The 43,803-nt window shown below is 45.4% G+C and carries 33 protein-coding genes; 8 read left to right on the top strand and 25 right to left on the bottom strand.

Annotated elements, in window-relative coordinates:
* The 5 genes from ACYQ4O_RS10555 to ACYQ4O_RS10535 all read right to left on the bottom strand — a co-directional run.
* Window positions 1-589 (bottom strand): IS607 family transposase (locus ACYQ4O_RS10555; protein WP_460175558.1); only part of this gene is annotated, 589 nt, incomplete at its 3' end.
* Window positions 590-610: 21 nt separating this feature from the next.
* The gene (locus ACYQ4O_RS10550) at window positions 611-1,009 is read right to left on the bottom strand and encodes a (deoxy)nucleoside triphosphate pyrophosphohydrolase (RefSeq protein ID WP_308514689.1); all 399 of its coding nucleotides are present in this window, start codon (window positions 1,007-1,009) and stop codon (window positions 611-613) included.
* Window position 1,010: 1 nt separating this feature from the next.
* Entirely contained in the window at window positions 1,011-4,052 is a 3,042-nt protein-coding gene (locus tag ACYQ4O_RS10545) for a DUF3427 domain-containing protein (protein ID WP_460175557.1), read from the bottom strand.
* Between the two features lie 210 nt (window positions 4,053-4,262).
* On the bottom strand, window positions 4,263-4,934 hold the full coding sequence (locus ACYQ4O_RS10540) for a YczE/YyaS/YitT family protein (RefSeq protein WP_308514693.1): 672 nt from the start codon (window positions 4,932-4,934) through the stop codon (window positions 4,263-4,265).
* A gap of 332 nt (window positions 4,935-5,266) precedes the next feature.
* Window positions 5,267-6,232 (bottom strand): LysR family transcriptional regulator, encoded by a 966-nt coding sequence (locus ACYQ4O_RS10535; protein WP_308514695.1) that lies wholly within the window; start codon window positions 6,230-6,232, stop codon window positions 5,267-5,269.
* Between the two features lie 148 nt (window positions 6,233-6,380).
* Between ACYQ4O_RS10535 and ACYQ4O_RS10530 the strand changes: the two genes are divergently transcribed.
* Together ACYQ4O_RS10530 and ACYQ4O_RS10525 are read left to right on the top strand one after the other, a co-directional pair.
* Window positions 6,381-7,961: an FAD-dependent oxidoreductase gene (locus ACYQ4O_RS10530; RefSeq protein ID WP_277029890.1), complete on the top strand. Its 1,581-nt coding sequence runs from the start codon at window positions 6,381-6,383 to the stop codon at window positions 7,959-7,961.
* Window positions 7,962-8,052: 91 nt separating this feature from the next.
* Window positions 8,053-8,355 (top strand): cytochrome c3 family protein, encoded by a 303-nt coding sequence (locus ACYQ4O_RS10525; RefSeq protein ID WP_460175556.1) that lies wholly within the window; start codon window positions 8,053-8,055, stop codon window positions 8,353-8,355.
* A 67-nt stretch (window positions 8,356-8,422) separates the two neighbouring features.
* On the opposite strand, the gene ACYQ4O_RS10520 is transcribed toward ACYQ4O_RS10525, so the two are convergent.
* The 3 genes from ACYQ4O_RS10520 to ACYQ4O_RS10510 all read right to left on the bottom strand — a co-directional run bounded on the left by ACYQ4O_RS10520 (window position 8,423) and on the right by ACYQ4O_RS10510 (window position 11,344).
* Window positions 8,423-9,640, bottom strand: coding sequence for an MFS transporter (locus ACYQ4O_RS10520; protein ID WP_460175555.1), 1,218 nt, complete (start codon window positions 9,638-9,640; stop codon window positions 8,423-8,425).
* A gap of 129 nt (window positions 9,641-9,769) precedes the next feature.
* Entirely contained in the window at window positions 9,770-10,726 is a 957-nt protein-coding gene (locus ACYQ4O_RS10515; protein WP_236578555.1) for a phosphatidate cytidylyltransferase, read from the bottom strand.
* A gap of 3 nt (window positions 10,727-10,729) precedes the next feature.
* Window positions 10,730-11,344, bottom strand: coding sequence for a lysophospholipid acyltransferase family protein (locus ACYQ4O_RS10510; protein ID WP_302944631.1), 615 nt, complete (start codon window positions 11,342-11,344; stop codon window positions 10,730-10,732).
* Window positions 11,345-11,757: 413 nt separating this feature from the next.
* Here ACYQ4O_RS10510 and aroG point away from each other — a divergent pair, with 413 nt between their 5' ends.
* A complete protein-coding gene (aroG, locus tag ACYQ4O_RS10505) occupies window positions 11,758-12,819 on the top strand; it encodes a 3-deoxy-7-phosphoheptulonate synthase AroG (RefSeq protein WP_308514705.1) in 1,062 nt (353 codons plus the stop codon).
* 51 nt (window positions 12,820-12,870) lie between these two features.
* On the opposite strand, the gene ACYQ4O_RS10500 is transcribed toward aroG, so the two are convergent.
* The 6 genes from ACYQ4O_RS10500 to rplM form a co-directional block, all read right to left on the bottom strand.
* On the bottom strand, window positions 12,871-13,479 hold the full coding sequence (locus ACYQ4O_RS10500) for a TetR/AcrR family transcriptional regulator (RefSeq protein ID WP_308514707.1): 609 nt from the start codon (window positions 13,477-13,479) through the stop codon (window positions 12,871-12,873).
* Window positions 13,476-14,957: an efflux transporter outer membrane subunit gene (locus ACYQ4O_RS10495; protein WP_460175554.1), complete on the bottom strand. Its 1,482-nt coding sequence runs from the start codon at window positions 14,955-14,957 to the stop codon at window positions 13,476-13,478. Before ACYQ4O_RS10495 ends, ACYQ4O_RS10500 begins: the two co-directional genes overlap by 4 nt.
* Window positions 14,958-14,960: 3 nt before the next feature.
* Window positions 14,961-18,119 (bottom strand): efflux RND transporter permease subunit, encoded by a 3,159-nt coding sequence (locus ACYQ4O_RS10490; protein WP_460175553.1) that lies wholly within the window; start codon window positions 18,117-18,119, stop codon window positions 14,961-14,963.
* Window positions 18,120-18,134: 15 nt separating this feature from the next.
* Window positions 18,135-19,304, bottom strand: a complete 1,170-nt coding sequence (locus tag ACYQ4O_RS10485; protein WP_308514714.1) for an efflux RND transporter periplasmic adaptor subunit — start codon at window positions 19,302-19,304, stop codon at window positions 18,135-18,137.
* A 458-nt stretch (window positions 19,305-19,762) separates the two neighbouring features.
* Window positions 19,763-20,155: a 30S ribosomal protein S9 gene (rpsI, locus tag ACYQ4O_RS10480; RefSeq protein ID WP_308514544.1), complete on the bottom strand. Its 393-nt coding sequence runs from the start codon at window positions 20,153-20,155 to the stop codon at window positions 19,763-19,765.
* A gap of 2 nt (window positions 20,156-20,157) precedes the next feature.
* On the bottom strand, window positions 20,158-20,586 hold the full coding sequence (gene rplM / locus ACYQ4O_RS10475) for a 50S ribosomal protein L13 (RefSeq protein ID WP_308514542.1): 429 nt from the start codon (window positions 20,584-20,586) through the stop codon (window positions 20,158-20,160).
* A 306-nt stretch (window positions 20,587-20,892) separates the two neighbouring features.
* Between rplM and ACYQ4O_RS10470 the strand changes: the two genes are divergently transcribed.
* A complete protein-coding gene (locus ACYQ4O_RS10470) occupies window positions 20,893-21,699 on the top strand; it encodes an SGNH/GDSL hydrolase family protein (RefSeq protein WP_308514540.1) in 807 nt (268 codons plus the stop codon).
* Between the two features lie 69 nt (window positions 21,700-21,768).
* Here ACYQ4O_RS10470 and ACYQ4O_RS10465 read toward each other — a convergent pair whose 3' ends face one another.
* Both ACYQ4O_RS10465 and ACYQ4O_RS10460 read right to left on the bottom strand, forming a co-directional pair.
* Complete coding sequence (locus tag ACYQ4O_RS10465; RefSeq protein WP_460175559.1) at window positions 21,769-22,947, bottom strand: S1C family serine protease; 1,179 nt, start codon at window positions 22,945-22,947, stop codon at window positions 21,769-21,771.
* Between the two features lie 175 nt (window positions 22,948-23,122).
* The gene (locus ACYQ4O_RS10460; RefSeq protein WP_460175552.1) at window positions 23,123-24,550 is read right to left on the bottom strand and encodes an FAD-dependent oxidoreductase; all 1,428 of its coding nucleotides are present in this window, start codon (window positions 24,548-24,550) and stop codon (window positions 23,123-23,125) included.
* A gap of 321 nt (window positions 24,551-24,871) precedes the next feature.
* On the opposite strand from ACYQ4O_RS10460, the gene ACYQ4O_RS10455 reads away from it, so the two are divergent.
* The 4 genes from ACYQ4O_RS10455 (at window position 24,872) to ACYQ4O_RS10440 (ending at window position 33,069) form a co-directional block, all read left to right on the top strand.
* Window positions 24,872-25,183, top strand: a complete 312-nt coding sequence (locus tag ACYQ4O_RS10455) for an HPF/RaiA family ribosome-associated protein (protein WP_066593989.1) — start codon at window positions 24,872-24,874, stop codon at window positions 25,181-25,183.
* 192 nt (window positions 25,184-25,375) lie between these two features.
* On the top strand, window positions 25,376-30,967 hold the full coding sequence (uvrA, locus tag ACYQ4O_RS10450) for an excinuclease ABC subunit UvrA (RefSeq protein ID WP_460175551.1): 5,592 nt from the start codon (window positions 25,376-25,378) through the stop codon (window positions 30,965-30,967).
* Window positions 30,968-31,200: 233 nt separating this feature from the next.
* Complete coding sequence (locus ACYQ4O_RS10445; RefSeq protein WP_302944647.1) at window positions 31,201-31,701, top strand: MarR family winged helix-turn-helix transcriptional regulator; 501 nt, start codon at window positions 31,201-31,203, stop codon at window positions 31,699-31,701.
* 150 nt (window positions 31,702-31,851) lie between these two features.
* Window positions 31,852-33,069, top strand: a complete 1,218-nt coding sequence (locus ACYQ4O_RS10440) for a M20/M25/M40 family metallo-hydrolase (RefSeq protein ID WP_460175550.1) — start codon at window positions 31,852-31,854, stop codon at window positions 33,067-33,069.
* A gap of 99 nt (window positions 33,070-33,168) precedes the next feature.
* Here ACYQ4O_RS10440 and ACYQ4O_RS10435 read toward each other — a convergent pair whose 3' ends face one another.
* From ACYQ4O_RS10435 to ACYQ4O_RS10395, 9 genes are all read right to left on the bottom strand, one after another.
* Window positions 33,169-34,155 carry a DUF362 domain-containing protein gene (locus ACYQ4O_RS10435; RefSeq protein WP_460175549.1) on the bottom strand — a complete coding sequence of 329 codons (987 nt, stop codon included), beginning with the start codon at window positions 34,153-34,155 and terminating at the stop codon, window positions 33,169-33,171.
* Window positions 34,156-34,320: 165 nt separating this feature from the next.
* Window positions 34,321-35,457 carry an LPS export ABC transporter permease LptG gene (gene lptG / locus ACYQ4O_RS10430; RefSeq protein ID WP_308514527.1) on the bottom strand — a complete coding sequence of 379 codons (1,137 nt, stop codon included), beginning with the start codon at window positions 35,455-35,457 and terminating at the stop codon, window positions 34,321-34,323.
* Entirely contained in the window at window positions 35,454-36,608 is a 1,155-nt protein-coding gene (lptF, locus tag ACYQ4O_RS10425) for an LPS export ABC transporter permease LptF (protein ID WP_460175548.1), read from the bottom strand. Before lptF ends, lptG begins: the two co-directional genes overlap by 4 nt.
* Before the next feature lie 126 nt (window positions 36,609-36,734).
* Window positions 36,735-37,760 (bottom strand): ABC transporter ATP-binding protein, encoded by a 1,026-nt coding sequence (locus tag ACYQ4O_RS10420; protein WP_460175547.1) that lies wholly within the window; start codon window positions 37,758-37,760, stop codon window positions 36,735-36,737.
* On the bottom strand, window positions 37,744-38,784 hold the full coding sequence (locus tag ACYQ4O_RS10415) for an ABC transporter ATP-binding protein (RefSeq protein WP_460175546.1): 1,041 nt from the start codon (window positions 38,782-38,784) through the stop codon (window positions 37,744-37,746). Before ACYQ4O_RS10415 ends, ACYQ4O_RS10420 begins: the two co-directional genes overlap by 17 nt.
* A complete protein-coding gene (locus ACYQ4O_RS10410) occupies window positions 38,781-39,740 on the bottom strand; it encodes an ABC transporter permease (protein WP_460175545.1) in 960 nt (319 codons plus the stop codon). Before ACYQ4O_RS10410 ends, ACYQ4O_RS10415 begins: the two co-directional genes overlap by 4 nt.
* A gap of 2 nt (window positions 39,741-39,742) precedes the next feature.
* On the bottom strand, window positions 39,743-40,954 hold the full coding sequence (locus tag ACYQ4O_RS10405; RefSeq protein ID WP_460175544.1) for an amidohydrolase: 1,212 nt from the start codon (window positions 40,952-40,954) through the stop codon (window positions 39,743-39,745).
* Window positions 40,955-40,962: 8 nt separating this feature from the next.
* Entirely contained in the window at window positions 40,963-41,943 is a 981-nt protein-coding gene (locus ACYQ4O_RS10400; RefSeq protein WP_277031130.1) for an ABC transporter permease, read from the bottom strand.
* Window positions 41,944-41,960: 17 nt separating this feature from the next.
* Window positions 41,961-43,562: an ABC transporter substrate-binding protein gene (locus ACYQ4O_RS10395; RefSeq protein WP_460175543.1), complete on the bottom strand. Its 1,602-nt coding sequence runs from the start codon at window positions 43,560-43,562 to the stop codon at window positions 41,961-41,963.
* Between the last annotated feature and the right edge of the window lie 241 nt (window positions 43,563-43,803).

The raw sequence follows: 43,803 nt of genomic DNA, 5'->3' as shown, positions 1-43,803 counted from the left end.
AGCTCCTTTTTCCGTAAAGACGAGCCGAGAACACAGTCATCAGCGTAATTACATCCTTAACCAGTTCCGTTTCAAAAGCTTCGTCTTCCGGATCATCGAGAATCTGAATCGAGACATTAAACTGTTTGCACCAGTAGAAGACTAATTCCTTCCCGAACCGTAAAAGACGATCGGCATGCGTCAATGTAAGAGAGCTTACGGTACTGCTCCAGATGGCTTCCAGCAGCTTCTTTAATCCCGGCCTTTTGCAGTTTAATCCGGAGCCGAGATCAGAGATAACTTCATCGCAGCCACTGTCTTTAAGACGTTGAATTTGGGACTGAAGGTCAGATTTTTGATCGTGGCTGGAGACTCGGGCATATCCGATACTGCGGCGTTCCTCCTTTTTTATTAAATGAGAGAAAGAGCAAGAAGCAAAACGACGATGGTTCCCGACAGTTCGGAGAGTCTCAGTCCGTTTACCGGAACGGCACCAGCGGCGGATGGTTGCTGAGGTAACACCTAATTTAGCTGCTAATTCTCCTACCGAAAGGAGAGAAAAATCTAGACGCTTCTTCTGAAAAGGTGGGTATTGTCCTTGTTTGTACAAGATTACACAACAATTTCGTGGCTAGTTTTTAACCCCTAATACCTTTTTCAGTTCCGCTACAACCTCTACGTCTGCGGGCAACCAATCGACTGTATCTAACTCTCTTTTGTCCAGCCATTTTGCCGCTTCATGTTCAGTGAGAACTATTTCTCCTGAAACAATCCTAGAAAGGAAGCAGTGCATTGTTAAATGAAAATTCGGATAGTCGTACTCAACTGTTGTAATAAGTTTTTCTGGCTCAATTTCAACTTCCAGCTCCTCACGAATTTCTCTAACGATAGCGGCTTCCGGAGACTCACCTTTTTCCATTTTTCCGCCCGGGAACTCCCAGCCGTCTTTAAAGTCACCATACCCACGTTGTGTCGCCAAAATTTTATGATCTTTGTGGATAATGGCTGCCACTACTTCTATTGTTTTCACTCTATTCCCCGCATAAATAATCGTATATATCGTTACGAACTGGTGTATCTAAAACATACTGAATTTCAAAGGCGTTTTCCATCTTAGAAGGATCTGCTCCACTTGGGACCTTTACTGGTTCAGGCATTCCCTCCGCCTTCATCTCCCCCAAGAAATAAAAGCTTTTTGCTTCGCTGTCATTTTTGTTTTTTCTAACAAACAAATAGATCTTATTCTCTTCATTTTCAGGAGATTGTTTATAAATCCGTTTTGCGTCATCTGAATCAACTGAGCGTTTTGTCTTTGAAAGGGCAATAAGGTTTTTCTCCGACTCGAATCTGTCTTCATAAGCAATGGCATCCTCAGCCTTGTGATAGTTGACAAAAACAGGCAAAGTCTTGGTTGTCTCATCGTACTTATACCCTCCAATATTTTGAGCCGGAGGATTCTTAGGCCAGTTCAGTAGACGGCACACATCTTCATAAGAATATTTCTCGTACAAACATAAGGAGGTGTCCTTGTATCTTTTACTAAACCTGTCCTCGTAACGTTGAGTCATGAAGTCTAATAAATCCTCCAAACAGTCTCTAAACCCAGGTCCGTTATTCTCTAGTTCTTCCTTTAGTTGATTGGATGCTCGGAAATCACCCGACTCTGTGCGCGTTACAAAAACAACGTCTCCGGCTCCTTTCTTTTCTATTTCATTTCTGAAAAAATTAGCAGATAGGTTATTGAAAACACTCTTTAAAAGAAGAGGAGAAGGATTAAGCTTCAATTCGTTTTGCAGAATGCTTTCAAAATCTTCTTTGAGTACCCCGTTTGGATTCTGCAACGCCAGCCTTAATAAAACACATTCCTCAATACGTTTGGCCGCGCCTAGTTTTGATGAGAGATATCGGATCATACTTTCAGCTCGCGGGGTTAGCCGAACTTGGTAGGAATCTTCATTTTCCTTTAGGAATCCATAGTAAGACCGGTATTTAGGATTCATAAAGAACTTTACCGGATCAATTCCATTGTGATCTTTGTACTCGGTCAGTCGTGGAATTCGTCCCAATTTATTCTTCAGAATTCGATACGACTCTTTCAGCAAAGCCGCATCGTTGGTTCTTGCTGTGTCGATTGAATCTAGTATGCGTTGCTTTACGACTGTCTGAAATTCTATCGTCGAGGCCCCGGGTATAGTTCGTGTTCCTAGACCTACTACTTTTCGCATGACATCTTTATCATAAGAATTGTCACCGGAAAGGGCTACAGGGATTAAGTAATTGTTTTGATAGTTAGCAATAAAATCGAGGACAACCAAAAACTCCTTATCCTCGGCTTTTCTTAGTCCCCTGCCCAACTGTTGAACGAAAATAATAGGGCTTTCTGTTGGTCTCAAAAAAATAACTTGATTGATTTCTGGGACATCAATACCTTCATTAAAGATATCTACAGAAAAAATATAATCTAGTCTCCCTTCCCCTTCTCCGTGAGATAGTTTTTCGACGCATTCTAGCCTCTTCTCCATTGAATCTTTTCCAGAGAGAGCGACCGTCTTAAACCCCTTCTTATTAAATTTCTCCGAAAAAGCCGCACATTCCTCAATAGTCCTGCAAAATACAAGTCCTTTGACCCGATCTCCAGCATGTCCATAAACTTCAGCTTGTTTAATAACGTGATCTACTCTCTGGTCAAATTCAACACAACTAAAATCTTTCAATTTATCGAACTTCAGTGAGTCAATTTCCAGATCTGCAATACCGTAGTATCGGAAGGGTACCAACAGATCTTCCTCTAAGGCACCCTGCAGTCGGATTTCGTAAGCAATGTTATTGTCGAAAATCTTATAGATATCTTTTCCGTCCGGCCTGTCTGGGCTTGCAGTCATTCCAAGCCAGAAATCTGGCTGTAAATGAGCCATAATTTTGGAGTAACTATCAGCGCCTGCTCGATGAACCTCATCGATAACAACTAAATCAAATTTCTTCGGATTAATTCCCTCCAACACTTCGGCTTTGGATAGGGTCTGCATAGTTCCGAAAACTAAATCTTTGTCTATTTCAAAGGAATGACCTGAGACCAAGCCATACGATAGATTCTTTGTTCCAATTACCCGCTCAAAGCTTTTCTTTGCTTGAATTGCAATCTGCTCTCGGTGAACAATGAATAGAATTTTTTTAGGCGCTTTCAGAACTTTCGAACTTTCATCTTCCTTCTTTGTTCGCAAGTTCATGAGATGCCTAACTGCTAAAGCTGCTGCATAAGTCTTTCCTGTCCCCGTGGCTGAGATTAACAATGCCTTAGTTTGGCCAGATAGATAAAGCTCAGTCACATTCTTAATAAAGACCTTTTGCATAGAGTTTGGTTCTATCCGAATCGCCTTCACCGTCTCCTGTTGCGTCGCCACAATTCTATTTTGTTTGAATCTTTTCCTCGCAGCTCTCCACTCAACTTCGTAATCATCAATCACTTCTTTCAAAGGAAAACTATTCGGATGCTCCCATAGATACTCGAATTCCGTTTTAATTTTTTTGGGAAGCTGACCAGTTTTATGAGATACGAGCCTGATATTCCACTCGAAATTTGTGGTCAAAGCATTCTGTGTAAGGTTTGAACTGCCAATGATGAAACGACATTCATCACCCCGAGTGAACATAAAACCTTTCGTATGGAAGCCTACAGCATCTTCACAGCGGTAAAGTTTGATTTGAAGCTCCGGAAAATACTTTTCAATTTGCCTGAGTGCACGAGGATCAGTAAAGAGGTTATAGTCCGTGGTTAATAGCCTTCCTTTTACTTTATCTTTGCGCCCCTCCCCATACACATCATCCTTCAACGTTTGTTTCAGCAGGCTCAAACCTCCTTGGGTTATAAAAGCCACACTCATGTCAAAAGAGTCACAGTCCTTTAGCTCGTCCAATAACTCCGGCAATACTTTTATGTATTCACCTTTCTCTCCTACTGAATTACAGAGCAAATCTGCACGCAGATGAGGATCTGAGTCGGATACATTAGCGTCGATAAACGAGGTTAGTAAACTTCTTTCTAAAGATTTCTGTGTGTCTGTTATGGACTGCATATTGAAAAGAGACCGGATAGATCTTCTAAGTTTGTTCTTGTTTCCTCTTATAACTGAGAGGACACCGCTTGGATCTTATCAACCTATCCTGCCACAAAACAACTCTGGAAGGTATAACGCAAAATGAGTTAGAGGACTTAATTGAGCTTGAAGTTTCTGAAGAGCAACCATCCTTCTGGAAATCCTTAAATTCAATTCAAAAAACAGTCCCTATTCATTTCTCATTGAACTTGTAGAAGTTAGAAGTCTTTCTCTCAAGAAAGTCTGCACTGTCGGCTTTACTAGACCCACAGCAGTTCCGACACCAAGTGCGCTGATTAAGGTTCCTTCGCGCACACCTTGTAGTTCCGAAAAGAAATAGAAAGATAGTCCGACACTAAGGGCAACAAACAGCCAGTCAGCCGAAACCTTTACCTTTGCATAAGTAGAGTTAAAACGTTGGGCTAGAGCTAACATAAAGCCATCGGGCGCTGTCACCGAAACATTTGCCGTAAATTGAAAACACAACCCAATAGCCAAAATACAAATCCCAAGGCAAAGCGCCAAAATACGTTCGTAATATGCCGTCAAAGAAAAAGATGAATAGCAGAAGAGAGCGGCATCACAAAGGACGCCAAAGAATACGGCCGTCGGAAATTGCCATAAAGCTTTCAACTTAAAATCCGACTTCAAAATTACTTTCTGTAAAGCCAACAAAATAATTTGCTCTGCGGCAACACAGGTCCCGAAAGTAAACGGTAAATAAAGAGAAACTACGTAAGGTACCGACATGACCGGGCTGACGCCCAATTCACTTTTGACAATAAGTCCCACGCCAAAAGCTGCAATAGACAGTCCTAACAAAAACGCGACAAGTCTTTTTTGTGTATGCGCATCTAGCACGGAACTCCCCCCTCTATTGCCATGTGAAATTTATTTGCCGGCTAGAAAGATTTTTGGTGAGGCTTCCAAATTCGCTGTTATTAAGAAGCTATGCGATTACGTTGCTCCGCATATCAAGCAAAATCTTTTCTTGATGCCCCAATTTCATATCAAAACAAGAACTGCCGTCACTAAAGGAACAAGACAATGAGTTTGGGACGGCAAGCCGAGACCTTCAATCTTTTCTATTTGGCTGAAAATATGCTAGGTACTAAGGCCGCCTAAGTCAATGAGAGAGAATCCTGAGTATCTTTCTCATTCACTTAATTCTTGTTGTAAAAGGCCAATCTTTCTTAATGCCGATAGCCTTGAGAATTAACCAATTTCTGTACTCTTTTCGTATCCGCCTTTCCCCATTCGGCAAAAATCTTCCGCAGCCAAATACAGCCTGCATCCTGATGCGCCCTCTCACCCCAAATTAAAGAATTCCAAATATTGGGTTCCGCAATTTCCGAAGGTAATGGTAAGAATTCCAGATCATTTGCCTTGACTGCAATTTCTGCTGCTCTATATCCGCAGATGGAAATCAAATCGGTCTTCTCAAGAGCCTCCCAAACGACATTAAATCGAGTCGTGGTTAGTCGCGTTCTTTCTCTAAATTTTTCGAATGGAAATATACTTTGATCGGGGCCAGGCCAATGATTATGACGTCCCGTAGAAATGCTGGCGCGGTCATACATCTGAAGATCGTATGTCTTTAATGGACGGCCTAGCCTAGATAGCGGATGACCTTTCCGAAATAGAACTACTCGCTCAATTGGGTACAGATCCAAATAATGGATATCAGGCGGTAAGCCAACCCGGGTCACAATAGCAAAATCCACATTCCCTGACAGAACTTGTTCAAATTCATTGTCGTGGTGAGCTAGGTGAATACTTGCGAATGGTGCCTGCTGAAGAAAAGTCGGAACAATTCCTCCGATAATTCTTGACACCTCAGCCATCATGCAGCTAATTCGAAAACATCTTCGACATTTCTCCGGTGAGAACCCTTCCGGATTAAGCCCTTGCATCCTTTCTAATATATCCTGAATAACGGGTTTGATTTTGGAAAAGTATTCCGTTGCCACCAATCCGTCTTTGACATTGAGGAAACAAGAGTCTCCTAGGATTTCTCGAATTCTCTTCAGCGTACGTGATGCCGTTGAAGGAGAAAGATTCATTGCCTCTCCGGCTTTTGTTATGCCGCCTGCCCGTTCAAGAGCCATTAAAAATTGAAGATCGCCAAGCGTCAGTTGTTCTAAGTTTTTCACGCCCATAAAAATCGCCTTTTGAGGTTAAAAAGGATTCAATTGCATTATTTGCATAGATATCTTTGCAATATTTACATGCTCATTTTACCACCCGTTATTTTTACAATGTCACTCAGAGGTTGAGAAAAAACCCAATCATTCCAAGGAGTTAACTATGTTAAGAAGACATTTCGTTTCTGTTGCTATTGCTTCCGCTTTTGCAACTACGTTTTCACTTCCTGCTTTCGCTACACAATATTTAGAAACTGACCTGGTTATCGTCGGCGGCGGTCTCGCTGGTTTAGCAGCTGCTCAACATGCCGTTGACGTAGGCGTCAAACCAATCGTTCTTGAAAAAGAACCGGCCCTTGGCGGCGCTGGTAACTTCCCTGAAGGTTCTTTAGGTGTCGGCACTCGCTATCAAAAAGAACATGGCATCAAGACAACTGTTGACCAAGTTTTGACAGCTGCTTTGCAATTCCACCACTACAGAGCCGACCCACATGTCCTCCGCGTTTTGATTGAAGAATCCGGTAAAACAATTGACTGGGTCATGGACAAAGGCGCTGAAATGCGCGGTATCCGTACCATGTACTCTCCTGAAGAATCTTTGATGACATGGCACTTGTTCAAAGGCGGCGCAGCAGGAATCGTTCAGCGCTTCGCTAAGGAAGTCAGAGCAAAAGGCGGCACAATCCTGACAGAAACTCCTGTTAAGAAACTTCTTGTCGAAAACGGCAAAGTAGTAGGCGTTGAAGCAGTTGACGCCGAAGGCGATAAAGTTATCGTCAAGGCCAAGAAAGTTATCCTCGCAACAGGCGGCTTCGAATCCAACAAAGAAATGTTGGCTAAGTACGTTAACGATTCTTCCGCTCTCGGTATGTTTGAACCGGTATGGTACAGAGGCCCGGTTACCGACGGTAAGAACGGCGACGGCCGTACAGGCGACGGCATCCAGATGGCTCAGATGGTTGGCGCAGGTGTAAAAGGCATGCACGCTATCGCCGGTAACGCCCCTTACCTCCCTGACCTTCCTCCGATTAACCAATTCATGGGTGCGGACGAACTCAAACAAGGCCGCTGCGCACTTGCTCAGCCATGGCTTTGGGTTGACCAGCACGGCAACCGCTTCTTTAACGAATCCCGCGGCTCCGTCTTCGTAGACGTATATAACGCCATGACAACAGCCGGCGGTGTAATGTACAACATCATCGACCAGCAGAAGTACGACCAATTGGTTAACAAGGGAGCTCTTCTTCCGTTCAACGCTATCGTTTTGGCCGGTGTTCCTCTGAAAGCTCTCCCGAAGACCTATGAAATCGGTCAGCAGAGAGGCTGGGCCTTCAAGGGTGACACCATCGAAGATTTGGCAACAAAGATCGGTGTTCCTCCGCAAAATCTCCGCGCCACAATGGAAAAAGTTAACGAATACGCTAAGGCCGGTAAAGATCCTGAATTCGGACGTCTGCCTGAACATTTGGCAACATTCGATATGCAGAAAGGTCCTTACTACGCTCTGAAAGGTATCCGTGCATTCTTCTTAACCCTCGGCGGCGTTACAGTTACTCCGAAGTTCGAAGCAACTAACCCGCAAGGCGACGTGATTGCTAACCTTTACGTAGTTGGCCAGGATATCGGCGGTCTGTATGACTCTTCTTATGACTTGAAGTGCGAAGGTTCTGCTTCTTCCTTTGCAATGACCAGCGGTCGCGTCGGTGCAGCCAACGCTATCCAAGCCATCAAAGAAGGTAAGTAACCTTAATCAACAATAGGAACCGGCCCTGAAAGGGCCGGTCATGAGAATCCCCATGAAATATCTGCCTTTTCTCATAGCTGGCCTTTTTTGCATGAGCTCCGCTGTATTGGCTGCTCCTTCACAATTCAAGCATCAAGCAAGAAATGTTAACTGCGAAGCTTGCCACAACACAGCCGCTCCGGTTTCAGCCGCTAAATCTAAGAGCTGCATGAAGTGCCACAATTACGAAGCTGTCGCAGCTAAGACAGCAAAGATGAATCCGAATCCTCATGATTCCCATGCCGGACAGCTCAGATGCACTTTATGTCACAAAGAACATTCTGAAAGCGTTGTCTACTGCAGAGAATGCCATAAGAACAAAGACGATCAAAGATTCAATTTCAAGACTCCTTGAGATTCTTGCATAGTTGAGCAGTAGATTGGGCCGAGCGAATTGTTCGGCCCTTTTTTTGCTTATTCTCTTAGGCCTTTTTAGCCTGCGTATTCGGATCGATATCCGGAACAAAGAGCAAGTAAAGTGCCGCGGCAATCGTGACACCGGACACAATCCAGAAGCCGGTTTGGAACTCTCCTAAATGATGCCCTAAAAAACCGAAGGCCATCGGAACGAAAATAGCACCTACAAAGGAGAAGAAATCCACACCGCCTGTAGCCTCAGCAACTTTTCCTTCCGGAGCTGCTTTGGCAACTTGTGCAAAGAATACACCGCTCCAGCCTAAGGAATTTATTCCCAGTATGAAGGAAATGGCTAACACAAGCCACTGAGCCCAGCCTGAAGTAACAAAGCTCAAAAGGATAGTGAATGCTCCCATCAAAATACCGCAATAGGCCAGAGCTTTCCGCGAAGAATGAAGCTTGTTGGCGGCTTGGCCCCAGAATAGTCTTCCCACAATAGCACCGAAGTTGCTCACAGCTAAGGCAATACCCCCGAAAACCAATGAGAACTTCATGTCTGACAGGAACACGACCATGTAGGCTAAAACCGACATCTGCAGGCCTTTGTAGATGATGCTGAGTATGGATAAACGCAGAAGCAAAGGAGTCTGCAGGACTAATTTCATACTGTCGGCTAAATGAGATAGAGTTATCGGCTCATCTTTGAATTGGTAACTGGCATCTTGGCTCTTGCGGATAGCCATGCTCCAAATAACGGTTATGGCGCACAATACAGCGACAAAAGACAGACCCACTCGCCATCCGTACCGAACGGTTAAAAATGGAATTACTAAACCGGATAAAGCCATTCCTACCGGACCTGCACATTGCTTGATGGAAAAGACGGTGTTGTACTGGCCTTTTTCCAACTGACGGCTCAGCATGGTGTTGATGGCCGGCATTAAAGGACCTTTAGCCAGGCCTAAAACAAAGGCGGAAAAGATTACGCAGACTTCCCATGGAACCATGCACAGAAGCAAAGAAATAATGGCAACTGTCAATGCAATCATACAAATATGGGCCGGACCGTAACGCCGGATGAAGTTTCCTCCGGTTAACGACGAAATGCACGCACCTACATACAAAAAGCCAATGTATAAGCCGGCAAAGGTGCTGTTTGCATTAAGAGACTTTGCAATCTCCGGTGCAATACTTGCCACTGCGGTACCCATCAAAGACGAGACCAGTTGGATACCCATGGCAGCTAAAAAAGCCTGAATTCCAAGTCTTGTTAGCCCAAGCATGTTTCCTCCGTATCATGGAAACCACTATAAATGGGCTGAGGGTCCTACCCCTCGATTTTTTAATCAATTCAGGCAGAAAAAAACTCTTCGGGATTTCTCGGCGAAGAGTTTTTCTGAAAATACAACTAATTAATTGAAGAATAGTAAAAGTGCATGGTAATAAACAGGGGCTGCAAAGAACAGCATTTCAAGCCTGTCCAAAGTTCCTCTGGTAAGGAGCATAGTGTTATCCAAACGCTTTGCGCCGAGTGAACGCTTAACGGAGGACATCACCAAGCCTCCCAAGGTACCCGATACGATAATCAGTAAAGACATCAGAGGGGCTTGCCAAGCTCTGAAAGGAGTCATCCAGAAAAGAGCAGACCCAATGGCTAATGCACCGATACTGCCAAGAATAATGCCCTTGTAAGTCTTATTCGGATTACTGAAACTCGGTCTTCCTCCGAAAATTGCTGAAGCCAGAATCTGGAACAGATCAGCAAAATATAAAACCATTAAAAAGTAAAGAAGAACAAACAATCCGCTCGAGTGATAGCGCTGTAAGTCAATTGAAGCGATAGCAGGGGCATGGCTGACGCAGAAAATACAGAGCATGATGCCCCATTGGACTTTGGCTACGCGCTCTAAGAAACGATCTGTATCTTTACTCAATACCATCACTACCGGCAGAGCTAAGAAAAGATAAACCGGAATAAAGAGCGTAAACAGGTTGTAGTAGTTCAGCCAGACCAAGATATATTGGACCGGGATAGCAACGTAGAACGCTAGGATAAGAATTGAATGATCGTGGCGCCGTGTTGGTGTCAGTGCGATAAACTCGCGCAAGGAGAAGAAAGAGGCAATGGCAAAAATAAAAACCAGAGCGCCTTGGCCGAGATAGACAGCAACTGCAAAAACAAAAATCAATCCCCAAGCGGCACGAATGCGAGAGTTGATAATTCGGTTTCTGTTAATGGCTAAATCCGTCGTGGACTTGGAAGAGAGCCACTGACCGATAAAAGTACCAATCGCTGTCAAAACCACTAAAACAGCTAAAATCGTGAAATAGGCTTCACTCGTTGAAAAACCCCATCTCATTTCATTCATCTTTTATAGCTCCCTTGCGAGTTTGATGATGGAGGCTCTGGCCTTTTCTAAGAATTCTTCTTTTCCTTCGTCTGGCGAATGCGGAAGCGGCGCCCCGAAACGCACTGAACACATGGTCGGAACAGGAAGAAGTGCACCTTTCGGCATCGATCGATGGAGGTTTTCGAGATAAACCGGAATTAACTCAACTTCCGGAAATTCTGTCATAAGTCTCCATAAACCGCTCTTAAAAGGTCCGGGGAGAGCTTGAGGCGTACGAGTTCCTTCCGGGAAAATAATCAGAGAACTGCCCTCTCGGAGCGCTTGTCTCATCGGATCCATCGGATCGGAATTCTCCGTCCTTTTTCTATCTACCAAAACCACATTCAGCTCGTCGACCGCAATTCTTTTGCGGATGCCAGACTGCCAGTAATCTTTTGCGGCTACCGGTCTTGTCTTGGTTCTAAGTTCTTTAGGAAGAGCGGACCAAATAACAATAGTATCCAAATGACTGGTGTGATTAGCAAAGTAAATCCTCTGCTTTCTTTCAGGTGCGCATCCTACCCACTGAGGATAGGCGCCGACCAATAGTTTGGTCATCCAAACCATTGGAGTCATGAATTGAAATAGATGCTTCAAGATTAAACTTCCTAAAACTTAGTTGTAAGTCGAATTATGCCTTTTTCTGCACGGAAATTGACTAAAAATGATTCAATACCATTATGGATCTTCAATTTTTTGGTGAACATTTGAACTATAGGTAGTTATTCGGATGTACTCAGTCCTATTAGGACTTTCCTTACCAGTCCTGATTCAAATTCAAATTGTTCTGAGTTTTTTGAAATTCTCAGTTATTTTGAGATAAATTACTCTTACACGTTATGGTGAGATAAATAATGTTTGCAGCTTCTTTCAATTTTTATTTCTTTTATTTTCCGGCCTCGGCGGGAGAATAGACTGCAACCTCCATAAGCACAAAATTCACAACCGCCGGCAAAAAACCGGCGGTTTAATTTTTTGGATTTCAATTTTTATAAAACATGAGGCAACCAATGAGCTACGCAACCGATGACCTTCGAATTAAAGAAATTAGAGAATTAACTCCGCCCTCCCATTTAATCCGAGAGTTCCCTTGTGAACAACTTGCATCTGAAACCGTACATCACGCACGTCTGAATGCTCACAAGATTATTTATGGAGAAGATGATCGTCTTCTTTTAATCGTCGGTCCCTGCTCAATTCACGATCCTAAGGCTGCTCTTGAATATGCAGAAAGGCTCGTAGAACTCAAAAAGAAATACGCCAATGATCTCGAAATCATCATGCGTGTGTACTTCGAAAAACCTCGCACCAGCCTCGGTTGGAAAGGCTTAATCAATGATCCCGGTTTAGATCACAGTTTTAGAATTAACCAGGGACTGAGAATCGCTCGAGAACTTCTTCTCAATATCAATGAACTTGGCATTCCGGCCGGTACCGAGTATCTCGATATGATCACGCCGCAGTATATCGCCGACCTCATCTCATGGGGAGCTATCGGCGCCAGAACCACTGAAAGCCAAGTCCACCGTGAATTAGCCAGCGGCCTGTCTTGTCCCGTGGGATTCAAGAACGGAACGGACGGCAACGTAAAAATTGCTATTGATGCCGTCAAAGCTGCTGAACATGAACACGTGTTCTTATCGGTTACCAAAGGCGGTCACTCTGCCATCGTCGTTACCGGCGGGAACGAAGATGCACACGTCATTTTACGTGGTGGAAAGACTCCGAATTATGATGAAGCAAGCGTGGAAGAATGCTGCAAAAAACTTGAAGAAGCCGGGATGCCTGCCTCCGTCATGATCGATGCGAGCCATTCAAACAGCGAGAAGAAATACAAAAAACAATTGGATGTTATTGAGAACATCTGCGGACAGTTAGAAAAAGGAAGCCGCAAAATCATGGGCGTCATGATTGAATCCAATCTTGTGGAAGGCAATCAGCCCTTAGAAGGCAATCCTAACCTCACCTACGGTCAATCCATTACCGACGGATGTATTGGTTGGGAAGATACAGTCAAGGCAATTGATAAACTTGCTAAGGCAGTAAGAGCAAGACGCGATTGGCTTAGGTAGCACCAATGACAAGAGGCGGTAAAACCGCCTCTTCCTTATTGAAAACCTCTTCTATTTCTTTGCAGGAACTTCAATATCCTTCATGTGATCGACCGGATGTTTTCGTGCAAGAAAACTGTCAGCCTTACCCAAGAGTTCCTTAAGCAGCTCTTTGTTCTCGTATGGAGAAAACAAAGAACGAACCGCCAAACCTGCATACAGAGCGTTCAATAGTTCTAAGCGAACTTTATGTTCTTCGTCATTCGGATCAACATGGTAGTACTCATAAAGTAGCTCTCTGAACTTCTTCTGATGCTTCTGGAAATGCTCCATCAGCTTGGCATCTCGGGTAGCTTCCGTAATTAAAGTCAGCATCAGAGCTGCTCTTTCCGGTTTTAAGAGATTGTCCAAGCACTCATCTTTATCAATTGAACGTTCTTCAAACATGCTGTTTTTAAGCGTATCGAAGATCTCTTGATTCATTCTCTCCTGCACGGCCATAGCCAAATCGGCTTTGTTTTTATAAAAGTTATAAATGTGGGGAGGACTGACCTCAGCTTTCTTCGCAATATCGCTCATGCTGGCCGCATGGAAGCCCTTCTCCAAGAAAATCTCTTGAGCGGCCTCCAGCAGTCGATGCCGCTTGATTTCCATTCGGCGCGGATAACGGTGAGTTGTCATTCGACCTTCTCCGTCACGGCTGCCCCTTGAGTGGAAGCTAACGTCTGAGAAGCCGCAGGCTCGGCAGAGGTTGATTTTATGCTCCCGCCTCCGAGTACTTTGTACAAAGTCACGTTAGAAGAAAGACGGTTCTGCTCGGCCACAATGTAGTTAGTTTGGGCCGCAACCATTTGTCTTTGGCTCTCTAAAACTGTCAGGAAGCCGTCCAGTCCGTTCTTATAACGGCTATAAGACAAGTTATATGCTCTCTGAGTGGCATCGACTAAGGCCCGCAGAGCGGAACATTGACGAGTCATTGTTCCCTCGGCAGCCAAAGTATTGGCAACTTCAGCAAAGGCGCTCTGAATAGTTTTTTCATACTGAGCCACCTTAGCCTTCTGCTCGGCTTCGGCTTGTCTTAACTGAGAAATATTGGCTCCGCCGGTAAAGATCGGAAGAGTAATACCGGGAGCAAAACTCCATAAGCCGGATCCGCCGCTGAACAAGTCATTCAGATGCTGAGACCCGGTACCGACTCCGGCTGTCAGAGTAATACGCGGGAAGAAGTTGGCTCTGGCAGCGCCGATGTTGGCATTCGCGGCTTTTAAGCTGTTTTCTGCAGCACGAATATCCGGTCTGTTAAGTAGCACTTCACTTGATAAACCCTTCGGAGCAATGGCGCCGTAAGTGCTCGGATCCTCCAGCTTTTCCGGTTCAAGAGATTCCGGAACTTTGCTTCCTACAAGCAATTCAAGATTGTTTCTGGCCTGAGCCAAAGATCTTTGATACTGAACAACTGCAGCGCGAGCTGTTTCGACTGTGGTTCTTGCCTGTTCTACGTCAAGCAGAGAACGCGCTCCGAGGCGATAGCTGTCAGAAATGAGCTTGAAGCTGTTCTGTTGGCTCTTAAGCGTAATTTCCTGGAGGCGAAGCAGTTCTTTTTGTGCTCCGACATTAATCCAAGCATTCGCCACTTCTGCAATCAAGGAATTTTGAGTGCCGTATTGAGCTTCTTCCGTTGCCAAGTAGTTCTGCAAAGCCGCTTCTGTCAGACTTCTGACACGGCCGAACAAATCAATTTCCCAAGAAGTTGAAGCAAGGGTTGCACGGTAGGTGTGAGAGGTATAGCCATTTCCTGTGGGCGCCATTGTGTCCGGAGTATGAGAACCGGTAGGACTGAAATCAGCACCTGCATTCGGCATCAGGTTCGCACGCTGAATGCCGTACGCAGCTCTGGCTTTCTCAACGTTGAGAATGGCAATACGCAGATCTCTGTTGTTTGTCAGCGCCGTGTTGATAACCTCTCTAAGCTTTGTATTCGTAAAGAAGGTATCCCATGTGGGCAGCGGAGCAGTACTGAAGGCTAAATCTTCATAGGCAGCCCCTTGGGGGAAGGTAGGGGCTACCGGAGATTCCGGTCTTTCGTAGACCGGTGCCATCGTGCATCCGGTCGCAATCAACACGGAAATGACTAATGGAGTTAACTTTAAAAAATTCATCTTCTACTTCTCCTCTGAATGGGAGGCCTGAGTTGAGGGTTGCTGCGCAGGAGCGCTATGTTTCTTTTTCTTGTCACCGAAGATCTTAACAATAAGAACGTAGAACATCGGAACAAAGAAGATACACAGGAAAGTACCGGTGACCATACCTCCTAACACGCCGACGCCGATGGCATTCTGTGCACCGGAACCGGCGCCGGTAGCTTTAGCCAAAGGAAGAACACCCAACCCGAAGGCAAGAGATGTCATCAAAATCGGACGAATTCTTAAACGGACGGCTTCACTGGCAGCATGCAGAATATCTTCTCCCTGCTCATGCAATGCTTTAGCAAATTCCACAATAAGAATGGCATTCTTACTAACAAGACCGATCGTTGTTAAAAGACCGACTTTAAAGTAAATGTCGTTATGCATGCCGAAAGCACCGGTAAGTCCCAACGCACCGATAACACCCAGAGGAACAACCATAATCACGGCAACCGGAATTGACCAGCTTTCATAAAGAGCGGCCAAGCACAAGAACACGATCAGAACGGACAAAGCATAAAGAGCGCCAGTCTGGGTGTCGGCTGCCTTCTCTTGATAAGAAATACCGTTCCATGCAATACCGTAACCGTATGGGAGGGTCTGAACAATTCTTTCAATTTCTTCCATAGCCTGACCGGTTGTATAACCCGGAGCCGGAGAACCTTGAATATTGACGGCACCTAAACCATTGAAACGTTCCAGGCGCGGAGAACCGTATTTCCAGCTGGTGCTGACAAAAGATGAGAACGGCACCATTTCTCCCTTGTTATTCTTAACGTACCAGCGGTTAATGTCTTCAGGAAGTTGGCGGAAAGGTGCATCACCCTGCACGTAAACTTTCTTAATTCTGCCTTTATCGTAGAAGTCATTAACGTAGGAAGAACCCCATGCGGTAGACAAAGCATCATTAATAGCTTCAACTGAAACACCGAGGGCAGCTGCTTTCTTAAAGTCAATGTCGACTTTAAGCTGAGGCATGTCTTCTTGGCCGTTTGGACGAACGTTATAGAGGACAGGACTTTGACGAGCTGCCGCCAAGAGTTGGTTTCTGGCTTCGGTCAGTTTTTCATGTCCGGCGCCGGCCAAATCCTGCAGGAATACGTCAAAACCGTCAGCCATACCAAGTTCGGGAACCGGCGGGAGAGCGAAGCCGAATACCATGGCGTCTTTCCAGCTCATGAGGACTCTGTTGGCTCTCATCGCAATGTTTTGTGCCTTTTGGTCAAGATTGGGTCTTTCTTTCCAATCTTTGAGCTTCACGAAAGCCATAGCGGTGTTTTGACCCGTCCCGGACAGACTGAAACCTGTAACGGCCATGACACTCTGTACATTGTCCTTTTCAGTTTTCATGAAGTATTCCTGCATTCTTTGAATCACAGGAAGGGTGGTCTCTTGGGTCGCTCCGGCCGGCAGTGTTACCTGAACCATCAGGGAACCTTGGTCTTCATCCGGCATGAAAGCGGTCGGAACCTTGGTAAATCCGAATACCATCACCGCAATCAAAAGGCCGTAGATAACCATGAATCTGGCCCATCTCGGAGTCATGTAATCAACAGCTTTAGTAGCCCCGTCGGCACCTTTGTTGAACATTCTGTTAAACCAACCGAAGAAACCTCGTTGGGCTTTTTCTTTGTGAACCGGTTTAAGAATGGTTGCGCACAATGCCGGAGTCAAGGTTAAAGCAACCAAGACGGACAAGCCCATAGCTGCCACGATAGTGACGGAGAACTGACGGTAAATTACGCCTGTAGAACCGCCGAAGAACGCCATCGGAATAAATACGGCGGAAAGCACCATAGCGATACCGACCAAAGCGCCGGTGATCTGTCCCATAGACTTCTCGGTTGCATCATGCGGCGAAAGCTTTTCTTCGTGCATCACGCGTTCTACGTTTTCAACCACCACAATCGCATCGTCAACGAGCAAGCCGATAGCCAAAACCATGGCAAACATTGTCAGCATGTTGATGGAGTAGCCGAGGACACCGAGAATGCCGAATGTACCCAAAACCACAACCGGCACGGCAATTGTAGGAATTAAAGTGGCGCGTAAGTTCTGGAGGAAGAGGTACATGACCAATACCACCAAAACAATAGCTTCCATTAATGTCTGGACTACGCCCTGGATGGAAATCTTAACGAACGGTGTTGTGTCGAAAGGAATAACGTACTCATAGTCTTCCGGGAAGTACTGTGAAAGTTCGTCCATCTTCTTGTTGACTAAATCAGAAGTCAATAAGGCATTGGAACCGGAAGCTAGTTTAATAGCCATGGCCGCAGCGGGTTTGCCGTTATAGAAACCCGTAGCCATATAGTTTTCCGGTCCTTTCTCAATTCTTGCTACGTCCTTTAGGTATACCTGGGCACCGGAGTCAGTGGTCTTTAAGAAAATTCCTTCGAAGTCCTGAATGGTTTCAAGCAAAGAACTGGAGGTAATCGTAGCGTTGAGTTCGGTACCTTTAACTGCAGGCAGACCGCCGACCTGACCTGAAGATACCTGAACGTTTTGGGCCTGAATAGCTGCCTTAACTTCAGCCGGAGTCAATCCATACTGGTGAAGTTTTTCCGGATTCAGCCAAATACGCATCGCAAAAGCAGAACCGAAGATCTGTACTTCGCCGACACCCTCAACACGGCTAAGAGGTTCCTGAACGTTAGAAACCAGATAGTCACCGAGTTCAGCCTCGTTGATTTTTCCGGATTTGGAAGTCAAAGCAACCACTTTCAAGAAGCTGGCGGTTGTCTTCATAACCGTTACGCCGAGTCTTTGAACAACTTCAGGGAGAGAAGACTGGGCTTGGGATAAACGGTTTTGAACCTGAACTTGAGCCATATCCGGATCTGTGCCGGCTTCAAATGTCAGCGTAATGGAAATACGTCCGCTGGATTCACTGGTCGAGCTCATGTAAAGATAACCGTCTAAGCCGGTCATCTTCTGTTCAATAATCTGAACGACGGTATCTTCAATTGTCTTAGCAGACGCACCCGGATAAGTGGCAGAGATATTAACCTGCGGAGGAGCAATCTGCGGATATTGAGAAATTGGAAGATTAAGAATGGACAAGGCGCCTGCAAGCATGATCACAATAGCGATCACCCAAGCAAAAATTGGCCTATTAATAAAAAACTTTGCCATCAGAACCCTCTGCTTTTACTTAGAAGTAGCGGTTTTTTGAGAGAGCGGAGGAACGATATCGACGGGTACCCCCGGACGGATTCTTTGGAATCCTTCGATAATGACTTTGTCACCCGGTTTTAATCCGCTTTCGACAACCCAGTTGGAACCTGCTGTTTCAGTTGTATCGATAACCTTTTGTGCAACTACGCCGTTCTCAACAACTAATACATAAGGCGCACCGTCTGTTCTACGCAGAACGGCTTTCTGAGGAACCAGAATTGCATTCTCGCGCACACCTTGCGGAAGCTCTGCCCTTACAAACATTCCGGGGAGAAGCAATCCGTCCGGATTCGGGAATTCTGCTCTTAATGTCAATGTTCCCGTTCCTTGATCCACGGAAACTTCAGACAATGTCAAAGAGCCCGGAAGACTGTACTTTGTACCGTCTTCGAGAATAAGCTGGATTGGAATTTCGCCCTTAGTAGCTTTGATCTTTCCCTCGGCGAGTTCTTTCTTGAGTTTTAACAAATCGCCGCTGGCCTGATTGACGTCAACATAGATTGGGTCCAATGTCTGAACGACAACCATGTTGTTGGCCTGATATCCGGAAAGCAAAGCACCGGGAGTCACTAAGGAGCGGCCGGCCTTTCCGTCAATCGGAGAACGAATGGTTGTGTAATCTAAGTTGATTTGAGCTGTCTTCAGCTGAGCTTTAGCAGCCTGAACAGCAGCTTGTGCTTGTTTTACTGCAGCTTGTGCATCGTCGTTTTGCTGCTTGCTGACAGCTTCCGTCTTAACGAGCTGAGCATAACGTTTTGCGGTCAGCTGACTTTGATATAAGACAGATTCTGCTCTAGCAAGCTCAGCCTTAGCACTGGCAACTTGTGCTTCATAAACCGCCGGATCGATTTGGTAAAGAGGCTGCCCTTCTTTCACCTCTGCACCTTCATCAAAGAGGCGTTTCTGAAGAATTCCGCCCACTTGGGGTCTTACCTCTGCCACCATATAGGGTGCGGTACGGCCCTGCAGGGTTGTAATCATAACCTGTGAGGTCGGTTCAATATCAATCACAGAAACTTGCGGCTTTCTTGTTTGTCCGCCGGCAGCAGGTCCCTGAGCTTTATCAGAACATGCACTCAAAGAGATCAGTGCCAAAATTGCAATAAGAGTCTTTGTTTTTGTTAACTGCTTAAGAAAAAGCATTTCGCCCTCAGTCTAACTATCAAGAATAGGTGTGAGTTTACAATTTTCTGAATGAACATTCATTCAGAAACAGGACAGTTATTTTAAGTATTTCTACCTAGAAGATTACAACTATTGAGTTGGCATGAAAATAAGCGAATAGTTTTCTGATAGTTAAACTAACTATATGATAATTAATGTATAAAATTCTATTTCCCCCGCCGTAAAAAGTGACAAATTTGTTTTCAAACTAAATAATTTTTTGAAACACTTTTTACACCTTTCCTTTTTGCACTTCTTACACTCAGCGCTTTGGAAGACCTAGAAGAAAGAGGAAAAACGGAGAACAACAAGCGTACAAAAGAAAAGAGCGGTAAAAACCGCCCAAAACAAAAGGGAGCCGATGCTCCCTTTTGCTTTGGTCCGCAGCAAGTGCAGACCATATTTGAATCGTAACTGTAAGTTCCGACGCGTTGAAATTAACGCTTGGAGAACTGTTTACGACGACGTGCTTTACGCAAACCGACTTTCTTACGTTCGACTTCGCGGGCGTCACGTGTAACGAGACCAGCCTGAGACAAGACGGACTTCAATGCTTCATCATAGTCGATGAGAGCGCGTGTGATGCCGTGACGGATAGCACCGGCCTGACCGGATTCACCGCCGCCGTGGACGTTAACTTTAATGTCGAATGTTTCAACATTGTTAGTCAAAACTAACGGCTGACGAATGACCATACGGCCTGTTTCGCGAGGAATGTATTCATCAAGCGGACGGCCGTTGATGATGATAAGGCCTGTACCACGCTTCATGAAAACGCGGGCTACGGAGCTTTTACGGCGTCCTGTACCATAGTTGTAAATACCAATCATCTTTAGATCTCGAGCTGTTTAGGTTGCTGGGCGGAATGTGGATGTTCGTTGCCTTCGTAAACGAAGAGCTTCTTGAACATTGCATATCCGAGTGGTCCTTTTGGAAGCATGCCTTTAACAGCGATTTCCAAAGCACGGCCCGGATGCTTTTCTTGCATCTTACGGAAAGTTGTTTCGTAGATGCCGCCTGGGTATCCGGAGTGACGGAAATATTTCTTATCTTCAGGTTTGTTGCCTGTCATTACCAACTTGTCAGCGTTGATAACAACGATGTAGTCGCCTGTATCAACGTGCGGGGTATAAATGGGCTTGTTTTTGCCACGGAGTCTGAGAGCGATTTCGGCGGCAAGGCGGCCTACAACCTTATTAGTTGCATCCACAACATACCATTCACGCTTCACTTCAAGCGGCTTAGCCGAGAAGGTTTTCATTACGTTTCACCTATAAGCAGGATGATTATTCATCCAAATTAATTCATTACAATCAATGAGTTATCCTCATTGATCACTTTAAGTACAACGGAACGAGCGATGACGAAAGGACAACGCTCCAACAGAGAGACCGCAGATTATATCTTAAAAATCAAGAGGTTTTCAACTTCTCGATTTGCAAAAATTAATTTCTCTTAACCGTTCTTTTGCTGTTTCTGCAAACCCAACTTTCGCATACCGCATGGAGAAAACCGATAAAAAGCGCCACAATCTTGAAAGTCATGAATGATCAGCTTGGAGAATATGATGAGAAAGATTATATGGACGGTAGTTTCAGCCTTTGCCTTTACCGGAGCAGTAAACGCCCTTGAAACTGATGTAGCTCCGAAAGTAACCGATATTCAAAACCATCAGCCATCTACAGCCTTATATGTTGGAAACTCTTATAGCTTCTACAACTGCGGCGTGCACGGTTACGTAAGAGGTTTTGCAAAAGAAAGCAAGACTCCATGGAAAGCTCGTCTGCAAACAATTTCTTCTGGAAAACTCTCCTTCCATAATGTTCAGGAGTACCTAACTCCTCATGAAGGGGATCCCTACGTAAAAGAGAGCAAAGACGGCAAAACACCTCCGATGTTTGATGTTGTCCTTCTTCAGGCACTTTCTACCGAGCCAATCAATCCGAAGCTTGTACCGAACTTCAAGAAATACTTGAAACAGCATATCGAAACCGTCCGCGAACACGGATCAACACCGATTGTGGTAATGACGTGGGCACGTCAGGACAAACCGGAACAGACGCGTCAGTTAGCGAATTCCACTATTGAAGCAGCCAATGCCAATGACGCCATCGTCTTGCCGGTCGGTCTTGCCTTTGCAGAAAGCTTGAAGAAAAGACCTGATTTAATCCTCCATCAAAAAGATAAGAGCCACCCGACCGCTGCCGGTTCATACCTCTACGGTGCCATGATTTACGGATTACTCTTTAAGAAGTCTCCGGAAGGCTTCAAATTCTTAGGCGAATGCGAAAAGCCTCTGAAGCCTGCTGATGCGAAATACCTTCAGCAAGTAGCTTGGAACGTACTTAAAGAATTCTACGGTTGGAAAGATTAACCTGCTGTCCTCAAAACCAAAGGCACCGTTTTTCGGTGCCGTTTTCATGTATATGGTCGCAAATTACTACTACAGCTCGGACGGGGAAAGTCCGTAGCGCTTAAAAGTTTCAATCAAGAAATTCTGAACGACAGAGGAAGAGACGGCAAAATTAATATTCTGCGAGCGCTCCTCGGCCCATACCATTGTATTGACGCCTAATACCTTTCCGGTCTTCAAAGAAATTAATGGACCGCCGCTGTTGCCCGGGCTAATCGATGCATCAGTTTGCACCACTTTAATGCCGTCCAGATTTCGTAGTCCGCTGACTATGCCCCGGGAAATCGTCCATTCAAATCCTTGTGGAGCACCCACGGTAAAAACTTCTCCTCCAATGGTCGGCTGCACATCAAAGTCGAGAAAGGACTTAGATTGATAAGGAACTTGAATCAGCGCCAAATCGTTCTGAGAATCGAGAGAAACCACATTTCCCGTAAACACCTTTCCGTTTCTAAGTTTGATCTGAACTCTGGGACTATTTCCAACCACATGGTAGTTGGAAACTATCAGTGTCGGATGAATAAAGAAACCTGAGCCGAAGCCTCTTCCTGAGCGGATAACAACCGTGGCATTTAAATAATTCTGAAAATTAACGCCTTTTTCTGCCTTAGGCTGATCTGACGGAGCGGCTTCTGTGGTCGGCTGAGCAACCGGTGTGACTTGAGGAGAAAAGTACTCGGCAATCACTTGGTTTTGAAGAATCCGTCCCTCTCCTTCTTTAAGCATCTTCGCCGTTGAGTTTTGAATTGCTCTTAAAACCTCTTTTCCATCCTGCTCTTGAGACAGTAAACCGGAGAAGAGGCCGGAAGACGAGCCAACTCCTCCTTCATCATTTACTTTTATGGCGGTGAGATATTGCCTATCCTTATTTAAGAATTCCAAGTCCATGCCGGAAGTCATTCTTGCTTTCTTAGCCTGTCCCTCTCTCACGGTGAAACCTGCCTGATAGAGAACAAATCCTTGGCATTCAGGACACTGACTGTAGCTGTCAATCAATTTAGCTTTCTTAAAAACCGTATCTAACGAGGCTGTCACCGCGTAGCCGATGTTCTCCAGATCGATATCAATCTTGCCGCCGTTGTAGTTAACGCTTTGCGGAGGGTTAATAGGATTAGGCATCACGCCGATTACAGCATTAAAGGCCGGTTTGTCAGATGCCGGGGCGTAAAAATTCTTATCCATCGCGCCATGCCAAGCACATCCTGTCATGGCGAGCACAGAGAACAAAAGAAAAAAACGAAAGAACATCTTCATGAAGATAGGAAAAAGTTTTTAGCAAGCTCAAGAATGCTAACACCGCCTCCGGAAGCTTTCCTTAAGAGGCGGTGTGCAGATAAATTCTTTTTACTTTAAAAACAATTTATAACCAATTGATTTTCAGTGGTTATGCGAAAACTTTCTCCACTTCCGGTCTGAGTTTTTCAGTAACTGCAGCACTCATTTGGCCGATTCTCAGGCGCCTGAAGAGAACGTCTTCGGCACAGGAGGCGAATTCATGCTCTAAGCAATATTGAGCATATTCGACCACTTGAGCTGTTACGTCTTTTCCGTCTGCCAGTCCTTTATCCAGAGCTTCCGGATCAAAGTGATGGTTTCTGGCGATTGACATAAACATTGTGGAGCACGGTTTTTTATAGACAAGACCGGCGTCAATGGCTGCTGTCATAGCTTTTTCTGCTCTTTGACGATAGTTCTTCCAGCCGCCGCCGACAACTGTCACCATATTTTCAAACTCTGTCAGGATTAGACTGTTGCTGCCTTCGTGTCCTCGGCCGAAATTCTTCTTTGGAGTCACAATGGTATGAGAAAAAGAAGCCGTGACATTGTTGCTGTCAATGGAAAATTCCAAAAAAGGCTTAATTTTTTCTATAAGACGAGTAACGGCAGTTCCGCTGTCCTCGCCTTCTTTCTCTTCAACAACTCCAACCTCTGCCATCCGGTTCCATGGGGTGCAGAAAAGGCGCTGCTCGCCTTTAGCCTTTGGAGTAAGCATGCCGTACTCGCCTTCAAAATGTCCGGCTTCCATGACCATGCAGGTAAATTTCTTTACTTCAGTCAACGGAGTTGCCTCGGCATAGGCCATTTGGCGAACGGCATCGGCACCTTCTCCTGCAGCATTAAAAATCATTTTGCACTTAACCCGGAAAGACTGCCCGGTAAGCTGGTCTTCTAATGAAACCGACTGAATTCTGCCATTTGCATCTCTTTCCAGCTCTTTTGCAGAAACATAGTTCAGACAAACTGCGCCTTGTTTCTCTGCTGTCTTGATCAAAGCAATATTCAATCTTGCATCGTCAAATTGAATAGCTTTGAATTGAACGCCTCCGACTAATTCTTTTGCTTTGACGTCCGGCAATTTTCTGAGCACTTCTTCCGGTCTCAGGTAAAGAGGGCGCCCCATTCCGTACCCGCCGTAACCGGCAGAAGCACCGGCAAGCAAAGAGAAATAGTAAAAAGCCAGTGTGGAACCTTTGTAGCAAGGAATGATGAAATTCCTTTCTTTAACCAGATGCGGAGCATTCGCCAAAAGATACTTTCTTTCTTCCAAATCTTCTCTGAGCTGTTTCCACTCCTTGAGTCCTTTCAAGCAGGACGGTCCGGTCATGATGAGCTTTGTAGAAGAGCCGGAACTTCCGGAAGAAAAGTCTCCCGAATTCACCAGCAGCGTTTTAAATCCTCGTGATACGGAATCCAAAGCAATGGCAGAACCGGTCGAACCGCCGCCGATGATAACGACATCCCAGACCGTTTCTTGGTTTAGCTGCTCTAAATTGCGGTTTCTAATCAAACCGGATTTAAATACTTTTTCCATTCCCACTCCGGACAAAATTTGGAAATTATTGAGTTCTCAAAACGACTCTCTATTTTAGGTGGAAATTAATAATCAAGTGGTGAAGAAGAGTGCGGAATCTTGATTTTTTCTATGGAGTGAAAAAAAAAATCAAGAAAAAACAAGCTGGAAATACATCTCGGAAGATACCTCTGCTGGAGCTGGAAGTTCTGAGTGTGGCTTGTAAGTGAACATACACAAAGGTATATTTTCCCGCTTAACTGCAAAAAGCACAAGGCCTAACAATTTTTCGTAATTTGTGAAACAATAGAGTCACATACAACAACAAAAAAAGGAGCATGTATGAAACTTCCGGTACAAATCAGTTTTCATGGTATCGACCGCTCGGAAGCTCTCGAAGCATTAATTTCAAAAGAAGTGGAAGGACTTCACAAATTTGATGCCGACCTCATCAGCTGCCGCGTTGCAGTAGAAAGCGAAGGCAAACATCAAAACCAAGGCCGTGAGTGCAGCGTTCGCGTTTGCCTCAACGCCCCGGGACATGAATTCATCATGAACACAAAGAACGAAGACGCACACGCCGCTGTTCGTCAAGCATTCGATTCTTTGACCCGCCAAGTTAAAGATAATGCTGCTAAGAGAAGAGGCAACTAATTAGCCGCTTCTGACGACCGCCGAAAGGCGGTTTTTTTTCGCCTGATGCCGACGCAAGAAGCACCTCCGGGTTTTCCTTTCCTTTCAAAATCAAACAGTTTCTAACAGTACTGATCCTCTCCTATCGGGATTTGATATATATTAACGTGGCCAAATTTTCCATCTTCATTTTTGAGGTCCGGAAATAACTATATGGAACACAAAATTAATTTCGATATGCAGACACAACCAAAAACAAACGGAATTAGCGTCATCGGTGCAAAACAAAATAATTTAAAAAACATCGATGTTAATTTCGAGTACAACAAATTCACCGTTGTCACAGGAGTTTCCGGCTCAGGAAAATCCTCTTTGGTGTTCGATACGCTCTATGCGGAGGGCCAAAGAAGATATGTCGAAACTTTCAGCCCTTATGTCCGCCAATTTATGGACAGAATGGACCGTCCTCAAGTCGATAAGATTGAGGGTGTGCCTCCGGCTATTGCTATTGATCAGACAAATCCGGTTAGAACCTCCCGTTCTACTGTCGGGACAATGACCGAGATCAATGATCATTTGAAAATGCTCTTTGCTCAAGCTGCCGTGCTTTACTGCGAAAAATGCGGCAAAGAAGTCAAAGAGGACAGTCCCGAACATATCTATGCTTCTTTAATCGAAAACTGTGCATCCTTGCCGGAAAACACTCGTCTTTATGTTTGCTTTACCGTTGATGTCCCCAAAGATTATCCGGTGGAAGACGTTCTCGCCGGTTTAAGCGCACAGGGCTACACTCGTGCCGCTCCTTTAAAAAATGTGACTAAAGGGCCCGCAGTTGTAGAAGTTGTCGCCGGCCGCTTCAAGAGCTCTTCCGACAAGTACCGCATAATGGGAGCAATCGAAAATGCCCTGCAAACCGGCAAAGGCCACATGCACATTAGAGCGGAAACACCGGAAGGTGAAAAACTGGCTCAATGGAAATTTTCCAGTCAATTCTCCTGCGCCGAATGCGGTATTACTTACTCTAAACCTCATGCATCCACTTTCAGTTTCAATTCCCCGTTAGGCGCCTGCGAAACATGTAAGGGCTTCGGCCGCGTCATCGGTGTTGATTTCAACCTCGTTGTGCCTGATACCACGAAAAGTCTGAAAGACGGAGCTATCAAGCCTTGGACAACGGCCTCCTTCGAAGATTGTCAAAAAGAATTGCTCGAATATGCAAAACTCGAAGGCATCGATATCAACAAGCCATTCAGAGAGCTTTCACAAAAAGAGCAGAAGTTCGTCCTCGAAGGTGATCCGAAGTGGACTTCTTTCCGCTGCAAGAAATGGTACGGCGTAAAAAACTTCTTTGACTGGCTTGAAACCAAAGCCTACAAGATGCACGTGCGCGTGCTTCTGTCGCGCTACAGAGGATATTCCGAATGCCCGACATGTCGCGGCTCCCGTCTGAAATCCGCCTCTCAGCTTTGGAGAATCGGTTCTAAAGAACTTGCAGATAAGGTACTGGGAGGGTCTGGTCAAACCTATCAAAGATTCCGTCCCGTCGGCTCATCCTTCAGCGACAAAATTCTTCAGAACCTTCCGGGTCTGAACCTGCAGGACATCATGCTCCTGCCGATTGAAAGGCTTAAAGTCTTTTTTGATGAACTGAGCCTGTCGCCTGAACTGGAAAAAACCTGCGACCAACTTCTTAAAGAAATCCGTACCCGCTTCTCTTATTTAGTAGAAGTCGGCTTAGGCTATTTAACTTTGGATCGTCAAAGCCGTACTTTGTCCGGAGGGGAAGTCCAAAGAATTAATTTGACTACCGCACTCGGCACTTCTTTGGTCAACACCTTGTTTGTGCTCGATGAGCCGTCCATCGGTCTTCATCCCCAAGACATGGACCGAGTCAATTCCGTCATGCGCAAGCTCAGAAAAGCCGGCAATACCTTGGTTGTCGTCGAACACGATCCTCAAGTCATGCTCGCTGCCGACAGAATCATCGATATGGGACCGGGCCCTGGGGCTGACGGCGGCAGAATTGTTTTTGACGGTACTCCTCAGGAAATTAAGAAGGCTAAAACCCTAACCGGCAAGTATTTAAGCGGTGCTTTGCGCATCAATAAGAGAAAGCGCAAAAAAGTCAACGTTGTCGGTGAGGCTTTAGTTCTCTTAGGAGCCAAAGAGCATAACCTGAAAAATATCGATATCCGTATTCCTTTGGGCCATCTGGTTTGCGTTGCCGGTGTCTCCGGATCAGGCAAATCCACGTTGGTGCAAGATATTTTGGTTCCTGCACTTCGACAAGAAAAAGGACAAACCACCGAAGCGCCGGGCAAATTTGAATCTTTGATCGGCGCCGATAAAATCGACGATGTCATCTTTGTCGATCAAACTCCGATCGGCAAAACGACACGAAGCAATCCTGCGCTATTCGTTGGAGCATTTGACTACATCCGCGCTCTCTTCGCAGCCGCACCGCTGTCTCAGAAGAGAAACTATACGGCAGGTACCTTCAGTTTTAACTCCGGTCACGGGCGCTGTCCGACCTGCGAAGGAAGTGGCTTCCAACATGAAGAAATGCAATTCTTGTCTGATGTATACATCAAATGCCCGGACTGCGACGGTAAGCGCTATCGCCCTTCAACGCTTGATGTGCACATCACCCGTATGGGCAAAAGCTTGAACATCGCTGACGTTCTTGACCTCACGGTTCAGGAAGCTCTGTACTACTTCTCGGAAAATAAAAATATCGTCAATGCCTTAACTCCTTTAGTTAAGGTAGGTCTCAACTATTTGAAACTCGGCCAACCCGTGCCGACCTTATCCGGCGGAGAAGCCCAGCGTCTGAAACTGGCGAAATATCTTATTGAAGCAGCTAATGAAGCCGCCTCCAAGAAGCACAAGATGTTTGTCTTTGATGAGCCTACAACGGGTCTTCACTTCGACGATACCGCCAAGCTTATGAGTTCTCTTCGCGAGTTGGTTGACAACGGTCACTCCGTTCTGGTCGTCGAGCACAACCTTGACGTTATCGACGGTTCCGACTGGATTATCGAACTTGGACCTGAAGGCGGAGAAAAAGGCGGCGAAGAATTATTTGCCGGTACTCCGGATCATTTCGTTATTAAAGAAACTCCGACAGGAAAGGCATTGGCTTCCTACCGTCAGGCTCTTATCGAGAAAGATCCGACCGCATACTTTGTGAATGCTCCGGCAGAAGAAACAGAGATTGCAGAACAATATCCGAAAGATGCGATTTCTATCGTTAACGCTCGCGAGCACAATTTGAAGAATCTTTCTCTGACGATTCCGAGAAATAAATTCACGGTAGTTACCGGTGTTTCCGGCTCCGGCAAGTCTACCCTCGCCTTTGATTTGGTTTTCAATGAAGGGCAAAGAAGATATTTAGATTCCTTAAACGCATTCGCGCGTTCTATGGTTGCACCGGCAAGCCGGCCCGATGTGGATGCAATTTACGGTATTCCTCCGACCGTCGCTATCGAACAGAGAACATCCCGCGGCGGCCAAAAGTCCACTGTTGCTACTTTGACCGAGATTTACCATTTCCTCCGCTTGATTTACCTCAAGCTCGGAACCCAATATTGTCCGACCTGTCATGTTCCGGTTCGTCCGCAAACAAAAGATGCCATTATTGAAAAGGTTATCTCCGGTTTCTCCGGCAAGTCCGTGATGATTACCGCTCCTCTTATTAAGAACCGTAAAGGTTCGTACAGAGAAGTCTTCGAAAAAGCCCATAACAAAGGCTTTGAACGTCTTGTTGTCGACGAACAAATCGTAGGAACTTATCCGTTCCGTACGTTGGACAGATTCAAAGAACACAATATTGATCTTGTTGTTTCCGAGACTGTCATCAGCAAGGACAGAGAAAGAGAACTGGATCATGTCATTCAATCTGCCTTAGAGCTAGGAAAGGGTGTCCTCCAGGTCAGATGCGGAGGCAAAGTTGAAACGTTCTCAGCTATTCGCGCGTGCCCCGTATGTGAGACCAGCTTCCCGCAGCTTGACCCTCGTTTGTTCTCGTATAACTCGGCGATTGGCTGGTGTCCGTCCTGCCAAGGTTACGGCTTGGGCGTCTTCCAAGATGCTCTGGCCAGAGAAAACATTGATGAAGAAGATACGGAAACTTTAAAACTTTCCAATAACTGTACGGAATGTTCGGGTACACGATTGAATGAAGTTGCCAGAAACGTTCTGTTCTACGAAAAGAGCATTGCAGACATCTCCAACATGACGGTTGAAGAAGCTGAAGACTACTTCACTATGTTGGCGGATGCCGTCAAGGAAGATGAACGAGAAAATGCGATTGCAAAGGATGCCATTGCTGAAATCCTGTCTCGTCTGGCCTTCTTGAAAGAGGTCGGCTTGTCCTATCTCTCGCTTAATCGTTCTGCACCGACTTTATCCGGCGGCGAAGCCCAGCGTATTCGTTTGGCCTCCCAACTGGGTACCAACCTTCAGGGCGTCTGCTACGTTTTGGATGAACCAACCATCGGTCTTCATCCGAGAGACAACAAGATTCTCTTATCCGCCTTGGAAAAACTTGCAGATAAGGGCAACTCTCTGTTAGTGGTAGAGCATGACGAAGATACTATCCGCAAAGCGGATCATGTCATCGACATCGGTCCGGGAGCAGGTGCACGCGGCGGTCAGCTTATCGTCAACGGCACGATTGATGATCTTATTGCCAATGCCGACAAGTCTTTAACCGGTCAGTATTTGAAGAATCCTCTTCAGCATAAAGGCAAAGCTTTACTGAAGACGAAATCTACCGATCCTTTTGTTGAAGTCAAAGGCGCTTTCAGAAACAACCTGAAGGTTGATTCCGTCAAGTTCCCACTGAATAGACTAACAGTCGTGACAGGCGTTTCCGGTTCCGGAAAATCTACTTTATCTCGTGAAGTTCTTCTGCATAACTTGAAAGCCGCAGTTCAGGCTAAGGGAGAAAAAGTTAAATTTGTCGGCTGTCAAGATCTGCTTGGCTATGAAGCTGTAGACAGGGTTCTGGAGGTTGACCAAACACCAATCGGTAAGACACCGCGTTCTTGTCCGGCGACATACGTCGGTTTCTGGGATCAGATTAGAAAGCTTTTTGCAGCGTCGTCTGAAGCCAAGATGCGAGGGTATGGGCCGAACCGTTTTTCCTTTAACGTTGCTGTCGGCAGATGTCCTGACTGTGCGGGGCAAGGCTCAAAGACGGTGGAAATGAACTTCCTTCCGGATGTTCAGGTTCCATGCGAAACCTGCGGTTCGATGCGATTCAACGAGGAAACTCTGGCCGTAACCTGGAAAGGCAAAAACATCGGTGAAGTTCTCAAGATGGATGTGGATGAAGCTGTCGAATTTTTTGCCAGCCAGACCTCCATCGCTCATCCTTTGAAGCTGATGAAAGATGTCGGCCTCGGTTACTTGACCCTAGGTCAGCCTTCTCCGACCCTTTCCGGTGGGGAGGCTCAGAGAATCAAACTGGTTTCCGAACTTACCAAAGTGAAGGATGACATCACCTTGAGAGGTCGAAAGGCTCCTCACACCTTCTACGTTCTGGATGAACCGACGGTCGGACTTCACATGGCTGACGTTGATAAGCTCATTAAAGTTCTGCAGCGTTTAGTCAAAGCGGGCAACACCGTTGTAGTTATCGAACATAACTTGGATGTGATGGCTGAGGCTGACTGGATAGTCGATTTGGGCCCCGAAGGGGGATCTGAAGGAGGGAAAGTCGTATTTGCCGGTCCTCCCGAAAAACTTCTTAAGAAGGATACCCATACCGCAAAAGCGCTTCAGGAATTCTTAAATCGATAGCGTCAGGTCCCAGGGAGAGGTTAACAACCTCTCCTTCATTTTCCTGCTCATGATTCCTAAGACGTTCGGCAAAAGTCAACCGCTTTTTGGTGTTCGATATGGGTTTATCCCTACTTCACCTCTCCCCGTCTTAGGTCATAAATTTACGTGGTTCTTTGGAGGCTCCCTATAATCAGTGATGAATGAAGGGACAAGCGGTGTCTTCTTTTACGGACACCCGTGTGGAGAAAGCTGTGAATGAACATTATGAAAAAGGAACCTTAAGACTGCTACGGTACATCTATAACCAGATGGAGAGATGCAGGAATCTCGATTTTAGCCAGCTTGACATCACTTCTTCTCAAGCTAGTGTGATGCTGTTCCTCTTAAAAAATCGCAGTCGTCCCGTGACCCAGCAAAGCGTTCAATCAGCTTTAATGCTGTCTCACCCGACAATTACAGGATTAATGCAGAGATTAGAGTTCAAGGGATTTATTACTAGAGTCGCAAGTAAGGATGATAACCGCTGTAAGTTTGTTGCTCTGACTGACAAAGGACTTGAAATTGAAAAATCTCTCAAATCCAATTCAAAGAGCATGGAGCATAAAGCTCTTAAAGGCTTGACAACCAACGAACTCGTTATTTTGGATCATTGCCTTCGTACGATTGCGGACAATCTTAAAGATGACAATCAGCAATTTATGGAAGACATTGCCAAGAAAGCGGTTCGTGAAATGATGACCGCAGAACACTAATTAAGTTTCTCGCTTCAAACCGAGCATCCGGCCTCCTAGGTGATAAGCCTAGGAGGTTTGTTTATTCGCATAGCCTTTTTCCGTATTCTTAAAAATTTTCTTCCATAATTATCAAGTTCAATCCTCAATCTTCTTTCCAAGGAGAACTTCATGACAAGCCGTCGACAATTCCTTTCCGGCTGTGTTTTAGCTGCCGTCCCAACAGTTCCTGTCTTTGCAAACTCTAGTCATGCCGATGATTTTGACATGAATCAATACATCAAAGAACTCAAAGAATTGATGGATATTGATTCCAAGTCAGGCCATGTAGAAGGTGCAAACCAGATAGCAAATATTCTTGCAAACCGCTTTAAATCAATTGGCTGGACGGTCACCACACGAGACTGTGAAGGCCGTGGAAAGGCCCTCGTCGCAACAAATACGCCCGATCAAACACACTATGACGTTGTTTTATCCGTTCATTCGGACACGGTTCAGGCAGTTGGAAACGCCTCCAAATATCCTTTAACGATTAAAGATAACATTGCTCACGGTGCCGGCGTTGCTGACGATAAGAGCTCATTGAATGCTGTCTGGTGGATTTGCAAGAAGATTCCTAAAAAAGCTCAAGAAAAACTCAAGATTGCCGTTATTGTGAATCCCGGTGAAGAGTCCGGTTCTCCGGCCTCACGTGCCTTCATGGACGAACAAGCGAAGAAAACTGACATAGCCCTCGTCTACGAACCGGGCCGTCCCGGCAATGGCTTCGTCCGCTCAAGAAAAGGTTCAATGTTCCTCACTATCAACTTCCACGGAAGACCCGCTCACGCCGGCAATAATCCGCAAGACGGTAGAAATGCTGTTGAAGCTATGGCCATAGCTATTCCCGAAATTAAAGCCATTGCCTCTAAGTACAAAGACGTCACGCTGAATGCAGATGTAGTTAAAGGCGGTACTACTCCGAACACAATTGCAGAAGACGCAACCGTAGTCTTTGATTTCCGATTCTTCAATGATCAAACTCGTGATGCGGTCCTTGAAGATATCGAGAATCTTTGTAAACGAGGCTTCGCTCCTGACGTAACATCGGAACTTAAATATGTGGCAAAAAGCTCTGCTCTTGCCCATACGGATAAATCTCAAAAAGTTATAGATGTTATTGATAAAGCAGCCAAAGAGTTGGGACAACCGGCTCCTAAATGGATGGATGTCGGAGGAGCTTCTGACGGAAATCGATTCTCAGGCGCGGGCGCCGCTGTAGCATGTGCGATGGGAGTAGTCGGCGGAGATCTTCACCATCCGGAAAAAGAATGGTCCGATATGACCTCCGTTAAGCCGCGCATTGAGCTTGGAAGAAAAGTCCTTGAACTTCTAGCAGAACAAAAGTAAAGCGTCAAAATCTTAGTTGTTCCTAGAGGCGGAGATCAAGAAAGCTCGGAAATTCCGAGCTTTCTTACTTACGGCTCACGAAGAACCACGATTCACTGATTAGAGAACTTCAATCAGTTCATATTGCGGATTGCCCATTTTCTTTTCCGCCATTGCGGTGAGCTGTCTTAAACCGTGTCTGGTTTGCATTCTCTCAACGAGATCATGATTATCGGAGGTATGTGAGAAAACCAAGTCAACACAAGCCTGATCAATAGCAAGGATATCGGTAGAAGCAAGAATGCCGATATCAGCGATTGTAGGTTTAGCAGCAGCCGTTCCCGCGCAGTCACAGTCCACCGACATATTGCGCATAACATTGATGTAGGTAATGCGTTTACCGAAGTGGTCGATTGTCGCTTTAGCTGAATCAGCCATCAGTTCCATCAAACGTTCTTTAGCGGGCCAGTCATTCCAGTCAGCCGGCAATTCCCCCATCACATCGTGAACCTGGCGTTTCCCCACTTTGCCGGAAGCACAGCCAATAGCAATGTTCTTCATGGAGCCGCCAAAGCCGCCCATCGCGTGCCCTTTAAAGTGTGTTAACACGAGCATCGAATCGTAGTTGAGGATATTTTTACCCATTGCGACTTCTTTCAAATGGAAGCCGTCTTTAACCGGAAGATTTGCGTCGCCGTCCTCATCCATGATATCCACCGGGCAAAACGTCCAACCATTAATCTTGAGTGTTTCGCGATGCTTCTCAGTCGTGACGCGATCACCGTCGTAAAGCGTATTGGTCTCCACAATGCTGCTTTCTGGAATAGTCGATTGAAGCCCTTGAACCATTTCTCTGGGAATAATATTGGGTCCATGTCGTTCGCCGGTGTGAAGCTTAATTGCCACCTTTCCGTAGATTTCACTGTTGACAAGGTTGTAAAGCTTTACGAGATGCTCAGCGTCAATTTTGCGTGTGAAATAAACCTTTGCTGCTGAACCGTTGTACTTTCCAGGTTCGACACGCTTCGAACCGATAACAGGCGTAAGAACCGGACTATTTACAAATGAACCTTCGCATCCGCAGCAGCAATTATCTTTGCTTGTCATAGGCTATTTCTCCTAGAGTTATCAGTTAATTCGGATTTTAGGCAGACACACAAACTTGTCCTGCCTGATTATGCGTATAACTGTTCCAAAAATGCAGGACTATTCCAAAGTTAATCCTCTATCTGTACTCACCAAACCGGTTTTAATGTGAGCTAAGAGGAAGAATTACGACCTTCTTTCAACCCACCACATTGCAATTGACGCAAGTACCAGCATCATCAGCGACGGCATGAGCGCAGAAATAAAGGACGGCACGCTTTGCAATACGCTCATGAATGCAAAAATATTGTTCAAGGCGTAATACAGAATACCAATCATAATCCCGCAGAAAATCTTGATGGCCATACCGCCGGCACGCGCACTTTGATAAGCGAAGGGCATCGCTAAGACCAACATCACGAGAATGGCCAAGGGATAGAACATCTTCGACCAAAATGCAGTATCGAAAATCTTATAGGTCTGACCGTTGCTCTTCAAATACTCAACATAGTGATAGAGTTCCTGGAGAGACATGTACTCCGGCTTAACCATCAGTAATCCGAAAATATTCCCATCAAGATGCTTACCCCAAACAAGTCTCGGTGTATGAATTACTTCTACCTTCTCGTTTGAAACTTCTCTGGATTGCTTTGGAATAATCGGTAATTTTTCTTCTTTTGCATCCGTCAGAACCCAACCTTCGCTCTCGGAATAGCTCCCTTCTTTAGCTGTCACGATAGAAGTCATGTCTCCTTCCGGGTTGAAGACATAAATCTTCCAGTCGTAAGCAGCTTCATTAGGACGAAGACTGGAAACATTCACAAAGCGGATGCTGGTCGGTTTGCCGTCTCCGTCTCTAACAACATCGCGAACCCAGATGCCGGAATCCAAATCCTTACCGCTGAAAGAATCCCCTGTGATGTCAAGTTTGGCGACCTTGGAGTAGCGGTGCGCAGGAGGAGCCACATACTCTCCGAGTACGTAGGCAAATAAAACCATAACTAAGCCCGGAACCATCAGCATGGAAGCGAACTTCCACGGACTGACGCCCGAGACTCTCATCACCGTAAACTGGCTGGTAGCAGCCAATCTGGAAAGCGTAAAGATAGCCCCCAACATAACGGCAATAGGCAGAACCTGATAGCAGCGCATCGGCAGCACTAAGGCTGTAAGCATAAAGGCCTGACCAATGCTGTAAGTCGTTCCGATCTTGCTTGACTGACCGATTAAATCGAAGAATGCAAAAAGAGCAACCAATGCTAAGAGCACAAATAAACTGCTCTTAATCACCTGGCTAAAAATTAATTTTCCTAAGACTTTCATGCCTGCTCCTTCTTATTGCTCTTCAATTTTCTGAAAGGAGCTAAAACCCAGTTAACGACAATCGTATCAATGTGGCGCGTATTCATTGTCATTAATCGGTAGAACAAGAAAATAGCCAGCACGATAAATGGCAGATTCATCACAATCGTCGCTGACCAAATATCAAAGACGCCCTTGATAATCCAAGTCTTGAAGATAGATAAACAGTTCAAATAAAGAATAAAGAACAAAACAGCCGCGGTCTGCCCGTAATACTTCAATGCTCTCGGGTTTGTATAAGAAAGAGGAATTCCTAAGAGAGCCAGAATAACCGCCACGATTGGCCAGTTAATTCTCCAAAATAATTCTGCAACAGCTTGTTTGTTAGTAGGAACCAATGCCAATAAAGCCGGAAGCTGCATGGAGTCAACTTTCAAATTCGCTTTCACGTTGCTTGGAGAGGTATCCAGTCTGAGCTCGTATGTCCCGAAATCCGTTATCTGAGCATCTTGTCCGTTTGCAGGTACTTCATAGCGTTTTCCATCGTTGAGCACGACATAACGGTCACCGTTAGGATGCTCCTCAATTCTTCCCTTCTTGGAAGATACAACGGTCTGTGCGCCGCTTCGGCTCGGCTCAGCCATAAACACTCTTTCTACCGTTTTATTGTCTTGGTCGACGGCCTCTAAGAAAAAAATCTGTTTACCGCTCTTGGCCTCAATAAACTGGCCGGAAGAAAGCCTTGTGACGTCATCTCTTTGCGCGAATCTTTCTTTATAGGCGGCAAGCTCGGCTCTGGACCACGGAGAAATAACCAAGGAACAAAGGCCTACCAAAATCACGATAGGAATAGAAAACCTTAAAACAGGACGAATCCAAGTTGCCAGACTGCACCCGCCCGCGGAGAACCATACAAACATTTCGCTGTCGCGCCAGGATCGGTTCAGCGTCATAAATACGGCTAAAAACAAGGCCAGTGTAATTAAGGGGGGCAAATTCACCAAAGAAGAATAAGCAACGATCTCCAAGATGGAGTTACTGTCGTATCTTCCTCCGGCGGTTTGATTCAGAATTTGTACGAGCCCGATAGTTACCACAATGGAGAAGAGAACGGTAAACGCCCCTCCAGCAGTATTTTGTAATTCTGATATTAAAGCACGGCGGTAAATCATCGTTTATGGTTCGACTCAACAAAGAGCAGTTAGCCCTGATTCAAACAAACTATTAGTTTACCTCGTGCTTTCCTTCTTGAGTAGTTTAAGCTTGAAGTGAATCTCATTAAATACACAAAGCATTACTCATTTGCGCCAGTTGCCGACGGCATGACAGGCAACTTCAACGATCGAACCCATATTTTCTACCTTTCTCATCTCAGGCTTGACCTTTTTGCAGATATCTTTCGCATAGGGACATCTAGGATGGAAAGTGCACCCTGCAGGCGGTTCCAGCGGATTAGGAACCTCCCCTTGGATTTTCTTTCTAGGCTTGCCCACGCTTCTAATATCCGGAATCGCATCCAATAAAAGTTGAGTATATGGATGCAGAGGATAGTTAAATAAAGTCTTTTTATCGGCAAGTTCAACCAAGCGTCCTAAATACATCACCCCGACGCGGTCGCTGATGTGATGTACCACAGAAAGATTGTGAGAGATAAATAAATAAGTGAGACCGATTTCCTTCTGAAGATTCTGCATCAAGTTCAAAACTTGAGCTTGTACAGAAACGTCCAGAGCCGAAGTTGGCTCATCACAAACAATGAACTCCGGGTGAATGGCAATTGAGCGAGCAATCGAAATTCTTTGTCTCTGGCCTCCGGAAAACTGGTGCGGATATCTAAACTTATCTTCCGGTGACATGTTCACCAACCAAAGAACGGAATCGATACGGTCTTGAATTTCCTTTTTATCAGTAAGGACTTTCTGAGCGATGATAGGCTCGGCAACAATTCTTCCGACACTCCAACGGGGATTCAAACTTGCGTATGGATCTTGGAAGATCATCTGAATCTTGTTATGCAGCTCCTTGGCATCCTTTCCTTTAACGTTAGCCATATCCAAGCCGTTAATTTCTACACGGCCGAAGGTTGGTTTGTGCAAACCAACCAGCATTCTCGCTGTCGTGGATTTACCGCATCCGCTTTCACCTACCAAGGACAAGGTCTCTCCTCTTCGGATTTCGAATGACACACCGTCAACCGCCTTCAGAATAGTTTTCGGTTTTCTTTCGATAAGTCGGTTTAGCAAAGGAGCGGAGACATCAAAATACTTTCCGATGTTCTGAACTTTAACTAGAACGCTCTGTTGGGTTTTAGCTTCTACGTGCATCGGCTAGTTCCTTTCTGATGTAGTAAGGCTGAGTTCTGTATTTCGCAATTTCTTCACTGCGAGACTTCCAGCAAGCGACCATCACATTATTTACAGATTCCATCTGAGGTCTCTCTCCGATACACCTTTCATCTGCCAAAGGACAGCGCGGATGAAATGCACAGCCTTTAGGCACTTCATTGAGCCGCGGCATGTGACCTGGGATCTGAGTTAAGAACTCGGCATCTTCTCCGATTTTCGGAATTGCTCCCATCAAGCCGGAAGTGTAGGGATGCAACGGAGAATGAATGATGGCTTTGGTTTCTCCAATCTCGACTAACCTTCCCGCGTACATAATAGCTACTCTGTCCGACGCTTCAGCGATGACGCCTAAGTCATGAGAAACAAGCATCACGGCAGTGCCCTTTTCTTTGCACAAAGTTTTCAGCAAATCAATAATCTGCGCTTGAATTGAAACGTCCAATGCTGTCGTCGGCTCATCGGCAATCACCAGTTTCGGGTCTCCCGCCAAAGCCAAGGCAATGACAACACGCTGTCTCATGCCTCCGGAGAATTGATGAGGATAATCATCGACTCGTTTTTCAGCCGCCGGAATCCCCGTTTTCTTTAAAAGCTCTATCGCCTCCTCGCGAGCTTCTTTTTCAGAAAGACTTCTATGCGTGACAATTGTTTCAACGAGCTGCTCTCCTACGGTAAACAGCGGGTTCAAACTTGTTAACGGATCTTGGAAAATCGCACCGACGATTTTTCCTCTCAGCGCTGAACGCTCTTTTTCAGATAGATTATCTACTCGTTTACCGTTAACCCATATTTCTCCTGCGCTGACATGGGCCGGATGATCCAGTAATCCAATAATGGCATTGCCGGTCATAGACTTTCCCGCGCCGGATTCTCCGACTACACCGAGGATTTCTCCGGGATATATCTCTAGATTCACATTATCCAGAGCAATAAGGAGTTCTTTTCTTGTGGGAATCTCAACTCTGAGATTTTTCACTTCCACCAATGGATTCTTTTCTGTCATGACTGTCCTTGAAGCTTTGGATTTAAAGCATCTCTCAGCCAATCGCCGAGAAGATTAATCGTTAAAACAAACACGATCAGAGTTAAACCCGGAAAGATGGTGATCCACCATTCACCGGAGAATAAGAACTCGTTGCCGATGCGGATGAGCGTTCCTAAAGACGGCGTTGTAGGAGGGACCCCAACCCCCAGGAAGGACAAGGTAGCCTCAGTAATAATGGCGGTAGCAATCTGGACCGTCACCAAGACGAGAATCGGACCTAAAACGTTAGGGAGGATATGAGTAAACATGATTCTCAAAGAACTCACGCCGAATACTTGCGCGGCCTGCACATATTCCCTCTTCTTTTCCGCCAAAGTCGAACCTCTGACAGTTCTCGCATATTTAACCCAGCCCGACAAAGAAATGGCAAAAATCAGTACAGCATAAGATGCCTCGTCATGAGTTCCTTCCGGCAAAACTACCCGAATCACGCCGTCAATCAATAAAGCTAAAAGAATTGCCGGGAAGCTGAGCATAACGTCACAGAAGCGCATGATAACTGCATCTGTCACTCCTCCGACATAACCTGAAAGAAGACCCAGGGAGATACCGAGGACAACCGAAATAAACACGGAGGAAAGACCGATTTCAAGAGAGACTCTCAATCCGTAAAGAATTGCTGAAAGCATGTCTCTTCCCTGATCATCCGTTCCCAAAAGGAACTCGCGGGAGCCGCCCTCCTCCCAAGCAGGAGGAAGGAAAGCATTTGCCAGATCAAATGATGCCAAATCGAACGGATTGTAGGGCGCAATCCAACTTGCAAATACGGCAGACAGAATCATTCCTGCTGCGATAACAAAACTCAGGATGATGACAGGAGCATGTCTAAATCGCCAGCATAAATCGGAATCCCAAAATCTAAGGAATTGCAATTTAAGTCTGGTTAAAAGGCTGTCTGTCTGAGTATTAGGCATTCTTATCCTGCTAAATCTTTAAATCTTTTTTCTAATGTTTTTACTAACAAAGTAGCGGCTAGGGGAATAATTTCATCGTTGAAATCGAAGTATCCGTTGTGCGCAGGAGCGCCACCCTGTCCTACTCGAATATAAGCACCGGGAACCGCTCCGGCCATAAAGGCAAAATCTTCACCGCCGGTTGCTCTCGGGTAATTTCTTTTCATATTTTCTTCACCTACCAGTTCAGCTCCGACATCGGCAATTGCTTTGGCCTGTTCCTCACTATTAATAAGAGGAGGATACTTTCTGTCATAGTCGAGGACAGCAGTGCACCCAAAAGCAGCTGCCGTATTCTCAGCAACTTCTTTTAAACGTTTTTCAATCAAATCCCTGGTTCCCGGCTTAAAGGTTCTAGTAGTTCCGACTATCTGGCAAGAATTAGGAATCACACTTTGTGCTAGAGGATCTCCTGAATGAATCGAGCCGCATGAAACTACAGCAGAATCCAAAGGACTTACGTTTCTGGAAACTAAAGTCTGAAGGGCCGTAATAATGTAAGCTGCAGCAACAATAGGATCACTGCAATTTTCCGGACGAGACCCATGGCCGCCTTTTCCTGTAATGGTAAGAGTAAATGCGTCGGCAGCTGCCTGCATTGCTCCGTAATTCAAAGCCAGCTCTCCGGGGCGAAGAGCAGAAGCAGTGTGATAGGCATAAATTTCTTGTACCGGAAATCTTTCAAAAAGACCGTCATCCATCATGACTTTTGCACCCGACCATCCTTCTTCCCCGGGCTGGAAAATCAAAATCGCTTTGCCGACAAAGTTTCTTGTCTGAGCTAAATATTTGGCAACCGCTAAGAGAGTTGCTCCATGGCCGTCATGCCCGCATCCGTGCATTCTGTTTCCTAAGCAAGAAACATGATCATGGTCGCTCATTTCTTTCATCGGAAGAGCGTCGATATCAGCACGCAATCCTAATGAGGCGCCCTCTTTGGAAGAGCCGTAAACTACTCCTACGACACCGCAGCCTCCGATCTTTTCATGAACTTCATCCACGCCATAGGAGCGAAGAAAATCTGCGATCTTCTTAGAAGTTCTTGGAGTATCCAAACCAATTTCAGGATTCCGATGAAAATCCTGTCTTATCTCTCTAAATTCATCTTTCCATGATTCGATTAGAGGAATTGAAGCTTTTTTCAGATCTACTACGGGTTCTTGAGAAACAAACATCTTAATCCTTACGCTTGTGATTTACCGTCAATCTTGAGACGTGGGTCCACAGCCACATAGAGCAGATCCACAATAAGGTTCACCACAACAAAAATAAAAGAAATGAGACAGAGATAAGCCGCCATTACGGGAATATCTGCAAATTGGACTGCTTGAATAAAAAGCAGCCCCATTCCCGGCCACTGAAACACTGTCTCCGTCACAATAGAGAAAGCAATAATTCCTCCCAATTGCAATCCGGTAATCGTGATAACGGGAAGAAGCGTATTCTTCAAAGCATGGCGGAAATAAATAGAACGCTGCGAGATTCCTCTGGCCCGAGCAAATTTAATGTAGTCCGTCCTCAGCACTTCGAGCATTTCTCCTCTGACCAATCTCATCAGCAGTGCAATTTGGAAAACAGCTAACGTAATAGCGGGCAAGATAATGTGAAGAATTCCATCTTTGGTAAAGAGGCCGGAAGTCCACCAGCCAAAAGCTACTGTATCGCCTCTTCCATAGGACGGCAGCCATCCTAACCAGACGGAAAAAACCAAAATCAGCAAAATACCAATGAGGAAAGTCGGCAATGAAATGCCGATCAAAGAAAGCCCCATCAGCCACTTTGCTATAAGAGAGTTTCTCTTCAAAGCAACGAAAACGCCTAAAGGAATCCCTACAAGAGTTGCAACAAAAGCAGAGAAAAACGCTAGCTCAATCGTGGCAGGCATTTTTGCCTTCAGCAATTCTGATACCGGAGCTCCTTGTCTCAAAGAAACTCCGAAATCACCTTGCGCGGCTTTTCCTACGAATGCCGCGTACTGTTCCCAAATAGACTTATCTAGACCTAAAGAATGTCTCAGTGCTTCTCTATCTGCTTCGGTAGCTTCCTGTCCGAGCATTTGCATGACAGGGTCGCCAACGAACTGAAATAAAAGGAACGCGATAAGAGTGACGATCAACATCACGAAAATCGCCTGAAACATTCGTTTTACAACGAATACAAACATCAAAAAAATCTTTCAGATTATTTATTAACTTTTACTTTATCGATTTCAAGTCTGTTGTCAGAGCGAATTTCCGCATCAATGTTCTTCCCCATACCCCAAGTGATGAGCTGAGTATGCAGAGGAAGCTCATAGACCTTATCACTAATAATCTTCAAGGCCTTGGCAATATCAGCATTGCGAACCTTAGGATCGGATTCAACTTTAATCTTCTCGACGAGAAGATCAATTTCAGGGTCAGACACTCTTCCGATGTTAGAAAGACCATTACCTTTCTTCGTATCAAATGTAGAAACTAAGGACTGTATGCTGAACAATGCATCCTGAGTACTGCAGCCCCAACCTACCATACCTGCAGAAGTATCAAAGCTTAAGACTTTCGGGAAGTAATTGGCTCTAGGCATGGCGTTAACATTAACTTTGACGCCAATTTTTGCCCACATGCCCGCTAAAGCTTTGGCAATAGCCTCATCATTAACCCAGCGGTTATTCGGAGTATCCAAGGTAAATTCAAAACCATTTGGATATCCGGCCTCAGCTAGAAGCCTCTTGGCGGCTGCAACGTCATAAGGATGGCGAGCATCTTGTTCAGGAGTCCAACCTGCGACATTAGGAGGAATAATTGAGCCGGTCGGAATTGCTGAACCTCGCATGACCGTTCTCTTCAAAGTCTGAATGTCAATTGCTTGGTATAGAGCTTTTCTTACTCTTTCATCTTTGAAAGGGTTCTTGTCAGTGGCTTTACCGTCTACTCGAACATAAGGGGACTTGTCTCTGTATTGATCAAGGGAAATCATCAACACTCTGAGTTCAGGCCCTTCTACTAACTTAACTTTGTCATTGCGTTTTAATCTCTGAGCATCTTGAGGTGCTAAATCTAAAACAAAGTCAACTTGGCCGGAGAGCAAAGCGGCGGTACGAGTGGCAGCTGATTTAATAGGAGTGTAGATAGCTTCTGTTACGTTACCGACCTTATTTGCTTTATTCCACCAATCCGGATTCTCCACAAATACTGTCTTAACATCTACTTCACGGCTCTTGAGTTTGAACGGGCCTGTACCATTAACATTGCGTGCTGCGTAGGACTCTTCTTTTTCGACGTAATTTTGAGGATTTACAACGTTATGTTCTTCTGCCCACTTCTTATTAAGAATACGCAAGTGGGTGAGTTGGTTGAGAATAACAGGACTCTGAGTAGAGGTTTTAATAAACACTTGTCCGTCAGGGCGTACCTCTGCATCAAGAATTCCGGCAGTGTATGTACGGAATTGAGAAAGCGGATGAAGGGCACGCTTAATAGAAAAAACAACGTCTTCAGGAGACAAAATTTGACCTTCATGGAACTTAACGTTCGGTCGAATCTTGAAAAGGAAGCCACCCGGCTCTTTTGACCAGCTCTCTGCTAAGCAAGGAATGATTTCAGAATTTTTGCCTAAATTGACAAGAGTTTCGTATACATAAGAGTTAGCAGCGCTGTTAAGTCCTTCATTCTGAGCATGAGGATCAAAGGTAAGAATATCTCCCTGGCTTGCCCACTTAAAAGTTTCAGCAAATGATGCCCCAGAGAAAGTTGCCGCAACAGCAGCGACTAAACAAACAGATGCTAATTTAACTTTAAACATGGGTACTCCGATATTTTTATTGGTTTTAGAACGATCATTTTTATAACACTGAAACACTATATTTCAACAGAAACATAATATTATTTTCAAGCGATCGTCTATTTCGGTTTCCCAAAAGACAAAACCCTCGGAGCCGTAATGACTTCGAGGGTCTGTTTTAAATAATTGAGCCCGGAGGCTACCTACTTTCGCAAGAAATACAACTCACTATCATCGGCGTGGAGGCGTTTCACTGTCCTGT

Source organism: Turicimonas sp. TL08 (genome assembly GCF_054660695.1).
This window is presented reverse-complemented; position numbering and strand designations above follow the sequence as displayed.

Coding starts and splice junctions, on each gene's coding strand:
- ACYQ4O_RS10545 (WP_460175557.1), bottom strand. CDS start 4,052: ATGCAGTCCATAACAGACACACAGAAATCTTTAGAAAGAAGTTTACTA.
- ACYQ4O_RS10535 (WP_308514695.1), bottom strand. CDS start 6,232: ATGGGCGTGAAAAACTTAGAACAACTGACGCTTGGCGATCTTCAATTT.
- ACYQ4O_RS10530 (WP_277029890.1), top strand. CDS start 6,381: ATGTTAAGAAGACATTTCGTTTCTGTTGCTATTGCTTCCGCTTTTGCA.
- ACYQ4O_RS10525 (WP_460175556.1), top strand. CDS start 8,053: ATGAGCTCCGCTGTATTGGCTGCTCCTTCACAATTCAAGCATCAAGCA.
- ACYQ4O_RS10520 (WP_460175555.1), bottom strand. CDS start 9,640: ATGCTTGGGCTAACAAGACTTGGAATTCAGGCTTTTTTAGCTGCCATG.
- ACYQ4O_RS10515 (WP_236578555.1), bottom strand. CDS start 10,726: ATGAATGAAATGAGATGGGGTTTTTCAACGAGTGAAGCCTATTTCACG.
- aroG (WP_308514705.1), top strand. CDS start 11,758: ATGAGCTACGCAACCGATGACCTTCGAATTAAAGAAATTAGAGAATTA.
- ACYQ4O_RS10500 (WP_308514707.1), bottom strand. CDS start 13,479: ATGACAACTCACCGTTATCCGCGCCGAATGGAAATCAAGCGGCATCGA.
- ACYQ4O_RS10495 (WP_460175554.1), bottom strand. CDS start 14,957: ATGAATTTTTTAAAGTTAACTCCATTAGTCATTTCCGTGTTGATTGCG.
- ACYQ4O_RS10490 (WP_460175553.1), bottom strand. CDS start 18,119: ATGGCAAAGTTTTTTATTAATAGGCCAATTTTTGCTTGGGTGATCGCT.
- ACYQ4O_RS10485 (WP_308514714.1), bottom strand. CDS start 19,304: ATGCTTTTTCTTAAGCAGTTAACAAAAACAAAGACTCTTATTGCAATT.
- rpsI (WP_308514544.1), bottom strand. CDS start 20,155: ATGATTGGTATTTACAACTATGGTACAGGACGCCGTAAAAGCTCCGTA.
- rplM (WP_308514542.1), bottom strand. CDS start 20,586: ATGAAAACCTTCTCGGCTAAGCCGCTTGAAGTGAAGCGTGAATGGTAT.
- ACYQ4O_RS10470 (WP_308514540.1), top strand. CDS start 20,893: ATGAGAAAGATTATATGGACGGTAGTTTCAGCCTTTGCCTTTACCGGA.
- ACYQ4O_RS10465 (WP_460175559.1), bottom strand. CDS start 22,947: ATGACAGGATGTGCTTGGCATGGCGCGATGGATAAGAATTTTTACGCC.
- ACYQ4O_RS10460 (WP_460175552.1), bottom strand. CDS start 24,550: ATGGAAAAAGTATTTAAATCCGGTTTGATTAGAAACCGCAATTTAGAG.
- ACYQ4O_RS10455 (WP_066593989.1), top strand. CDS start 24,872: ATGAAACTTCCGGTACAAATCAGTTTTCATGGTATCGACCGCTCGGAA.
- uvrA (WP_460175551.1), top strand. CDS start 25,376: ATGGAACACAAAATTAATTTCGATATGCAGACACAACCAAAAACAAAC.
- ACYQ4O_RS10440 (WP_460175550.1), top strand. CDS start 31,852: ATGACAAGCCGTCGACAATTCCTTTCCGGCTGTGTTTTAGCTGCCGTC.
- ACYQ4O_RS10435 (WP_460175549.1), bottom strand. CDS start 34,155: ATGACAAGCAAAGATAATTGCTGCTGCGGATGCGAAGGTTCATTTGTA.
- lptG (WP_308514527.1), bottom strand. CDS start 35,457: ATGAAAGTCTTAGGAAAATTAATTTTTAGCCAGGTGATTAAGAGCAGT.
- lptF (WP_460175548.1), bottom strand. CDS start 36,608: ATGATTTACCGCCGTGCTTTAATATCAGAATTACAAAATACTGCTGGA.
- ACYQ4O_RS10420 (WP_460175547.1), bottom strand. CDS start 37,760: ATGCACGTAGAAGCTAAAACCCAACAGAGCGTTCTAGTTAAAGTTCAG.
- ACYQ4O_RS10415 (WP_460175546.1), bottom strand. CDS start 38,784: ATGACAGAAAAGAATCCATTGGTGGAAGTGAAAAATCTCAGAGTTGAG.
- ACYQ4O_RS10410 (WP_460175545.1), bottom strand. CDS start 39,740: ATGCCTAATACTCAGACAGACAGCCTTTTAACCAGACTTAAATTGCAA.
- ACYQ4O_RS10405 (WP_460175544.1), bottom strand. CDS start 40,954: ATGTTTGTTTCTCAAGAACCCGTAGTAGATCTGAAAAAAGCTTCAATT.
- ACYQ4O_RS10400 (WP_277031130.1), bottom strand. CDS start 41,943: ATGTTTGTATTCGTTGTAAAACGAATGTTTCAGGCGATTTTCGTGATG.
- ACYQ4O_RS10395 (WP_460175543.1), bottom strand. CDS start 43,562: ATGTTTAAAGTTAAATTAGCATCTGTTTGTTTAGTCGCTGCTGTTGCG.